Raw genomic sequence first — 49,703 nt, 5'->3', positions numbered from 1 at the left:
AATCGAGTCTTTCAAACCGAATATGAATATTGGACGCGTGAAAGCAAAAGACGCGGACAAGGACGAGAACGGACGAGTTTCCTACAAATTCAAAGATCAACAGCGGTAAGTTAACTTTGCTAACCTTCTAAAAAAACTACTCCTAACTCAAGCTTATCCAACTTTATCTAGTAACCGTTCTAATCCATTTATTTCAGACTCTTCAAAATCGACAAGTCAAGCGGTCTGATTACGGTGAACGGCGAATTCACAACCGAACACTTTGGGGAGCATCAATTTACTATAGTCGCTTCAGATCACGGAAACCCTCCGCTGGAAACGTCGACAAAGCTGGTGATCCGCATCGATGGTAGCTTCTACACTCAGACTCCGACCACAGCCTCAACTCCAAGTGGATCATCATCGTCGGCTGCGTTCTGGCGGCGGCGACCTACTTCCCGATCTTCAAGGCGATCACCACCTACGCCAACCCGGTTCTGGCGCACGCCGAGGCCTCGGCCCCGGTCGTGGTCAACGCCGATCCGGCCACCTGCGCCTTCCAGTTCGACCCGGTCGGCAAGGCCAAGTTCAACACGCCGTGCGACGTGGCCAAGGCCTATCTGGCCAAGGCCGGCGTCACCTACACCTCGCAGGCGGTCCCGGCCGGCGCGCCGACCACCGTCCAGGTCGGCGGCGTCAGCCTCGCGGGCTTCGACGCCAAGGGAGCGACCGGCAAGGCCTTCGCCGCCGCGCGCAAGGCCTGGGAGGCCGAACTCGCCGCCCAGCTGAAGGCGGCCGGCTATCCGGCCAAGGCCGATCCCAAGCTGGTCGACAAGCCCAAGGTCATCGGCCTGCTGGCGATCCTGGTGATCTACGTGACCATGGTCTACGGCCCGATCGCGGCCATGCTGGTCGAGCTGTTCCCGACGCGGATCCGCTACACGGCCATGTCGCTGCCCTATCACCTGGGCAATGGCTGGTTCGGCGGCTTCCTGCCGACCACGGCCTTCGCGATCGTGGCGGCGACGGGCGATATCTATTCGGGTCTATGGTACCCGGTGATCATCGCCACGGTGACCGCGGTTATCGGTGGCCTGTTCCTGAAGGATACGCGCCACAATCCGATCGAGGATTAGGCGCCGGGACAGGCGCAAACCGGCGACGGGGACGTCGCCGGTTGCCATTCCCGCCCCGATCGGCTTGCTTGCCAAGCGAGAGGGGCGTTGATGGCGCAAGACGACGAAGACAGGCGCGCCTGGTTTCGGCGGGAGATCCTGCCGCTGGAGCCGGACCTGCTGGCCTATGCGCGGCGGTTCTGCCGCGACGGGCAGGCCGATCCGGAGGACCTGGTCCACGAGACCTTCGCGCGGGCGATCGCCTGCAAGACCTGGCGCGAGATCAGCAATCCCGCCGCCTTCGCCACGCGGGTGCTACGCAACTGCGCGCTCGACGCCCTGCGCCGTCGCAAGGTGCTGACCATAACCGCCGTCGCCGATTTCGAGCGTATCGAGCTGATCGACGAGACGCCCAGCGCGCAATCCGTCATCGAATCACGCGACGAGCTGCGTGCGCTCGCCGAGGCGATCGCCGAACTTCCGACGCAATGCCGACGCGTCTTCACGTTGCGAAAAGTCTATAGCCTCTCGCCTGACGAGATAGCGGACCGGCTGGGCTTGTCCGTCTCTACTGTTGAGAAGCATTTGGTGAAGGGACTGCGCTACTGTTCCGAGAAGCTGGGACGGCGTAACCAACGTAAGAGCAGGGTCGACGAAGGGCGCTCATGGAGCGGGATACGGGATCACGACGCGAAGCGGTGAGGCAGGCGGCCGCCCTCTGGGTGGTCCGGCTTGACGACGCTTCGTGCTCTGAGGCCGACCGCGCGGCGTTCGAGGCCTGGCGTGGCGAGAGCTTCGAGCATGAGGCCGCCTACGAGCGCGAAGCGGCCGTCTGGGCGCGGCTGGACCGCGTTCGCGCCCTGCGGCCGGGACAGCAACGGCCGGACGCCGATCTCCTGGCGGCCGCGGAGCCGCGCCGGCCTCCCGCGACGCGTTCGCACTGGGCGCGCGGCCTGGCCGTCTCGGCGGCCATCGCGCTGATCGTGGCCGGCAGCGTCTCGTTCGGGACCTCGACCGCCTACGCCACGGCGATCGGTGAGCGCCGGGTCGTGGTGCTGGGCGACAACAGCCGGATCGAGCTGAACACCGACAGCAAGGTCGTCGTCCGCTTCAAGCGCGGCGTTCGCGAGGTGCGGCTGGTCAAGGGTGAAGCCCTGTTCCAGGCCGCGCCGGACGCGCGCCCGTTTCTGGTCAAGGCCGCCGACGCGGTCATCGCGGCCGACGGCGTTACCGAGGTGGCGGTGCGTCTGCGCTCGGACGGCGCGATCGTCACGGTCAAGAAGGGCGCCGTCGACGTCGATCCGGTCCGCGCCGACGCCAGGAAAGACCTTCGCCTGCCGGCGGGCGTGGCGGCGGTCTACGACTCGCATGGCGCCCGGTCGCGCGTGGTGTCCGAGGCCGAAATCGACCGAAGCCTGGCCTGGCGCCAGGGCGCCATCGCCCTGGACGGCCAGTCGCTGGAGCAGGCGGTGGCCGAGTTCAACCGCTACAACCACCAGCAGATCCGCATCGCCGACCCCTCGATCGCCGACCTGCGCCTGGCCGGCTATTTCCAGACGACCGAACCCACCGGCTTCGTCGTCGCGGTGACCAGCGCCTTCCCCGTGCGCGCTTCGGAAGGCACCGACGGGGCGATCCGCCTCTCCCGGCGCAGTTAGCCGCGCAAGGCGCGCCATGAAAAAAGTTCCGCTCGCGACTGGCGGAAACGGCCGCTTATAGCGTCGATGCAGGGAAGACGCTCTCCCGTCGGGGCTGGAGGTGTCGAGAGGGGTTTACAAAAACAATGTCTAACGACACGCGTCGCCGCGCGGTTCGCGGCTTCCTGATGGCGTCCGCCGCGGTCCTGGTACTGGCCGGTCCGGCCCTGGCCCAAGAGGCCCGCCACACCTTCAACATTCCGGCCGGCGACGCGGTGACGTCGCTGCAGGCCTTCGCCAAGCAGTCGGGCAAGCAGGTGCTGTTCCCGTTCGAGGCCGCCAAGGGCAAGATGACCCCGGCCGTCACGGGCGACATCGCCGACGGCGACGCCCTGGCCCGCCTGGCCAAGGCCGCGGGCCTGGTGGTCCAGTCCGACGACGGCAAGACCATCACCCTGCGCCAGGCCCCGGTCGAGGCCCGGGCGTCGTCGCTCCCCCAGTCCTCCGGCGCGGGGGCCGGCGCGTCGACTGACGAGGCCCAGACCGTCGAGGCCGTCGTGGTCGTCGGCTCGCAGATCGAGGGCGCCCGCAAGACCGAAGCCCTGCCGGTGACCGTGGTCGGCGAAAAGGAAATCATCGCCACCGGCGCGGTTTCGGGCGACGAGCTGTTCCGCTCGATCCCGCAGGCTGGCGACGTGCAGTTCCAGGAAGCCCGCACGACCGGCAACCTGAACGACGCGCGCGGCGACGTGGCCTCGCTGAACCTGCGGAACCTCGGCACCGGCAACACCCTGGCGCTGCTGAACGGCCGCCGCGCGGTGCTGGCCCCCGGCAGCCAGACCGAGAACCTGGTGCCCGTGCAGACGGTCAACACCAACTCGTTCCCGGTCGCGGGCGTCAAGCGGATCGAGGTGCTGCGCGACGGCGCCGCGGCCATCTACGGCGCCGACGCCGTGGCCGGCGTCGTCAACACCGTGCTCGACACCAAGTTCCGCGGCCTGAAGCTGGAGGCGCAGTACGGCGGCTCGGAAGGCACCAGCTACCAGGAAGGCTCGTTCAACGTGAAGGCCGGCACGCGGCTGGAGGACGGCACCCGCCTGACCTTCTTCGGCAACTACACCGCCCGCAGCCGCCTGATGGCCACCGAGCGCGACTACGCCGCCAGCGAGGATCACCGCGCCCAGGTCGCCAACACCCCGTGGGTGGACAACACCACCTTCGACAGCCGCTCGACCTCCAGCCCCTGGGGGTCGTTCACGGTGATCCCGTCGACCACGGCCGTGCGCCAGGGAACCGTCGCCCTGACCAGCTCGGGCGTCTTCCACGTCGAGCCGGTCAGCAACACCGCCGCCGGCTGCTCCAGCACCGTGCTGGCGGGCGGTCTCTGCCTGAAGTCCGGCACCATCACCGGGACCGCCGACCGCGTCCTGCGCTACGACGAAAACCCCGACCGCACCCTGAAGGGCGGGGTCGAGCGCACGAACCTGTTCTCGACCGTCGAGCATGATTTCGGCGAGGTCACCGGCTATGGCGAAGCGGGCTACTACCACGCGCTGTTCACCGGCAACCGCGAACAGTCCGCGCCGCTCAGCACCGCGCCGATCACCATCGCCGCCAACGCCTACTGGAACCCCTTCGGCCCGACGACCAGCCCGAACCGGCTGGCGGGCCTGACCGGCGTGCCGACCACCGGCCTGGCGATGAACATCACCACCTACCGCCCGGTGGACGCCGGCGGCCGCACCTACACCGTGACCGACGACAGCTATCGCCTGCTGGGCGGGCTGAAGGGCGCGTGGAACGGCTGGAAGTGGGATTCGGCGCTGCTGTATTCGAAGGCGCGCACCAAGGACATGACGCACAATGCGATCAGCAACACCCTGTTCCAGCAGGCGCTGAACCGCACGGACGCCACGGCCTACAACCCCTTCAACGGCGGCAATCTGGAAAACTACTCGCTGGGCGACACCACGCCCAACAGCCGCGACACGATCAATTCCTTCCTGATCAACGTCTACCGGATCAGCGAGACCTCGCTGGCCCTGGCCGACTTCAAGGTGTCGAAGAAGGACCTCTTCAGACTGCCCGGCGGCGACGTCGGCGTGGCCGCCGGCGTCGAGTGGCGCCGCGAGACCTATGACGACGACCGCGACGATCGCCTGGACGGCAAGATCAAGTACACCAACAGCGTCACCGGCGTGACCTACAACACCGACGTGCTGGGCGCGTCGGGCGCGCCGGACGTCCATGGCAAGCGCTCGGTGACCTCGGCCTTCTTCGAACTGGCCGTGCCGATCATCTCGCCCGAGATGAACATCCCGTTCGTCGAGGAAGTCAGCCTGCAGATCGCCGCCCGCGACGAGGAGTATTCCGACTTCGGCAATGTGCTGAAGCCCAAGGGCGCGATCTACTGGAAGGTGGGCTATGGCCTGGCGTTCCGCGGTTCGGTCTCGCAGAGCTTCCGCGCGCCGAACCTGCCGCAGTTCTACAGCGACGGCGCGACGGTCTCGAACACCCGCACCGACTGGGCCGCCTGCCGGATCAACACGCCGACCGTGACCACCTGCCCCAGCGGCAGCACGATCGAGGTGCGCAGCGGCAACAAGGACCTGAAACCGGAGGAGGCCGACAACGCCACCGTCGGCTTCGTCTACCAGCCGACCTTCATTCCGCGCGAACTCGGCAAGGTGACCCTGACCACCGACTTCTGGTCGATCCGCGAGAAGGGCGTGATCGGCATCCTGGGCGGCGGCAACCAGATCGCCTATGACTGGCTGCTGCGCCAGAGCGGCTCGTCCAACCCGAACGTCGTCCGCGACGCGCCGGTGGGCACGGCCACGGTCGGCAACATCGCCTACGTCTCCGACACCTATCAGAACCTGCAGCCGCGCGTCGTGCAGGGCGTCGATTTCAGCCTCGACTACGACCTGGACGACACGCCGTGGGGTGATTTCGGCCTGACGGTGAACGTCGCCAAGCTGCTGAAGTACGACCAGGCCGCCAGCCCGATCGAAGCCCTGCTGCAGCAGGCCGTCGCCGCCGGCAAGCTGCCCGGCGTGACGGTGGCCTCGGCCGGCGACCAGATCAAGAAGGACGGCTTCCCCGAGTTCCGCGGCTCGGCCAGCTTCAGCTGGCGCAAGGACGGCTGGGGCGCCGGCGCCTTCGTCAGCTATGTCGGCGAGGTGTTCGACACCGGCCCGGCCCAGGTCAACGGCCAGTACTTCCCGGTCAAGGACTGGACCACGGTAAGCCTCTACGGCCAGTACGCGTTCAAGCAGGGCCTGTTCGACGGCTCCACCGTTCGGGTCGGCGTGCGCAACGTCTTCGACAAGGACCCGCCGGTCGCCGCGGCCAACTTCGGCTACCTGGGCGCCCTGCACAACGCCACCGGCCGCTACTGGTACATGAACCTCTCCAAGCGGTTCTAACGCCAAGCCTATGATCTCCCCGGCGCGCGCCGGGGAGATCGGACGATCTCGCGCGTCGATCCCGGGAGGACCCTCGTGAAACCTTTGCGTCTGATCTCGGCGAGCCTGGCCGCCGCGGCCCTGGCCCTGTCGCCGATGGCCTCGGCGCCGGCCCTGGCCCAGAAGAAACAGCTTCTCGAATATCCCAGCATCCATTCGCCCGTCGTCGGCGAGAGGGGGATGGTGGTCAGCCAGAACGCCATCGCCGCCAAGGTGGGCGCCGACATCCTGCGCCAGGGCGGCAACGCCGTGGACGCGGCGGTGGCCACCGCCTTCGCCCTGGCCGTGACCCTGCCGCGCGCCGGCAATATCGGCGGCGACGGCTTCATGATGGTCCACCTGGCCAAGACCAATGAAACGGTCTTCATCGACTATCGCGGCGTCGCCCCCAAGGCCGCCAGGCTCGAGACCTTCGTCGACGCCGGCGGCAAGGAGATCGACGACGTCGCCTCGCGCGGCTACCGCGCCCCGACCGTGCCGGGCACGGTGGCGGGCCTCTTCCTGGCCCACCAGAAGTACGGCCGCCTGCCGTGGAAGACCCTGGTCGAGCCAGCCTATCGCCTGGCCGCCGACGGCGTCGTGCTCTCGCCCGACGAGGCCTTCGTCTTCAGCTGGGGCAAGCAGCGCCTGTCCGAGAGCGAGGCTGGCAAGCAGGCCTTCTACAAGCCCGGCGGCGCCCTCTACCGCGCGGGGGAGACCCTCAAGCAGCCGAACCTGGCCTGGTCCCTGCGCCAGATCGCCGACAAGGGCGCCGACGCCTTCTATCGCGGCGAGATCGCCCAGCGCTTCGCCGCCGACATGAAGGCTCATGGCGGGCTGATCACCGCCGAGGACCTGGCCTCCTACAAGGCCGTGATCCGCCAGCCTTTGACCGGGACCTATCGCGGCCTGACGGTGATGACCTCGCCGCCGGCCAGCGCGGGCGGGGCCACCCTGCTCGAGATGCTGAACATCCTGGAGACCTTCGACCTGAAGGCCTCGGGCCTGGGCTCGGCCAAGACCCTGCACCTGCAAGCCGAGGCCATGAAGATGGCCTATGCCGACCGCTCGCGCTATCTGGGCGACACCGACTTCGTGAAGGTCCCGCTAGGCGGCTTCGCCTCCAAGGCCTACGGCGCCGAGCGCGCCAAGCGGATCAACCCCGACAAGGCCACGCCCGCCAAGGAGCTCGGCGTCGGCGATCCCTGGGCGTTCGAGAGCCACAACACCACCCACTTCTCGGTCGCCGACGCCGAGGGCAACGCGGTGTCGAACACCTTCACCCTGGGCGCCGACTTCGGCTCGGGCGTGATGGTGGCGGGCGCGGGCTTCGTGCTGAACAACCAGATGAACAACTACGCCCACGAGGCGGCCTGGCGCGCCCAGAAGGCCGGCAAGCCGCTGCCGCCCAACGCCCTGGAGCCGGGCAAGCGGGTGCTGTCGACGATGATGCCGACCATGATCTTCAAGGACGGCAAGCCGTGGCTTATCACCGGCACGCCGGGCGGCAGCACGATCATCGACACGGTGCTGCAGGTCATCGTCAATATCGTCGACTTCAAGCTGAACGTCGCCGAGGCCACGCACCAGCCGCGCATTTTCCAGGACGCCAGCGACAACCTGCGCGTCGAGCCGAACTTCAACCCCGACACGGTGGCCCTGCTGAAGGCGATGGGCCACCCCATATCCTCGGACGAGACCATGGGCTCCGCCCAGTCGATCATGATCGACAACGGTCTCTATCTGGGCGGCGCGGATCCGCGTCGACCGGGGGCCGAGGCGGTCGCGCCCTAGGCGTACTTCCCACCTGCATCCTGGGACGCGATCACGGCGCCGGAGCTGCCCCTCCGGCGCCGATTTCTTTTCGGAATTGAGGCGGATCAAGGATGGTCGGGAAGGGCGGGCGCAGGGTGGCTTCAGGCTCTTCTGTTTGCGGTCCAGACGGAGGCCTACCGCCGCTCGACGTCATCGCCAGTCGACGTCGGCCGGCGGCGCTTCGGGGCCGTGCCCCCTACGGGCTCCGAAGCTAAATCGGCGCCGGAATCGCATCCGGCGCCGATCTTGTTTTGGGGGAGCGGCTTCGCGGCGTGGTGTTACGCGCGAGCGCCAAAAGCAGACATGCCGAAGGGCTGATCGGGGTGGAAATCCAACCTCAAGCCCTGCTCTGAGCGAGAGCAGCTTGCAGTTTCGCAATAAGGTCTTCCACCTCGCCTTCGCCAAGGTCGAGGGGGTCACCGTAAGACCCTACCGCAATAATTAAGATCGCCGAGCCATCGTAATGGACGTCCAGACGGTCGCTTTCGAACAACTTCTCGGCCAAGTGCTCCTCCGGCAGTGAAGGCGCACTTTAGAGGACGCTGTGAACTTCGAACATGGGTGGAAAGTGGTCCCCGACCGTGTAGCGTCCCGGCATGATGAGACTGGCCCTTTCGTTGAGCCTTTTGTTGTTCGGGGCTTCCCCCGCCATCGGAGCGGAGACGGAGTTACCTCCGTGCCATGCGGCGTTCGGCCGTCTCCTGTCGAACGAGGTTTTCGCTCGCTATCCCGCACCCGCTCCATCGCGCCCATCGAACCCAGTTTCCCCGAACGTTAGTAGGGGGACGGCCCACCTCTACCGCACGATCATTCGGGAAGGAGCGAAGCAGCCTCCAAACTTCGCCGGTCACTACGTTCTAATCCACATCGGATGCGGAGCCGCCACGGTGTGCCCCGCAATCCTGGACGTTAACAGCGGAGAGGTGTTCTTCCCGCCCCAGCTTAGAAATGCGAGCGCGCTAATCCTCGACGCCGGGAACGCCAACGTGGAGACGCTGAACTATCGGAAGGACAGTCGACTGCTAATCGTGTTCGGCACGCCCAACGAGGACGCGAGGAGGGCCGGCATGAGCTACTACCTGTGGCAGTCGGACAAACTCAGCCTCATCCGTTTCGTGCCGACAGCGAAAGTCTGCGGGACTCACTGACCCTAACGTCCGCTCAAGGTCGAAGAACGACCTAAGCCCCTCCCCCTTGATGGGGGAGGGTAGGGTGGGGGTGCTGCTGCCGTGGACGTGGGGCGCTGACCGACCTCAGCAATCACCCCCATCCCCGGCCCTTCCCCCATCAAGGGGGAAGGGAGGCGTTCGGCGAGGGCGACCAGGGTCCGTCCCGGCGTCCAAAGAACCCGACCTTCCCGGCGAATGCCGGGACCCAGATCGAGCCCACGGACGCTTGTCCCGATCGCGCCACGCGGTGTCGCGTCATCCCAAGACGCTCCGGATGAATCTGGGCCCCGGCATTCGCCGGGGAGGTCGGGGGGGGGATTGGACGCCTCCTACTTCCCGCTCACCGCGGGCCCATACAGAAGCCCATTGAACAGGAACTTGAAGGTTCCGTACGACTGCGCCCGCTGGGTGATCTCGGGGCCGAAGGCGAAGATCTTGCCCTTGCCCAGGTCGATGTCGAGCATCGCCGTCGAGCCCTTCAGCTTCTCCTGGCCGACGGCCCAGCCGCTGCGCAGGGGCTTGTCGCTGTCGAACCAGGCCACGCGCGAGACGCCCTTGACGTCGGGCTTCACCGTGAAGGCGGGGCTGCGGTCGAAGAAGACGTCCACCTCGCCGCCCGCGCCATAGGCCAGGGGCTGCTTGGGATCGACCTTGGCGCGCAGCACCGAGCCGGGGATGTAGAGTTCGCGGGTGGTGTAGGGCTTGGGCTGGCCGTTCTCGACCTTGACGGTGGCCAGCTCGACCGGCGCGCCCAGGGCCGTGGCCAGGCGGGTCGAGCCGCCGATCGCCACCACCGTGCCGCCGCCCTTCACGAAGTCGGCGACCTGGGAAAGCGTCTTGTCGTCGGTGAAGCGGCCCAGCCAGGCGCGATACTCGGCCGGGATGTCCTCGGGCTTGGGTTGGGCGCCGCCGCCCCGCGAGCGTCCGCCCTCGCCGGGCACGACGCCGTCCGGGAAGACCAGGACGTCGAAGTCCTTCTTGAGGTCGCCGGCGTCCAGGCGCTGGGGATAGACGACCTGGAACGGCGCCTCGAACTGCTCGAACATCCAGCGGTTCCAGCCGGACGGCATCGAGCCCCCATAGACGTCGACGAGACCGATGCGGATGGGCTTGAGGGCGATGGTCGCGCCCGACGGCTTGCCGCCGACGGCGTAGGCGTCGATCCCAAGGTCCTTGACGCCCTTGTCGATCACCGCCTTGGCGGCGGGCGAGGCGGAGACGAAGATCGCCCCGGGGCCGAAGGCGGTCTTGCCCGCCTTGGCGCCGTCCTTGAGCCAGTAGACCTTGGCGCCGGCCTTCAGCAGGCGGTTGGTCAGGGTGAAGCTGGCGTTGGTCTCGTGGCTGACCAGCCAGCCCGCGCCGCCAGAGCCCTTCACCGCGCCCGGCGCGACCTTGATCAGGTCGGGCACGCGCGAGGTCGGTGCGTCGAAGGCGTCGAGGATGCGGTCGAACTTGATCCCCATCTGGTAGGCCAGGGTGTAGCCGGTGACGTCGTAGGGCGCCTTGGGCGGACCGCCCGGATATTCCAGGTCGTGCGGGTGGTCCTGCGGCTCGAACATGTCGAGCACGTGCGGGCGATAGGCCTGGGCCGTGCGCACGACATAGGAGCCGGCCGGATAGGTCTTGCCCGCGATCGTGAAGGGCTTGTCGGCCTTGTCGACATCGACGCCGGTCTTGATCAGGGCGTTCAGGAAGGCCACGACCGTCGGCATGTCGGCCTGGTCGGCGGGGATCACATAGGCGCGCGGGTCACGCGCCTCCGGCGTTTGCAGCACGGCCTTGTAGAGGCTGGGGTCGATGGCCGCGCCGAACGGCCCGGGCTTGCCCTTGCCGGCGGCGGCCAGGGTCTCGACGCGGGTCGGGGTGATGGTCCAGCTATCGGTCGAGCCGCGCTTGATGCTGTTGTCGCCCATCTTCCAGATGTTGAAGAGCAGGCGCTCGCGGTTGCGGGCGGCGTAGTCGATGACCGCCAGGTTCATGGTCATCTGGTAGTCCAGCGAGTCCTGCAGGCGCCAGACGCGCGGGGCGATCGGCGCGGGCCGGTCGTTGCCGGGCAACTGCAGCTCTGGCACCAGGTTGACGGTCGTCGGGGTCGGGCCGCCGATGATCTCGGTCAAGAGGCCGATCGAATTGTGGAAGTAGGCGACCGACCGCTCCATGCCGTTGTGCCAGGTGGAGTAGGGAGCGGCGCTACGGGCGCCCGAGCCCGGCTTGTCCTCGGCCACCAGGCGGCTGTGCATGGCCATGCCGACTTCCTGCAGCTCGGTCATGACCAGCGGGTCGTAGTTGAAGTTGAACGGGTCGCGGAACGGCGGAACGAACACCACCATGCCGTTGGGGCCGGTCTGGTGCTGGTTGTAGACGATCTGCGGGTACCACTCGCGGAACAGCTGCTTGTTCACGTTGGTGGTCTCGGCCATGGCCGACATGAAGCTGTCGCGGTTGTTATCGTGGCCGACGTACTTCTGATAGAGGCGCGGCAGGGAGTTGAATTCGCGCTTCTTGGGATCGGCGTTGCGCATGTACCAGTCGCTGACCAGCTCCATGCCGTCCGGGTTGTCGTGGGCGAACAGGATCACGCAGTCGTCCAGCAGGCGCAGGGTCTCGGGATCCTTGGCCGTCAGCATCCGGTAGAGCACCTGGATCTGGCCCTGCGAGGTGATGGTCTCGGTGGCGTGCAGGCCCGCGTCGATCCAGACGATCGCCTTGCCCTCCGCGGCGAGCTTGGCGGCCTCTTCCCTGGAGACGCCCTCGGCCTTGGCCAGCTTGCGCGAGATTTCCTTCAGACGGTCCAGCTTGGCCAGGTTGGCGGGCGAGGAGACCACGGCCATCCACTGGGTGCGGCCTTCCTCGGTCTTGCCGATGTCGACCAGCTTCATGCGGTCGGACTGGCCGGCCAGGGTCTTCAGATAGGCCTCGTAGGCGGTGTAGTCGGCCAGGAAGTAGTCGCTGCCGATCGGCTGGGCGAAAGCCTTGTCGGGCGGGGTGATGTCCGCGGCGACCGCGCCGCCGCCATAAGCCATCTGGCCGAACGCCAGAACCACGCCGAGGGCCGCACCGGCCATCGCTCCGCCACGCGTCATCGCATCACCCCTAACCCGCGCGCTTCGCAGCGAGGCGCGCTCTCCCTTTGAAAGACGAAGCTGGATCGGATTTCCGCACCCGGAGCAACGCCTCGGCCAGCCCATTTTTTCATGGCAAGAAAAAGGGGCCGTCCTTTCGGACGACCCCTCCATCTCATCGGACCGTACTGCTGGTCCGTACGCGAGATAGCTGTTTCGCGTGGCGCGTGGTGGCCGCCGAAACCGGCGACCATCGGCCTCACGCCCTAGTACTTCACGCGCATGCCGACGCGGAAGTAACGGCCCACGATGCCCGACTGCGAGTAGGTCGGGTTCCAGTTCGTCGCGGCGTAGTTGGCCGGGTTGAACATCGGGCCGGTGTCGAACAGGTTCATCACGTCGGCATAGACCGTGGCCTTGTCGGTGACGTCGTAGGCGCCCGTCAGGTCGACGGTCGTGAACGACTTGATGCGGCAATTGAAGGCCGCGTCGCCGTACAGGCAGCCTTCCTGATAGCTGTCGTCACCTTGGCGCATGCCGCTGACATAGCTCATCACGCCCGTGACGCGGAGCGGGCCGCGCTCGAAGGTGTTGGTCCACTGCAGGCGGTTCTTCGGCGTACCGGCGCCCGACGACAGGGCGTAGGGGCCTTCGGTCCCGACGTAGTCGTAGGTCTCGCCGTCCTGGGTGTACTGGTAGTCGAAGATGGTCGTGGCCTCGACGTTGGTCGTCCACTTCACGTCGGCCGGCAGGAAGAACGAGGCCTGGACGTTCAGGTCCAGACCGCTGGTCATCAGCGAGTCGGCGTTGATGTACGGCGAGGCGATCGACAGCACGCGCGGCAGGGCCGTGGGGTGCTCGGGGTCCACCGCGTCCGGCGTCACGACGTAGCCGGCCGGGATGGCCTGGCCCGCGTAGTAGGCGGCCAGGGCCGTGCCCGCGCTGGCCTGGGCGATCACGTCGGTCTTCTTGATGTGATAGTAGTCCAGCGAGACGCTGAAGGTCCGGGTCGGGGCCCACACCGCGCCGAGGGTGTAGCTGGTCGACTTCTCCGGCTTCAGGTCCGGATTGGCCGTGGTGATCGCCGAGAGCGAGTAGGCCTTGGTGTACTCGTTGTTGCCGTGGGCCTCACGGAACGCGGCGTACTGGTCAGCCTTGAACGAGAAGTTCGTGAAGCCCTGGCTGGCCGAGTTGCCCGCTTCGGAGAAGCTCGGCGCCCGGAAGCCCTTGGAGATCGTGCCGCGCAGGGCCAGCGACTTGATGGGCGTGTACTTGACGCCGAGCTTCGGCGAGAAGTTGTCGCCGAAGTCGGAATAGTGGTCGTAGCGGCCCGACAGGTTCACTTCGACCTGGTTCAGCACCGGCAGACCCAGTTCGGCGAAGGCCGAGGCGACCGTGCGGTTGCCCTGGGTGCGGGCGTTGCCGAGGCCTTGGGCGTCGTTGACCGGGTTCAGGGCCGGGTCGTTGGTCGCCTCGTAGCGGAACTCGCCGCCGACGCCCAGCTGGGCGTCGCCGCCCGGCAGGCTGAACAGGCTGCGCGAGGCCTGGACGTTGATCGAGTCGAGGTCCGTGGTCGAGGTCTTGGCCAGGGTCGGCGACAGGGCGTTACGGACGGCCTGGCTGTTCTTCGACGGATCGACGAAGTTGTAGGCGCCCGTATTGATGTCGCTCATCAGCTGCTTGTAGCTGAGGAAGCCGGTCTGGGCGCTTTCCAGGGTGTCGTGGGCGATCACCAGGTTGGCCTGGTAGTTCCACTCGGCCGCCGAGCCCTTCACGCCGCCGACCATGCGGAACATGCGGTTGGTGTAGTTGGCCGTCGCGGGCAGGTCGCTGAAGCGGTACTTGATCAGGGCGTAGTCGCCGGTGGACGCGAACGGGTTGTTCGGGTTCAGGCGGCGGTCGGCGGCCGTGGCGCAGCTGACGCCCGACGAGCAGACATAAACCGGCAGCACCAGGTTCGACAGGTTGTTCGGCGTGCTGGACGAGATGCTGACCGGCGTGCCGTTCACCGAGGTCTTGCTCTGGATGAAGCTGCCCGAGAGATAGGCTTCCAGATTGTCGGTCGGCTTGAAGGTGAAGCGGCCGTAGGTCCCGATGCGCGACTGCTTGGGCTGGATGTCGGCGAGGTTGGCGATGTTCTGGGCGCAGTAGGTCCCCATCAACACGCCGTCTTCATCGTACTGGCTGGTGAGCGGCGCGTTGGCGGCGCAGGTGCGCAGGGGCTGCCAGACGTTGGACGGCGAGTCGATCGCCAGGCCCGAGGCCAGGTTGCCCGGCGTCGTCAGGGTGGCGCGCTTGACGTTGCCGTAGAAGGTGGAGCCGCCCGTCTGCGGGTTGTTGTTCTCGCCGCCGGGGATCGAGGACAGGTCGTTGGTGTTGAACGGGAAGCCGCGCTGGTCGCCGCGGATGCGCTTGTCCAGCTGGTACTCGACGTCGAAATAGACGTTGTACTTGTCGGTATCCAGGTCGCCGTGGCCGATGTCGGCGTTGAAGCGATACTGGTCGCCGCCGCCGTGCTGGCTCTTGCCGTACGAGGCGTCGGCGCTCATGCCCTGGTAGTTGGACTTCATGATGATGTTGACGACGCCGCCGATGGCGTCGGCGCCGTACAGCGACGAGGCGCCGTCCTTCAGGGTCTCGATGCGCTCGACCGCGTTGAACGGGATCGAGTTCAGGTCGACGAACGCCTTCTGGCCGTCGTCCGCCAGCGGGTAGTTGGCGTTCCGCAGGCCGTCGATCATCACCAGGGTCGAGTTCACCGACAGGCCGCGCAGCGACACGCCCGTCGAGCCGGCGGCGAAGCCGCTGCCGAAGGCGGCCGGGATCGAGCCGGAGTTGTCGGCCGACAGGCTGCGGATGGCGTCGGAGACGGTGGTGATGCCTTGGGCCTTGAGCTGCTCGCTCGTCTGGACCGTGACCGGCGAGGGCGTCGCCGTGTCCGACCGGCGCAGCAGCGAGCCGGTGATCACGACCGCGTCGATCTCGTTGTTCTGCTCGGCGGCCGGTTGGGCGGCCGGCGCGGCGGTCTGGGCGTTCGCGGCGAAGCCGGCCAGAGCCGTCACGCCCGCGATCATCGTCGTCGCCAGCAGGCGACCCCGGGTAATCTGATACTTCATCTTCGATCCTTTGGACCGCCCTCGCCGACGCGAACGCCGGCGTCCTCACGGTCCGATGCAAGACATTTCCCGTCGCGATCCGGCGGTTGCAGGCGGCTTAGGAGCGGTGCGGCGAAGTGGTCAATCGCGTGACGCGATTTGCATTATTATTGTCGTGAAACTGTATCTTTCTCGCCACTTACTTCAGCGATTGAGGTCTCATTGAGTTTTAATGGTTTCCGGGGTGAAACATTCTGGACAGAATTGGCCCAAATTTCGGATAACAACTCTACAATTGGCGTTCGGCGAACGGCGAGATACTTTCGAGACGCGTTGCATCGACTTTCAATAAGGCTTCTATACTGAAGTTGATGCTCGGGGGGATTGCTCGGCCGTTTTTGGAAGGCGCGCGCGGGAGCGCGCCCTCGCGCACGGCGAGGGGCGTTGGCGCAGCTTTCTGGCGGTAAAGCTAGATCGCCGAGCGGCGGGCGAGTTCGACGCGGCGGGCGGCCACTTCGCTGCGAGCCCGTTCCAGCGCGTCGATCTCGGTGGCGGTCAGCAGGTTGTCGATGACGCGGCCCAGGTGCTCGCGCATGGCGTTGCGGGCGGCGGCGGGGTCACGCGCCTTCAGGGCCAGCAGGATCTCCTGGTGATCGTCGATGCGCGGGCGCACCCCGACCTGGCGCGCGCGCTCCAGCATGGCGCGGCACAGCGGCGACTTGTAGCGCTGGTCCCACAGGGTCTCGACCACATTGACCAGGGCGCTGTTGCGGCTGGCGCGGGCGATCGTGACGTGGAAGCGGCGATCGGCGCCTTCGCCGCGCACGTCCTTGTCGTTCTCCACGACCATGTCGTCCATGATCGTCGCCAGCTCGACCAGCTCCTCGTCGGTGATCGTCGCCGCGGCCAGCGCCGCGACCTCGCCCTCGATCAGGCGGCGGGCCTCGGTCAGCTCGAAGGCGCCGATGTCCAGTTCGGGCGCGGACCCCTGGGCGCGAGGCGCGTCGGTGACATAGATGCCCGAGCCGTGCCGGGCCTCGACCAGGCCCTGGATTTCCAGCGCGATCATCGCCTCGCGCACGGTCGGGCGACTGACCTTGTAGTCCTCCGCCAGGTCACGCTCGGACGGCAGGCGCTGGCCGGGCTTGTGGGCCCCTTCACGGATCGCCTCGGCGATCGCGCTGGCCACCTGCTGGTAGAGCTTACGGCCTTCTGTGGTCGAAGTGGTCATGTGTGTGTTCAGTCCATTCCCAGACGCGCGGGACGTTGCAGCCTATGGCAAGGGACGTGACAGCGCTACCCGACCTTCGTCGACGGCTCTAGCGTCTCGTCTGATAAGTGGCTAAAACTGGTCAGGCCAATTTCCTCCTCACGCTTAACGACTAGGTCCATGCTGAAGATCATCGACGCCAAGGTCATCGTCACCTGCCCCGGCCGCAACTTCGTCACCCTGAAGATCACCACCGAAGACGGGGTCACGGGGGTCGGCGACGCCACCCTGAACGGCCGCGAACTTTCGGTGGTCAGCTTCCTGCAGGATCACATGATCCCCTCGCTGATCGGCCGCGACGCCCACCAGATCGAGGACATCTGGCAGTTCTTCTATCGCGGCTCGTACTGGCGCGGCGGCCCGGTGGCCATGACCGCGCTGGCCGCCGTCGACATGGCGCTGTGGGACATCAAGGGCAAGGTCGCCGGCCTGCCCGTGTATCAACTCCTGGGCGGCGCCTGCCGCACGGGCGTCACGGTCTATGGCCACGCCAACGGCGAGACCATCGACGAGACGATCGCCGAAGCCGTCAAGTACAAGGCCATGGGCTACAAGGCCATCCGCCTGCAGACCGGCGTTCCGGGCCTGGCCAGCACTTACGGCGTGTCGGGCGACAAGATGTTCTACGAGCCCGCTGACGGCAACCTGCCGACCGAAAACGTCTGGTCGACCGCCGCCTATCTGAAGCACGTGCCGCAGCTGTTCGAAAAGGCGCGTGAAGTCCTGGGCTGGGACGTCCACCTCCTGCATGACGTCCATCACCGCCTGACCCCGATCGAGGCCGCGCGCCTGGGCAAGGACCTGGAGCCCTACCGCCTGTTCTGGATGGAAGATTCGGTCCCGGCCGAGAACCAGGGCGGTTTCCGCCTGATCCGCCAGCACACCACGACGCCGCTGGCCGTCGGCGAGATCTTCGCCCACGTCTGGGACGCCAAGCAGCTGATCGAAGAGCAGCTGATCGACTACCTGCGCGCCACCGTGCTGCACGCCGGCGGCATCACCAACCTGAAGAAGATCGCCGCCTTCGCCGACCTGCACCACGTCAAGACCGGCTGCCACGGCGCCACCGACCTGTCGCCGATCACGATGGCCGCGGCCCTGCACTTCGACATGTCGATCCCGAACTTCGGCCTGCAGGAGTACATGCGCCACACGCCGGAGACCGACGCGGTGTTCCCGCACGCCTACACCTTCAACGACGGCATGCTGCATCCGGGCGACAAGCCGGGCCTGGGTGTCGACATCGACGAAGAGCTGGCGTCCAAGTACGAGTACAAGCGCGCCTACCTGCCTGTGAACCGCCTGCAGGACGGCACGATGTTCAACTGGTAGGCCGCTAGGCCCGCCAAGGAACACGGCCGCCGGAGGAATCCTCTGGCGGCCGTTTTTCGTTTCGGAGCGTCTGTCGCGATCTAGGCCGGGCCCACGCGGAACGCGCACAGCTTGTTGCCGTCCAGGTCGCGGAAATAGGCCGCGTAGAAGGCCCGAGGACCTTCCTCACCGCGCACGCCTGGCTTGCCCTCGCACTGGCCGCCCAGGGCCACGGCCTTGTCGTGCAGGGCGTCGACCTTGGCGCGCTCGTCCACGGTCAGGGCGATCATCGTGCCGTTGCCGAAGGTCGCGGCTTGGCCATCATAGGGCTTGCCGACCCCGAACATCGGCTTGCCCCACTCCGCGCCCCAGGCGCAGCCGCCGGTGGGGAACTCCATCAGGCGCTTGACGCCGACGGTCTCGAAAAGGGCGTCGTAGAAGGCCTTGGCCTTATCGAGGTCGTTGCTGCCGACCAGGGTGTATCCGATCACGAGAGCCTCCCGTCTCATTGGGCTTCCAGGGGCGCGCCCCTGGCTCGCTTTCTAGCGGGAGCGCAGGTTTTCGAGAAGTATCGGGGAAGCGCCGCTATGCTCAAGCTTCTGTGGGTGCTGTATTCCTCCGCGAAATAACGAAGTTCCCTTTCGCCGGATTTTCTTGTTTTACATTGCCTTTTTTAAATATAAAGGGTCGGTGTCGGGTTTCCGACATAGATGCGGCCGGAAATGTATCTTATTTTCTGCCGGTTGCGGCGCAGATGTGCTAGGAATGTTCCTATCACCGGCACGGCTTCTTTCGAGCGTCGGTGGCTGAGAGACAGAGCTTGAGGCTTAATCTCCCGCTCGAATGGCTGGAGCACCCATGCCGACCTACCTCTTTTACCCGCGCCGCGCGAACGGCGTGTCTCTGACCTTTATCGCCGAAACCGCCGAGAACGACCGCGAGGCGATGGAGCTGGCCGTCGAGATCGCGGCGGACCACGACTGCGTCAGCGTCTTCGTGTGGGAACCCGCGGCCAGCACCGAGGGGCGCGACCGTTTCGTCGGCGAGGCCGGAAACCTGGGCGGCGAGGCCCGTGCGGAAGCGTCATTTGACGGCGGAGCCTCCGCCGAGGCTTGAGCGTTACCGGAGGACCGCCAAGGAGGTCCTCCGTGGACAAGCTGTTCGCCAAGTTCGCCAACATCACCGCCCGGATCACCGGCAGCCCCCCGGCCTTCCTGATCTGCGTCGCCCTGGTTCTGGTCTGGGCCCTCAGCGGCCCGCTCTTCGGCTTTTCCGAGACCTGGCAGCTGGTGATCAACACCGGCACCACGATCGTCACCTTCCTGATGGTGTTCCTGATCCAGAACACCCAGAACCGCGACGGCGTGGCCTTGCAAACCAAGCTCGACGAGCTGATCCGCGCCACCACCGACGCGGAAAACGAGTTCATCGGCATCGAAAAGCTGACCGACAAGGAGCTCGAGGTCATGCACGCCCGATGCAAGGCGCGGGCGGATCGCTCGATGCGCGCGCTGCAACGCGCCGCCGCCGAGAAGGACGCGCGCGTCGCCAAGTCGAGCGCGGGCTCTCGGAAGACCTCCGCCAAGCCGCGAGCCTCGAACACGGCCCGCGCGGCCAGCCGCGCCAAGGCGCTGAAAGCGGGCCGCGCCAGCGAGTAGGTCTGGCCTGACTACGACCTCGACAGGCTGGACGCCGCCAACCTTAGACGGTAGCGGTACCAGAGGATGAGCGCGTCGGAATGAACGCGCGCCCGACGAGGAAACGCCGCTTGGCCAAGCTATCCTTTCCGAAACTTCGGGCCCTGCGCTGGTGGATCATCGGCCTGGTCATGCTGGGCGCGATCATCAACTACCTGACGCGCTCGACCATGGGCGTGGCCGCGCCCACGGTGCTGAAGGACCTGGGCATTTCGGTGAAGGAGTATTCCTGGATCACCGGGGCGTTCCAGCTGGGCATCATGCTGCAGCCGGTGTGCGGCTATGTGCTGGACACCCTGGGCCTGCGCACCGGCTTCGCGGTGTTCGCGGCCGCCTGGTCGATGGCGGCCATGGCCCACGGCCTGGCCTCGAACTGGCAAGGCTTCGCCGTCCTGCGTGGCCTGCTGGGCTTTGCCGAGGGCTCGGCCCAGCCGGCGGGCATGAAGACGGTCGCCACCTGGTTCCCGGCCAAGGAGCGCGGCTTCGCGGGCGGGGTGTTCAACATCGGCGCCTCGGTCGGCTCGATGCTGGCGCCGCCGCTGGTGGTGTGGGCCGTGCTGACCTGGAACTGGCGCGCGGCCTTCATCATGACCGGCGCGCTGGGCCTGGTCTGGCTGGCGCTGTGGCTGCTGTTCTACCGCTCGCCCGACCAGCATCCCTCGATGACCGACGACGAGCGCGCACGGATCGCCGCGGGCCAGGAAACGCACCTGGCCGAGGCTGGCGCCAAGCCCTCGATCCTGTCGATCCTCAAGCAGCGCAAGTTCTGGGGCATCGCCCTGCCGCGCTTCCTGGCCGATCCCACCTGGGGGACCCTGTCGTTCTGGGTGCCGCTATACCTGTCCCAGACCCGCGGCTTCGACCTCAAGCAGATCGCCATGTTCGCCTGGCTGCCGTTCGTGGCCGCGGACCTCGGCTGCCTGTTCGGCCCGACCGTCGCCAGCTTCCTGCAGGCCCGCGGCGTCTCGCTGATCAACGCCCGCCGCTGGGCCGTCACCCTGGGCGCGGCGATGATGACCGGCATGATCTTCGTCGGCCGCGTCGAGAGTCCCTACGCCGCCATCGCCCTGCTGTGCCTGGGCGGCTTCGCGCACCAGACCCTGTCGGTGACCGTGATCACCATGGCCTCGGACCTCTTCCGCCGCGACGAGGTCGCGACGGTCGCGGGCCTGGCCGGCATGATGGGCAATCTGGGCGTCTTGCTGTTCTCGCTGCTGATCGGCGGTCTGGTTGCAACAATCGGCTACGACCCGTTCTTCGTCGCCCTGGGCGTGCTCGACATCGTCGGCGCCCTCATCCTATGGACCTTCGTCCGCGACCGCATCGCGCCCAAGGCCGAGCCGGTCAGCCAGAGTCCCAATCCGTGAGCGTGTCCGTGATCCGCAATCCCATCCTGCGCGGCTTCAATCCCGATCCGTCGATCGTGCGGGTGGGGGACGACTACTACATCGCCGTCTCGACCTTCGAGTGGTTCCCGGGCGTGCAGATCCACCACTCGCGCGACCTGAAGAACTGGCGGCTGCTGAGCCGTCCACTCCAGCGCGCCAGCCAAGTGAACATGCTGGGCGACCCGGACGGCTGCGGGGTCTGGGCGCCGTGCCTGTCCTACGCCGACGGCCGCTTCTGGCTGATCTACACCGACGTCAAGCGCTATGGCCGGACGACCGTGGGCGGTGCTTCGGGCGCCTCGCTGCGCGACTTTCACAACTACCTGGTCACCTGCGACACCATCGACGGCGAATGGTCCGACCCCATCCACCTGAACAGCTCGGGCTTCGATCCGTCGCTGTTCCACGATGACGACGGCCGCAAGTGGCTGGTCAACCAGCTGTGGGATCACCGGCCGGGCAAGAACCGCTTCGCCGGCATCGTGATGCAGGAGTTCTCGGCCGCCGAGGGCCGTCTGATCGGCGAGCGCAAGGTGATCTTCCAGGGCACGCCGATCGGCCTGACCGAGGCGCCACACCTCTACAAGCGCGACGGCTGGTACTACCTGATCACCGCCGAGGGCGGCACGGGCTGGGGCCATGCGGTGACCATGGCCCGCTCGCGGACCATCGACGGCCCCTACGAGCCGCACCCCGACACCTACCTGCTGACTTCGCGTGACCGGCCGCACGCTGCCCTGCAGCGCGCCGGCCACGCCGACCTCGTCGAGACCGCCGACGGCGAGACCTACGCGGTCTATCTGGTCGGGCGTCCGATCCCCAACCGCGGGCGCTGCACCCTGGGCCGCGAGACCGCGATCCAGAAGGTCGTGTGGGGCGAAGACGGCTGGCCGCGCACCTTGGACGGCTCCGGCGATCCCACGCTCGAGACGCCCGCGCCGGACCTGCCCGAGCACCCCTGGCCGGCCGCCCCGGTTCGCGAGGACTTCGATGCGGCGAGCCTGCCGATCGACTTCCAGTGGCTGCGGACGCCCTACCCGGACCAGATCTTCAGTCTGGCGGCCCGGCCCGGCTTCCTGCGGCTCTACGGCCGCGAGACGGTCGGCAGCCTGTTCCGCCAGGCCCTGGTCGCCCGCCGCCAGCAGGCGCACTGCTACTCGGCCGCCACGCGGCTGGACTTCGAGCCCGGGCACTTCCAGCAGGCGGCCGGGCTGATCTGCTACTACAACGCCTCGAAGCTGCACTACCTGCACGTCACCCACGACGACGGACTGGGCAAGCATCTGCGGGTGATGACCTTCACGCCCGACAGCCCGCAGACCGACAGCTTCACGGCCCCGATCCCGCTGGCGGCCGGCCCCGTCGAACTGCGCGTCGAGATCGACTTCGAGCGCCTGCGCTTCGCCTTCCGGCAAGAGGGCGGCGGCTGGACCTGGCTGCCCGAGGTGTTCGACGCCTCGATCCTGTCCGACGAGGCCACCGCGCCGGGCGCGCCGGCCTTTACGGGCGCCTTCGTCGGCATGGCGTGCCAGGACATGTCGGGGCAGGGCGCGCCGGCCGACTTCGACTGGTTCGACTACGAGGAACGGGAATACCGCGCGGCGATCTAGGTCGCGCATTTCGCGGCTTACGGCCCTTGGGCCAAGAAAAAAGCCGGCCGACTCGTCCAGAGGGCGAGCCGGCCGGCCGAAACAAAAAGGTGTCGACGCGGTGGGGTGCGCCGAGTTCCAGACCCATTATCGAATCTGGGCGAAATGGCAATGCTCCTTGCCGTTGCACCCCTGCGACAATCCGGCGCAAAAGCCTATTTTGCCTGGGGTTTAGGCAAATCTTGCGGTTGAGCCGAGGGCGATCCCGGCCTCAGCACCCGGAAAGCCACGAAGACGAGTCCACCGGTTACCGTCAGGCACGCGGCGAGGAACAACATCGGGGCCAGATTGCTGCCGGTTGAGTCGCGGATGATCGGCACGACGTTCTGGGCGATGAAGCCGCCGAGGTTGCCGACGGCGTTGATCGCGGCGATGCCGGCGGCGGCGCGCGGGCCGCGCAGGAAGCTGGGCGGCAGGCTCCAGAAGCCGGGCTGGCCGGCGAAGATGGCGGGGGCGGCGACGCAGAGCAGGGCGAACTTGGCCCAGGTCCCCGGAACGACGACGCTCCCCACCAGGGCGACGGCCGCCAGCAGGGGCGGGCCGGCGACGTGCCAGACCGTGAACCCGCGCTTGGCCGCGTGCTGCGGGACCCACCACAGGGCGGCGGCGACCAGGATCCAGGGGATGATGTTGATCAGGCCGTTGACGGTGTTGGAGACCCCGAACGCCTTGACGATGGTCGGCAGCCAGTAGCTGAGGCCATAGGCGCCCAGCGGCATGCCGATATAGAGACCCGCCAGCAGCAGCACGCGCGGGTCCAGCATCGCCTTCCAGGCCCCGGCGTGACCGGTGTCCTGGCCCACGTCCTCTTCGGCCAGGGTCTTGGCCAGCCAGGCCTTCTGCTCCGGCGCCAGCCATGGCGCCTTTTCGGGCCCGTCCGGAAGCTTCCAGAGGACATAGGGCGCCATCAGCACGGCCGGGACCCCTGTGGCCAGGAACACCCACTGCCAGCCCGCCAGGCCCAGCAGGCCATGCAGATCGAGCAGGGCGCCCCCGATCATCGCGCCGACGGCGTTGGCCAGGGCCGAGGCGATCATGAACAGCCCGACCATTCGAGCCCGATGGCCATGAGGGAACCAAAGGGTCAGCACGTACAGCACCCCCGGGAAGAAACCGGCCTCGGTCACGCCCAGCAGGAAGCGCAGGATGTAGAACATCGTGGCGTTCTGGGTGAAGCCCAGCGCCAGGGTGACGAGGCCCCAGGTGAACATGATCCGCGCAAACCAGACCCGCGCGCCGACCTTGGCCAGGATCAGGTTCGACGGCGCCTCGAACAGGAAATAGCCGATGAAGAACAGGCTGGCGCCAAGGCCGTAGGCCGCCTCGCTGAGGCCCAGCGCGTGGACCATCTCCAGCTTGGCGTAGGAGACGTTCTGCCGGTCGATGTACGCGATCAGGTACATGATGCAGAACAGCGGCATCAGCCGCGTGGTGACCCGGCGGATGGTCGAGACGTCCAGGCTCATGCGATGGCCGCCGTCAGCTTCCCGCGCGTCGTCATGCCATCCTCATCGTTGATCGGGCCAATACCGCCTGTCCGGTTAGCGGCGTCGGGACAGCCGCGCCACCCCGACCATGGTCTAAGATCGTCGAGGCCCTTCAGCGCCCCGCCGCCTTCTCGTCGTAGAACGCGCGCAGCACGAAGAAGGCCGGCTTGCGGCGACCGGTCGGCGAGATCAGCCCCTTGCGGTTCCAGCCCTGCTGGTAGACCGGATGCTGTCGGCGCGGGCTGCGGAAGTCCTTCAGGATCCACGGCGACATGCCGCGCAGGGTCGGGATCTTGCGGGCCATGGCCAGGGTCTTCTCATAGTAGCGCGTCTGGAAGTCCTCGGAGAACTTGCGCATCAGAACCGGGTCGCTGAACCCCGCCAGGGCGTCGGCGCCGAACTCGGAGAACACCAGCGGCTTGTCGGTCGCCTTCCAGGCCATGTCGGGCAGGGCGTCCAGCGCGTCGTCGCTGTACCAGCCGTTATAGGTGTTGGCCGACAGCACATCGAGCTTGTCGGCCAACGGATCGTTCAGGCCCATCAGCGGGCGGCCATCCACCGTCTTGCGATCGGTCAGCAGGGCGGCTGTGACCAGGCGGCTGTCGTCCAGCGCCCGGACGTCGTCAACCAGCTGATAGAGAAAGGCGTTGCGGGCCTCGGTGATCGGCGTCTCGTTGGCCACGCTCCACAGGATGATCGAGGCGCGGTTGCGGTCGCGGCGGATGTTGTCGGCCAGCATGCCGCGCGCCAGGCCCTGCGTGCGCGGATTGGCGAAGTCGACCAACCAGTAGACGGGGATCTCGCTCCAGACCAGCAGGCCCATCTCGTCGGCCAGGCGCGTGGTCACCTCGCTGTGGGGATAGTGCGCCAGCCGCACGAAGTTGCCGTGCAGGCCCTCCTTGACCTCGCTGAGCAGCGCCCGCGCCCCGGCCTCGGTGATCGTGCGGGCCGGGTTGTCGCCCAGCTCCTCCTCGTGGATCGAGATTCCGCGCAGGAAGATCGGCTTGCCGTTCAGCAGGATCTCCGAGCCCTTGGTCTCGATCGTGCGGAAGCCAACGCGGTCGGTCAGGCGGTCCTCGCCGGCCTGGACGATGATGTCGTAGAGCTTGGGGCTTTCCGGCGACCAGCGGGCCAGCCGCTTGGGCGCGGCTGCGGAGACGTTCAACACGCCCTTCGCATCCGTCTTGCCGGTCAGATCCAGGCCCAGCTCGGCCACGCGCACATGCACCTCCTGGCCGGCCGCCTGGGCGCCGTCCAGCGTCACGGTGGCGGCGATCCTGCCGTCCTTGCCCAGGCGCACCCAGGCCTCGTCGATGAAGGTGCCGGGCGTGACGACCAGCCGCATCGGCCGGGTGATCCCGCCATAGTTCTCCCAGTCGGTGACCGGCGGCGGCACGCCGTCGTCGCGGGCCGTGGAATCGACGCCGACGGTCAGCTGGTTGTTGCTGGCGCGCAGCAGGTTGGTCACTTCCATCGAGAACGGCGTGAAGCCGCCCTCGTGCTCTCCGACGGGCTTGCCGTTCAGGAAGACCTTGGCCGTGTAGTTGACCGCCTCGAAGCGCAGGAAAGCGCGCTGGCCGGGCTTCAGCGGCGCCGCGTCGAAGCGGCGCTGGTACCACATCAGCCCCTGGTAGTGGCGCAGGGTCGGGTCGTGGCCGATCCAGCCTTGCGGCAAGGTCGCCGTCGGGCCGCGATCCATGTCGTATTCGTAGAGCGCGGTCGGCTTGGCCCGCGTCAGGGCGTCGACGTCGACATCGTCATAACGCCGATGGCCGGCGCCCGGCGCGCCGCGGTGGAAGCCCGCCAGCCCGTCGCGATAGGGATCGACCGAGTAGCGCCAGGTTCCCGACAGGTCCTGGCCCTCGCGCAGATCGGCGCGGGTCAAAGTGGGGGAGGAGGCCAAGGAAGGCCCCGCGATCATCAGGGCGCAGGCCGCGCCGACCAGGGTCTTCAGTCCGATTCCCATCACATCCTCCCGCTGGCCTTTGGCCTTACGGGAGGTTGAAGCATGGTCCGGTGCGCGCGGATAGTGGTCAGGCCACTCCGGGCAGGCGACGCGCAAAAGAAAGGCGGCCTCGAAGCCGAGGCCGCCTCCCTTGGTCGTCGCTGCAGAGGTCCTAGAACGACTTGCGGACCGTCACGCCGTAGGTGCGCGGGGCGTTCGGATAGCCGCTGTAGCTGCCGTCCTGGGCCACCGTCGGGAAGGTCGAGATCAGGTTGTTGTCCTTGGTCAGGTTGCGCGCCCAGACCATGACCTCGATCTGCTTGGCCGTGTTGGTGACGCCGAGGCTGGCGTTGACCTGCTTCTGGCCCCAGGTCGACAGGTCCGGCGGAGTCGTCTCGGTCAGCTGGGTCTTGCTGACATAGTCGTACTCCACGCGGGCGAAGCCCTGGTAGTCGCCGCCCAGGTCGCGATTGACCGTGGCCGAGGTCGAGAACGACCACTTCGGAATGGCGGCCGGGCGGTCGCCGGTCAGGTTGCGGAAGTTCGGACGACGGCCGGTGGCCGGGTCGACCGGGCAGCGGACGGTGTCGTAGTTCACGCAGGCCGCGCCGGTGAAGCTGTCGTACTTCGGATCGAGGTAGGTCACCGCCGCCGCCAGGTTCAGCCAGCCGACCGGACGCCAGGCGCTGTCGACCTCGAAGCCCTTCACCGACTCCTCGCCGGCGTTGACCAGGCTGTAGCCGAGGCCGGTGAAGGCGTTCGACTGGAAGCCCTTGATCGACTGCTTGAACACCGCGACGTTGGCGTAGCCGCCCGGGAAGTTGGCCTTCACGCCCAGTTCGTAGACGTCGACGTTCTCCGGATTGGCCGTGCGGCCCACGCCATTGGCGTTCGGCGGACGGCTGTCGGACGACAGGTTGTACGCGCCGGCCTTCCAGCCCGTGGAGTAGCTGACATAGGCGTTGATGGCGCCGAAGTCGTAGGCCGCGCGCACGGCGTAGGTGACCTTGTCGGCCTTCAGCTCGCCGGACTCGCTGGCGTTCGGGAAGTTGACCGGGCCGTGGTTGGTGGTGTTGCCATAGAAGAACTGCAGGGCGCCCAGGGCGCTGTACAGGTTGCCGGGCAGGCCCAGGGCCGGGAACTGCGGGACCGCGCCCAGGTTCAGCGCCGAGAACGGGTCGTTCATCACGACGTTCGAGCGGGCCTTCTTGTCGTCGTTGAGGTAGGCGAGGCCGCCGGTCAGGGTCAGCTTGTCGGTGACGCGGTAGTCGACCTGGCCGAACAGCGAATACGACGTCTGCTTCATCTTGTAGTAGTCGTCGATGCCCTGGCCGGGCTGGAAGTAGGTCAGGCCGGGGCGCACCAGGGTCGGCGTCGCCAGGCTCTGCAGGAACTCCAGCGCATAGAGGTTCGAGCGGCCGGTCAGGGCCGGACGCAGCGTCGCGGGCAGGGCGCCCAGCAGCGTGGCCGGCACCGCGCCCGACAGGGCGTCGGCGAAGCCGCGGATGTCCGTCCCGTAGGTGATGGTGCGGCCCGTATCGAGCTTCTCGTTCTGATAGAAGGCGCCGGCCAGCCAGCTGATCGGACCATCGCCGCTGGAGGCCAGGCGGACTTCCTGGGTGAAGGTCTTGATCGTGTTGGCGGTGCGGTTGTTGGAGATGTCCGCGCCGGTGAAGTCGATGTCTTGGAACGAGGCGTTCTTCTGGTTCCGATAGGCGGTGATCGCCGTCAGCTTGGCGAAGCCCAGGTCCTGGTCGAGCTGGCCTGAGACGCCCTTGCCCGACAAGTCGTTGCTGGGGTCGGTGTTGAAGATGACGTTCCGGTCGAAGACCTTGGTCGTGTCGCTGATCGGCTTCTTCAGGATCCCGCCGATCGCCAGGGTGGCGGGGCCGTTCAGGATCGAGCTGACCGCGCAGCAGGTTTCCTTGATCTTGTTGTAGTCGGCGATCACCCGGAACGAGGTCTTGTCGGTCGGCTCCCACAGCACGTCGCCGCGGATCGACCAGCGATTGCGGTCGTTGACGTCGCTGCCGGTCGTCAGGTTGGTGAAGAAGCCGTCGCGCTTGTTCAGGCTGCCCGACACGCGCACGGCCAGGGTGTCGCTGAGCGGGCCGGTGAAGGTGCCCTTGATCTGGCGGGTGTTGTAGTTGCCGACCGTGGCTTCCAGCTTGCCGCCGGCGTCGAACTGCGGGCGCTTGGTGACGATGCTGATCGCGCCGGCCGACACGTTCTTGCCGAACAGGGTCGACTGCGGGCCGCGCAGCACTTCGATGCGCTCGACCTCGGGCAGGTCGTCGAGGGCGGCGGCCGAGCGGCTGCGATAGACGCCGTCGATGAACACGCCGACCGAGCTTTCGATGCCGTCGTTGCCGTTGCCGTTGCCGAAGCCGCGGATGACGAAGTTCGTCTGGCCGGTGGCGTTGAATTGCGAGACCTTCAGCGACGGCACGACCGATTGCAGGTCGATCAGGTCGCGGACCTGGGCCCGCTCGATCGTCTGCTGGCCGGTGACGGCGACCGAGATCGGCACGTCCTGGAGGGTTTGCTCCCGCTTGGTGGCGGTGACGACGATCTCGTCGACGGCGGTGGGTTCAGCGGGTTTGACTTGTTGGGCGAAGGCGGGGGCGGCGATGGCGAGCGCCAGGGCCGAAACCCCCAGCATCTGGACGTTTCTCATACTTAACTCCCTGATGTGTTTTGTTTTTATCCGCGTCTCTTCCCGCTTCGGCTCGAGCGTGGCCGAAGTTCCTGGGGGGAAGGGCGGTTTTCTTGACGTTGGGGAAGGGCGGCCTCGGCCGGCCGCCCGGGCCGCGCGCGGCGGTCGGAAAAGCCGGACCTTGGATGCGGACGTTGTCCGTCATTTTTTGCCCCAAGCCTGCACGGTCTTGCATCCCGTGCTGAGCTAGGGAGAAATCTAACATGCTCTCGATATTCTAGCGCAAGTTAGAAATTATCCGATTGATCGCGTTGCCGTTAGGGGAGAGCTTCACAGACCGGTGACTTTTCGACGCAGATCGGATGGCCGGGCGGAGGAGCGACCATTGTCGAGGGTGGGGGAACCCCTGGCGCCGGCGGACGAGGTCCGTCCCTTGGCGCAGACGCAGAAGTCTCTGCGCAAGCGCGAAGCGATTCTGCGCGCCGCGATCGAGATCATCAACGCCAAGGGCTTCGCGGCCGCCACCATGACCGACATCGCCGCCGCGCTCGATCTGCGCGACGCGGCCCTCTACTACTATTTCCCGAACAAGCAGGCCCTGGCCTTCGCCGGCCACCACCAGTCGCTGGACCGGTTCGAGGCCATACTGCTCGCCGTCGACGCCGGCGGCGGCAAGGGGCTGTGCAAGCTGCGGCGACTGTTCCGCGCGGTGCTGGACGACGCGGTCGACAACGGGCCGCAGCTCTATTTCGGCGACAACTCCTATCTCGACGACGGCCAGCGCCAAGCCATCGAGACGCGGACCGCCGATCTCCGCCAGACACTGGAGCGTTTCCTCGAGGAGGGCGTGGCGGACGGCACCATCGCCCCGTGCGAACCGCCGCTGGTGGTGCAGCTGCTGGTCGGCATGCTGATCTGGCTGGTCAAGTGGACGCCGCAGACGCCGGGCCTGACCAACGAGCGCCTGCTGGAAGCCATCGAGGCCATGGCGCTGCGGGGGCTGGCGCGGGTCTAGAGCATTTTCGAGCGAAGTGGTCCCGGTTCGCGTGAAGAAAATGCGCCAAACCAAAAGGCTGGAGCACACGGCCTGACGTCGTCAGGTCGTGAGCTCTAGATGAGGCCCAGTTCGGCCCGGGCCTTGCGCGTCAGCTTGGCGGCGACCAGGCCGTGCGCGGTCTTCACCCAGTCGGCGACCTCGTCGGCGTCCAGCGCGTCGAGGTTGGCGAAATGAACCCAGCGGGCCCGCGCCAGATAGGGGGCCGGCGCCGCGCGACCCGACTCGGTCAGGACCTCGAACGCCACGTCCGAGGCCTTGAACGAGACGCCGCCGCCCAGGGTGACGCCCTGCCCGCGCACGGTGAACATCTTGCCGCCGACCTTGAAGACGTGGTCGTCGCCCCACTGGATCGACAGCGTCGCGCCCGGCAGGGCCAGGCACGCCGCGTCGAAGGCTTCAGGGCTCATCAGGCCTCGACGGCCCCAGGGACGCCCAAGCCGATCGGGCAGACGACGCCGGTGCCACCGATGCCGCAATAGCCGTTCGGGTTCTTGGCCAGGTACTGCTGGTGGTAGTCCTCGGCGAAGTAGAACGGGCCGGCGGCGGCGATCTCGGTGGTGATGTCGCCCAGGCCCCTGGCCGACAGCGCCTGTTGGTAGGCTTCCTTCGACTGAACCGCCGCGGCGGCCTGGGCGTCGTTGGTCGCATAGATGGCCGAGCGGTACTGGGTGCCGATGTCGCCGCCCTGGCGCATGCCCTGGGTCGGGTCGTGGTTCTCCCAGAATGTCTTCAGCAGCGCCTCGTAGGTGACGACCTTGGGATCGAACACCACCAGCACCACCTCGGTGTGGCCGGTGCGGCCGGTGCAGGTCTCTTCATAGGTCGGGTTCGGCGTGATCCCGCCCGCATAGCCGGCGGCGGTCACATAGACGCCCGGGATCTTCCAGAAGATGCGCTCGACGCCCCAGAAGCAGCCCATGGCGAAGATCGCCGTCTCCAGGCCGTCGGGATAAGGGCCCTTGAGGGCGTGGCCGTTGACGAAATGGGTCTGGGCCGTGGGGATCGGCTCCGCACGGCCGGGCAGGGCCGTGTCGGCGGTGGGCATTTCGAGGGTTTTCTTCAGCGACAGCATGGCGGGCCTCTCGAAGGCTAGAACATCTTGGGCCCCGATATAGGCGTTCGCGCGGCCGGTTTCACCCCGTGATGAAGAGGCTCGCTTTGTTGGCTTGCCCTGCGGCGGTCCCTGAGTATATTGCGCGCCTTCCCGCGCCGGGGGTCTCAACCACCCCCGACTCGCATGCGCTGGTGAGGTGGCCGAGTGGTTGAAGGCGCACGCCTGGAACGCGTGTATAGGGGAAACTCTATCGAGGGTTCGAATCCCTCTCTCACCGCCATCACTCCCCCTCTTCACACTCGATAACCCGCCGACGCTCCGCTTCGCCGCGAAGGGCTGCGGCATGATCTCCAGGCGCCGCTGACGCAAAGCCTTGCCCCGTCTCTGAGGGCGCGGGTGAGCCTTGCCGCGCCGATGATCCGTTTGGCGATGTGCTCCGATCGACCCTTAGCGTTCCGGTATTTGAGACAGCTTATAAAAATATCGTGACTCCATAGGCGCGCCTGGAACGGGGCGCGGCATCTCTGCTTTCCGCTTGTCCTTGTTTTTAATGAGCTTTCTTTCTCTCAGCCGTCCAGAAGCGTCGAGCCGCTCAACCCGCTCCGTTCCAAATACCCGGATGAATTGTATGACAAGTCGTTCCGCATGGTGTAGCTCTCGTATCAATGAATGACACAATGTCCCACATATAGGGACCGGGGTGGAAACGGAGAGGGGTACCGAGCATGTCTCAGGGGAAGATGAGCCGCGTCTGTTTCGCGGCGCTGGCGACGGTCAGCGCGATGGCGCTCAACGCCGGGGCGGCCAGGGCTCAGACGCCGGCGCCGGCGCCGGCGCAGGCGGGCGGCGATGCGGTCGAGGAGGTCGTGGTCACCGGCTTCAAGCAGATGTACGCCAACGCCGCGCAGATGAAGCGCGACGCGATCCAGATCAGCGACAGCATCTCGTCGGACGGCCTGGGACGGTTTCCGGACCTGAACGTCGGCGAGGCGATGCAGCGCATTCCCGGCGTGCAGATCAACCGTGAAGCCGACTCGCGCGACGCGACGATCAACCTGCGCGGCCTGCCCGGCACCTTCGCGCGCGTGACCCTGAACGGCGTCACCTTCGCCGATCCGATCCTGGACGGCTCGACGCCGCTGGGCGCCTTCAACTCCGACATCTTCTCGGCCATCACCGTGATCAAGTCGCCGACAGCGGCGGACCAGGCGGGGGGCTTGAGCGGCAATATCGACCTGCGCATCCAGGGCGCGCTGGACCGGCCGGAAGGCGGTGCGGCCAAGGTCGCGGTCGAGTACAACGAACTGGGCAAGAGCTGGGCGCCGCGCGGCACGCTCAGCTACGCCAAGCGGTTCCTGGACGACACCGTCGGCGTGTTCGGCGTGGTGGCCTATTCCAAGGAAAAGTTCCGCCGGGACTCGATCTTCTTCAACCAGTACACGGCGCTCAGCCCGACCACGACGCCCAACTACGCCACGCGCTTCGCCTCGGCCAATCCTAGCGGCGTGCTGTTCCCGTCGGACATCCGCCAGGGCGCGCGCAACAACCAGGGTCACATGCTGACCGCCGCCGGCGGCGTCGCCTACAAGCCCAACGACCACGTGACCTTCGACCTGACCGGCTTCATCACGCGCCGGGACCTGGACGGCAACACGCTGGACATCCTCGACATCGACATGCGCAACAGCCTGACGGTCATCGACCCGACCGGTCCGGTGTTCTCGCTGGATGACGGGCGCGCCTACGTGAACCGCTACAGCTACAGCAACGCCAGCGTCTACGCCTCGATGCGCAAGGAGCCGCTGCTGGAGCAGACCTGGGGCGTCAATCCGCGCCTGGAGTGGAAGAGCGACCAGTGGAAGGCGTCGGCGATCGGGACCTTCTCCAAGGCCAAGAACCACGTCCTGCAGACCCAGTTCGACGTCCGCCGCCTGCCCAAGGCGGGCGGCAACGGCACCTCTGGGACCTTCTTCTCGGGCGCGGGCGACATCGGCGACTACCTGTTCACCCTGGCGCCCAATCCGGCCGTCGTGGTCGGCGCGGGCCCCTACACCTATTCCGGTTCGGGCCCGACCCTGGTCGGCTCGCAAGGCGACCAGCTGATCGTGGCCGGCAGCGAGGGCGAGGCGCTGACCGAGGTCAAGGCGATCCAGGGTGACGCCGAGCGCTTCCTCGACCTGGGCTGGCTGAGCTCGATCAAGTTCGGCGCGCGCTATGAGTCCAACGGCTTTACCTCGAACCAGTACCGCACCTCGGCCGCGGGCGTGCAGCTGCAGAACGTCTCGCCGAACTTCGTGACCCAGAGCGCCTACGCCCAGAACTTCTTCGGCGGTAACGCGGGGAGCTATCTGTCGAACTGGCAGACCGTGAACTTCGAGGCGATGTACAACGCCCTGCGGCCGGTCACGGTCGGGCCGGGCCAGACCCTCACCCGCACCGGCTGGATCAACGACACCACCAACGGCGGCGTCATCCAGCAGAACTTCAGCAACACCGACGACATCGCCTCGGCCTATGCGGTGGCGAACCTGAAGGGCGACGTGGCGGGGCGGACGGTCCGCGCCTCGGCGGGCCTGCGCTACGAGGACACCAAGAACACGATCGAGGCCCTGGAATTCAACAGCGCCAAGCAACGGGTGACCAACGAGTACGTCACCAAGTACCACAAGCTGCTGCCGTCGTTCATTCTTGCCGCGGACCTGTCCGACGACCTGGTGCTGCGGGCGGCGGCCTACAAGACCTATGTGCGGCCCCAGCGCCGCCAGGTGGTGCCCTCGACCAGCATCTCGAACACGACGAACGGCTATAGCGTCAGCTTCGGCAGCCGCGACCTGAAGCCTTACGAGGCGACGTCCTACGACACCTCGCTGGAGTGGTATAACCGTCCGGGCGGCATGATCGCGATCGCGGCGTTCCAGAAGCGGGTGCGCGGGCTGATCGGCCCGGCGACCGACAAGGCGACCCTTTGCCCGGCCGACGCCACCGGGCTGGGCCTCGGCCACCTGACCCTGAACGGCGACACCTGCGTCAGCGACATCCTGGTCAATGGCCAGCCGGCGGTCATCACCGCCTCGATGAGCGTCAACCAGAACAACCCGATCAAGGTCTCCGGCGTCGAGTTCAACATCCAGCAGAACCTCGATTTCCTGCCGGGCTTCTGGAAGAACTTCGGCGGCGCGTTCAACTACTCGTACACGACCGTCAGCGGCACAAACGCCAACGGCACCAAGGCCGTGCTGCCGGGCGTGTCGAAGAACGCGATCAACGTGATCGGCTACTATGAGACCTCGAAGTTCGGCGTGCGGGCCGTGTTCAACTATCGCGACGTCTATGACCTGGCGGCCGGCGGCACCTTCTCGGGCGCGGCGCGGCGGGTGAAGGCGCGCGGCCAGCTGGACCTGTCGGCCTCGTACAACATCAACGACAGGACCACGGTCAGCCTCGACGCCTTCAACCTGACCGACGCCATGCGGACGGAGTTCGAGGGCCAGCAGCTGAAGCCGCGTCGCGTCGACTATGACGGCCGCACGTTCCAACTCGCCATCCGCACCTCGTTCTAGGATCCTCCTGCTGGCCGTCGCCGCAAGGCGGCGGCCTCCTTTTCTCAGTACGAGGCGCCCATGCGTTCCGGTCTTTCCAGGCTCATCGTATCCGCCGCCCTCTCGGCCGCCTGTGTGCTCTGCGCGTCGGCCGCGCGCGCGCAGGCGCCGGAGGCCGATCACCCGGCCAAGGCCTTGCCGGTCACCGCGATCGAGGCCATCGACCAGGTGTGGGCCGGGCACAAGGTGGGCTTCGCCCTCGCGGTCAGCGCCACGCGCCTCTATGTCGGCTACTACGACGCCAACCGTCAGCTGACGATCGCCCAGCGCGACCGCAACGGGACCTACTGGACCTACGCCAAGCTCGACTCCTGGCTGGGCTGGGACAGCCACAACTACATCGCCCTGGCCGTCGATCCGGCGGGCCGCCTGCATGTGATGGCCAACATGCACTCCGAGCCGCTGATCTACTTCCGCTCGGCCGAGAGCGGCGACGCCCGGAGCCTGCGCCGGGAGGCCCAGATGGTTGGGCCCGAGGACGAGGCCCGCGTCACCTATCCGATCTTCCTGCACGACGCCGAGGGGCGGCTGATCGTCAAGTACCGCTCGGGGCGTAGCGGATCAGGCGACGAGATCTACAACGTCCTCGACGCCAAGACCGGCCGCTGGAGCCGCCTCCTGTCCACCCCGCTGGTCAGCGGCGAGGGCAAGCGCAACGCCTATTTCGTCGGGCCGGTCCTGGGGCCGGACAAGAGGTTCCACATCGTCTGGGTCTGGAGGGACTCGCCCGACGCCTCGACCAACCACGATCTCAGCTACGCGCGCAGCAAGGACCTGGTCCACTGGGAGCGTTCCGACGGCCAGCCGCTGTCGCTGCCGATCACCCTGGGCAAGGCCGAGATCGTCGATCCCGTGCCGGTCCGCGGCGGCATGATCAACAACAACACCGTGCTGGGCTTCGACAGCCAGGGACGGCCGACGATCACCTATCACAAGTTCGACGCCGCCGGGGACACCCAGGTCTATCTGGCGCGCCGCGAGGCCTGGGGCTGGCGCACGGCGCCGATCAGCCAGTGGAAGGGCTTCCGCTGGGACTTCGGCGGTCCCGGCAGCCTGGCCGGCCGGCTCTCGGTCGGCGGCGCCAAGGTCGAGGCGCCCGGGCGGATGACGGCGCCCGTGGTTCGCGACGGACGGACCTCGGATCTCGTGTTCGACGAGCAGACCCTGGCGCCGGTCGAGGAGCGCCCGACCCAGGACCTCGTCGCGCGCCTCGGCGACAAGCTGAAGGTTCCGGCCGACATGCGGGCCAATGTGCTGCAGGTCGCCGGCGGGCCGGAAGGCGACTACGCCCTGGTCTGGCCGACGCGCCCGCCGAACCGCGACCGTCCGACCGAGGACATCCCGCCGCCCACGACGCTGCTGTTGCTGCGCCTGGCCAAGACCACGCCGTGATCCGCACGCCCCAGCCCCACACCGTTTCTCCACAAGGGTCGACGTGACCCCTCGCACCGGAGCGCCATAGTGCCCGCCAATCCTCTTTTCGGCGTCCTTCTCCACTGGCTGGGCGGTTTCGCCTCGGCCAGCTTCTACGTGCCCTACAAGGGCGTGCGCCGCTGGTCCTGGGAGATCTACTGGCTGGCGGGGGGGATCTTCTCCTGGCTGCTGGCGCCGTGGTTCTTCGCCGCCCTGGGCACGCAGGACCTGCTGGGCGTCCTGGCCCAGACGCCGCCGAAGGTGCTGGGAACCTGCGTCCTGTTCGGCGCGCTGTGGGGCTTCGGCGGCCTCGGCTATGGCCTGACGATGCGGTATCTGGGCCTGTCCCTGGGCATGGCGGTGGTGCTGGGCCTGTGCACGGCGTTCGGCACCCTGATCCCGCCGCTGGTCTCTGGCGAGTTTCACGAGAAGCTGCTGGCGCACGCGCCGGGCCGTATCGTGCTGGGCGGCATCCTGCTGACGCTGGTGGGTATCGTGGTCGTGGCCTGGGCCGGCTCCCTGAAGGAGCGGGACATGTCGGCCGAGGACGCCAAGGCGGCCATCGCCGAGTTCGACTATCGCAAAGGCCTGATCGTGGCGATCCTGTCGGGGATCATGTCGGCCTGCTTCGCCTACGGCCTGGCGGCGGGCGAGCCGATCAAGGCGCTTTCGGCCGAGGCCGGCACGGGGCCGCTGTGGACCGGCCTGCCGGTGCTGTGCGTCGTGCTGCTGGGCGGTCTCGCCACCAATCTCGTCTGGTGCGGCGTCCTTGTCGTCAGGAACCGCTCGGCGGGACAATGGCTGGGACGCGGCGAAGGCCAGGAAGCCAAGGCGCCGCTGCTCCGCAACTACGCCCTCTGCGCCGTGGCCGGCGTGGCCTGGTACTTCCAGTTCTTCTTCTACACCATGGGCGAGAGCCAGATGGGACGCTATGGCTTCTCTAGCTGGACCCTGCACATGGCCAGCATCATCATCTTCGGGACCCTGTGGGGCTTCGCGCTGGCCGAATGGCGCAAGGCCAGGGCCTCTACCCGCGCGGTGGTGTGGCTGGGCGTCACCTTGCTGGTGCTGGCGACCATCGTGATCGGTTATGGCAACAGCCTCGGCGCCTAGAGTCGGGCAATAGGAAAGGGAAGGGCGATGGACCTTTCACGACAGCTCCCGCGCGGCCGCGCCGCCTTGTTCCGCGCCGCCCTGGCCTCGACCATCCTGGTAGCGCCTTTTGCCGCCACGCCCGCCTCGGCGGCGGCGCCCACGGCGAGCGCGCCGGCGGAGGTCGTTCCCTACCGTCCGGCGGACGTGATGCGGCTCGCCGAGACGGTCGCCGACTACCAGCTGGCGACCATGGCCGCCGGGTACATCCCGCCGAACACCTCGCGCGACACGGCCGACCCCAAGGGCTGGGTGCAGGGGGCCCTGTTCGTGGGGTTGAGGGACCTCGCCGACCGCTCGCCCAACCCCGCCTACCGGCAGGCGATCCTGGCGCGCGGCCTGGCCAACCAGTGGCAGCTGGGCCAGCGGTTCTACCACGCCGACGACCACGTGATCGGCCAGGCCTATCTGTGGGCGGTCCAGAACGGCGCCGGTCCCGAGGCGATCGCGCCCCTGAAGGCCCGCTTCGACGCCATCCTGGCCTATCCGCCCAAGGTCGGGCTGGAGCACGCCGAATACACCGACCCGCGCGGCGTCGACTGCGACAAGCGCTGGTGCTGGAGCGACGCCCTGTTCATGGCGCCGGCCACCTGGTTCGAGCTGAGCAAGGTGACGGGCGACCCGCGCTACGCCGCCTACGCCAAGTCCGAGTTCAACGCGGTCACCGACTTCCTCTACGACCGCGACGAGCACCTCTACTATCGCGACTCCCGCTTCTTCCCGCGGCGAGGCCCGAACGGCGAGAAGATCTTCTGGAGCCGGGGCGACGGCTGGGTGCTGGCGGGTCTTGCGCGGGTGATCCCGCTGCTGCCGGCCGGCGATCCGACCCGCGCGCGGATGGAGACGGTCTTCAAGGACATGGCGGCCAAGCTCGCCAAGATCCAGAAGCCGGACGGCTACTGGTCGCCCTCTCTGCTGTCCGACCCGACCAAGTCACCGCCCGAATCCAGCGGCACGGCCTTCTTCACCTACGGCCTGGCCTGGGGGATCAAGGCCGGGCTGCTGGATCGCCAGACCTTCGAGCCGACCGTACGCAAGGGCTGGACGGCCCTGACCCGCGCGGTCCACCCCGACGGCAAGTTCGGCTATGTGCAGCCGGTGTCCGATCGTCCCGAAAACGTCAGCTACGACGACACCCAGTTCTACGGCGTCGGGGCCTTCCTGCTGGCGGCGACCGCCGTCGCCGACCTCGACCTCAAGCCCGGCAAGGACCTGACGATCCCCGCGCCGCGCACGCCGGTCCAGGCGGTGCTGAACGTCCAGGACGGCGGGGTGCTGAAGGACAAGGTGCTGCAGGGCGGCATCTTCCACCAGCGCAAGAGCTTCACGGTCCCGGCCGACCACTTCATCCACGACGGCCTGCTGGCCTTCGAGGGCGTGGGCTGGGAGTCGGACCTGGTCGCCTATCGGCTGTATCTCGACGAGCGGATGGCGGTCGACATCTTCGGCAAGAAGACGCCCGGCCCCGTGCTCGACAAGATCGGCCAGGGCGTCGACAACTACCACGACATGGCCTCCTGGGGCATGGACATCTTCAAGGTCGGCGACACCGTGGGCGTCGGGGGGATCGGCCGGCTGAAGGATGGCAGGGCTGTCCACCTGGGCGCCTCGACCATCCGCGCCGAGGTCGTCGAGAGCGGCGGGGACGCCGCGACCATCGAGGTGGTCAACACGGGTCTCTTCGGCGGCAAGTCGACGCTTCGCACCCGCTATGCGATCCGGCGCGGCTCGACCCTGACCCGCGTCAGCGCGGTCGGCGACAGCCAGGGCGGGCCGCTGCTGACGGGTCTGATCAAGCACGACGGCGTCGAGGTGATCGCCTCGCCGCCGGGGGCGTCGGGCTGGGCCTATCTGGCGACCTACGGCAAGCAGAGCCTGGCGGCCGACGGCCTGGGCATCGCGGTGTTCTATCGTCGGGCCGAGGTCGCCGGCGGGCCTGGCGACGACGGCGCCTCGGTGTTCGTGACGTTCAAGGATCCGGCGCGGATCGACTACGCCTTCGGCACGGCCTGGACTCAGGACCAGCAGGGCGTGAAGGACATCGCCGGCTTCAAGGCCTGGCTCGGCGCCCGCAAGGCCGAACTCGATGCGGGACGATAGCGCCATGGCGGATTCGAAGGACATGGTGGGCGTGGGCGAGGACGTGACCTCAGCGCGCGCCAGCGCGGCGGCCATGACCCTGTTCAAGGGGCTGGAGGTGCTGAGCCGCGTGGCCAAGGGCGACACGACGCTGGGCCAGATGGCCGCCAGTCTCGGCCTCAACAAGACCACCGTCCATCGCCTGGCCACCACCCTGGTCGACGCGGGCTTCCTGTCGTTCAATCCGCGCGACGGCTACACCCTGGGCACCAAGCTGCTGGAGCTGGGCTACGCCGCCTCGCAGCAGATCACCCTGACCCGGGTCAGCCGCGAGCACCTGCGGCAGCTGTCGATCGACACCGGCGACACGGTCAATCTGGGCGTGCTGGATCGAGACCAGGTCCACTACATCGACAAGATCCCGGGCTCGCGGCGGATCGAGGTCCGTTGCGTGGTCGGCGAGCGCCAGCCGCTGCGCCACACGGGCCTGGGCAAGGCCCTGCTGTTCGACGAGAGCGAGGACGTCTGGCGCGAGGTCTTCCAGCGCGAGGCGGCGCTGTTCCCCCGCTATCGCTACGATCTTCGCCAGTGGCTGGAGATCATGCGCGGCTATCGCGCCCGAGGGGTGGCCTTGGACATGGACGAGAACGAGGATCACATCCGCTGCGTCGCCGCGCCGATCCGCGACATGAGCGGCAAGATCATCGCGGCCGTGTCGGTGTCGTCGGTGGCCCAGTACATGGACGACGCCCGGATCGAGACCGTCGGGGCCTATGTGCGCGAGGCGACGGCCAAGATCAGCGCCGAGTTCGGCTACCGGTAGGTCGAGGGATCATGCTGTCCTTGCTGCTCGCGCTCGCCGCGCCGCCGACCGGTCCGACGCTGGAGGAGTCCATAGGCCTGGCGCGGGCGGCGATCCGCGCCTGCGAGGCGCAGGGCCAGCCGGTCAGCGCCAGCGTCGTCGATGCGGCCGGAATCCCGATCGCCGTGCTGCGGGCGGACGGCGCGCCCAAGCCGCCCGTCGCCGCGCCGCGCAAGGCCGCCACCGCCGTGGCCTTCCAGGCGCCGGGATCCGTTCTCGAGGCCCGCGAGAAGACCGATCCGGCCTTCGCGGCGGTGATCGCGGCCAAGCCGGAGCTCTACAACGCGCATGGCGGCTCCTTGCCGCTCTATCTCCAGGGTTTGCTGGTGGGCGGCCTGGCTGTCGCGGACACCAGCCATGAGACCGCCGACGCCTGCGCTCGCGCCGCGGTCGAGACACAGTCACGCTTTACGGTCGGGCCATGACAGCGACCCGGCCCGACCGCTCCAGCCAGACCCTGCAGCGCGCGCTCGACATCATCGACACCGTCGCCTCCGGCGCCCACGCGATGAGCGACATCCAGGCGCGCCTGGGCCTGACCCGCAGCACGGCCCATCGCCTGGCCCACGCGCTGGAGGGCAGGGGGCTGCTGTCGATCGAGGGACGCCGCTTGAGCCTTGGCCAGCGGTTGCTCTATCTCGGGGCCCGGGCCCGCGAGGCCAACGACCTGATCGCGGTGGCCAGGCCCCGGCTGGACGCCCTGACCGCCGAGACGGGCGAGTCGACGAACCTCGGCGTGCTGATCGGCGAAGAGGTGGTCTATGTCGCCCAGGTGGAGGGGGAGCGGCGCCTGACGGTTCGCCACCGGGTCGGCGACCGCAACCGCGCCGTCGACACCGCGCTGGGCCGGGCGCTCCTGCTGGACGCGCCGCCCGAAGCGTTCGAAGACCTGCTCGGCGGCCATGCGCCCGACGCCCGCGAGACCTTCCTCGCCGAGATGGCTCGCGCGACGACCCGCGGCTACGCGGCGCACATCCAGGAGGACGGCGACCGGATCTGCTGCCTCGCCGCCCCGATCCGCGACGCCAGCGGCGAGATCGTCGCGGCGATCAGCGTCTCCAGCATCCCGCAGTACATGGACGCCGCGCGCATGGCCGTGGTCGCACCTCGTCTGCTGGCCGTCGCCCGTGACGCCAGCCTCGGGCTGGGGCACGCGCCGGCTCGTCATGGACCGCCTTCGGACTAGGCCGTGCGGGGGCCGTGAGCGATCTTCATCCGGCGTAGCGGCGGCGGATCCAGGACATCAGGCGCCGGCGCCAGCGATCCAACCGCGCCAACCTCGGCCGATGCTCGTGACGCCAGACGAACGGCTCCAGGTTCATGCCGTCCGAGGCCCTGGAGCGATAGAAGTTGGGCACGCGCCGAAGATCCTTCATCGACAGATGGAACACCGCGCAGCCAGCGCTGGCCTGGGGTGGCACGATCCAGCTCCAGTCCGCCGAGGTGGGGCGGCGGGCGGTATGCTCCTTCTCCACGAAGGTGACGAACTGCTCGCTGGCGGTGTGATGGTCGATGATAGACACCCCGGCCGCCGTGAACGAATGAAGCACCGCGCGGTTGAGTTCGGTCAGGGCGACGTCCCGCCATAGCGGATCGGCCGGATCAAGATCCAACGCGCGCGCGACCTCGGCCAGGCGATCATAGCGCGCGACGTCGGTCAGGTTTCGTGACGCGATCTCGGTGGCCATGTAGAAGCCGTTGAACGGCGCGCAGGGATAGTCGACGCCGCCGATGCTGAGAATCATGTCGCTGATGATCGGCGTCGCGTACCAGCGCAGGCCCAGCGCGCCGATGGCCTCGACGGTCGGGTGCGTGATGTCGATCATCCGGTAGCTGGAGGGCGGCATCTCGTAGAGCAGACGACGACCGGCCTGGTCTCGAATGATGATCGGCAGCACATCGAAATGACCAGGCGAGGCCGGCGGCCGCCAGCCCAGGCTGATGGCCGTGCGGGTCATCTCCACATTGGCCGGATCGCCGATGACCCCGCCGGCTTCCTGGATATAGCCGGCGAACTGGAGGATCTGCGCGCTTTCGACATAGGCCGGCGCGACCTTGTTCCGGATGGGCGCGAAGATCGAGATGATCGAGGGCGTGCGGGCTTCGCTGTTGGCGCGCGTCACATGCTCCAGGATGCAGGCGGCGATCTCATCGGTCTCGGTCACGTGGCGGCAGTCGACGACCTCCAGCGACTTCCAGAGCAGACGGCCGATGCAGCGGGCGCTGTTGCGCCACGCCAGGCGCGCGCCATAGGCCAGCTCCTCGGGCGTATGGTCGTAGTGGCCGTGCCGGCGAAGCAGGCCGGCGACCTCGCGGCGCCTGCGCAGGCGCTCGGCATCCTGGTCTGGCGCGACCTCCCGGTAGAACTGGTCGATGAAGGCGAGCGCTTCCTCGCGGACCTCCAGCGGCGTCTGGCGTCGGACCCGGCGCTTGAGCGGGTCGGACCGTGTGCCTTGGTCGATGTACATACGCTACATCAGGCCGTCGAACTGCCGGGCCGACGAGCGGACGACCTTGCGATTGATCGCGTAGACGGCCGCTAGGACCCGGCGCTTCTGGCGCCGATACTCGCGGTCTTCCGTGCCCTCGTTGACGTACTGGGTCCTCGCGTCGCGGGCGCTGGTGCGCGTGACCCTGACGCTGGGAAACCGCTCGGGCGTCTCGCGCAGGGCCTTGGCGATCGGGGTCTCGGCCTGGATGGAGAAGGCGTTGCAGCGCACTCGGTCCAGGAACGGCGCGTGCGCCTCCAGGAAGTCGGCGGTCAGTTCGAGGTCGCGCGCCGTCTCCCCAGGATAGCCCATGAACATCGTGCAGCGGACGCTGATGCCGGCGGCCTCGGCGTCGCGGATGAAGCGGGCGTTGCTCTCCACCGTGCTGCCCTTGTCCATCAGGTCCAGCATCCGCTGGCTGCCGCTCTCCAGGCCGAAGCTGACGCGGCGCATGCCGGCGGCGGCCGCGTTGCGCAGATCCGCCCGCGACAGGCCGTTGTCGGCGCGCTGGTCGACATGCACGGTGCCGATCCACTGCGCGCCCCGCACATTGCGCTGCACGTTCTCGATCAGGCCGCGGAACAGAGTGGGGTTCGAGTTGAGCTTCATGTCCAGGAACAGGAAGTTCGAGGTCTGGTGCCGGCGGCTCTGCTCGCGCATCTCCTGCAAGACGCTTTCGAGGCTGCGCGTGCGGAAGGCGCGTCCGTTGGCCGAGATGACGTCGCTACAGAAGTTGCAGCGGTTCCACTGACAGCCGCGGCCGGTCATCATCGGGATGATACGGACGCGATAGCGGTCCCACGGAAAGTCCGTGAAATCGGGCACGGGCGCCGCATCCAGCGGCCGCAGCGGCGGCGCCACGCCCGAGAACCGGCCATCCGGCAGCACCACGCCGGGAAACTGCAACAGGTCCTCGCCCTCGCAGACCGCCTGCACGATCTGCGGAAGGCTGACATCCACCTCGGCCCCCACCACGGCGGTCAGGCCAGGAACGGTGCGCCAGAAGTCGGCGGTCTCCCGGACATTGAACATCGGGCCGCCGATCAGCATCGGGATCCCGGCGGCCTTGGCCAGCTTCCCCAGCTCGACGACCGTCGGATAGTGCTGCAGATAGGCCGACAGCAGGAGCACGTCCGGGCGCTCGGCGAGGGCCTGGGCGGTGGCGGCCAGCACTCTCGGATGCGGCCGGCTGATCGCGGCGCCCCGCGTCGCGCGCCCGATGTCGCGCAGTAGGCGCAGCGGCGGCGACGTCGCGTGATGCAACTGGCGCACGAGGTGGTCGGCGTAGGTGTCCGGTCGCTCCCGCTCCGCGGCGGGCACGTCGTGGGCCAGCGGCGAGAGCAGCCGCGCGTCGAAGCCAGCGTTTCTAAGTGAAGCCAGGAGTAATCCGACCGCCAGCGTCGGGAAAGTCGCCATGTTGTTAAGGTCAACAATCAAGACCTTTGAGCGCGTGCTGTTCAGCGGTCGCAGAATGCTTGCGGGATCTATCTGCCGGGCGGCTTTCATTGCATGCGCCTCACCCAATTCCTGCAAAAAAGATATTGTAGGTCGTGTTGGGCTCCACTATCACCTAAAAGATGTACGGGGCGCAAGGGATCGCGCGCCCATTGGGAGTTTTGCTCCGTGAGCCATGGTCAGGTCGCCGTCGACGACATCGCCCGCGATGGGCGGGCGGCGTCGTCCGCGCGGCCCAGGCTGCTCTTTTTCCTTCCAGGCCTGGCGATGGGCGGCGCCGAGCGGCAGACTCTCGAGCTGATGTTCGGCCTGCGAGAGCGCGGCTTTCCGACCAAATTGCTGGTCTTCGGGCCTATGACCTCGGCGCTTGCGGACAACGTGCTGGCCGAGGAGCGCTACGCCCAGCTGGACGCCAAGGGGATGCTGCGGCCCTTGGGCTGGTGGCGCGCGTGGCGGGCGCTCCGGCGCGAGCGGACCGACATCGTCGTCGCGGTCAACCAGACGCCCGCCGTCCTGGCGGTCGCGATCGGCCGCGCGCTCCGGGCGACCTGGGCGACGGTCGTGATCTTTCACACCACCCTGCTGATGCCCCGCGAACGCGCGCGCCACGGCCTGTTCGAATGGGCGACGCGGGCGGCGAGGGCGCTGGTGTTCGTCAGCCAGAACCAGGCGGCCTATTGGAAGGGTAAGGGCTTGCGGTCCCCGGCCGTCCACACGATCCGCAATGGCGTCGACCTAGCCCGCTTCCAGCCCGACGTGGTGTTGCGGCGACGGATGCGGGAGCGCCTGGGGTTCGCCGACCAGACGGTGGTGTTCGGCTTGCTGGCCACCTTCAGGCCGGAGAAGGCGCATCTTGATGCGATCGACGCCTTCAGCCGGGTGGTCCAGAGCGGCGCCGACGCGCGTCTCATTCTGGTCGGAGATGGCCCGACGCGGCCGATGGCTGAGCGCCGCGCCGCCGCGCGCGGGGTGGCCGACCGCGTGATCTTCGCCGGCGAGCAGGAGGATGTAAGGCCGTGGCTGGCGGCGCTCGACGTCGGCCTGCTATGCAGCACGGCGGTCGAGACCTTCTCCCTGGCGGCGCTCGAGATCCTGGCGACGGGCGCGCCCATGGTGATGTCGGATATCGGCGGCGCGTCAGAGATCGTCACCGACGGCCACAACGGCCTCCTCTATCCCGCGGGCGACAAGGCCGCCCTCACGAAGGCGCTGGCCGCGCTGCTGGAGCCCGACCTTCGCCGGACGCTTGGCGCCAACGCCAGGCCCTCCGTCCTGCGGTTCAGCCGCGAGCGGATGCTCGACGATTATCAGGCGCTTTTCGAGGGGATGCAGACCCCTTGACCCCCGTCAGCGCGCGCGCCAAGCCCCTGAACGTCCTGGTGGTGACCCCGCTGGGGCCGCGCGGCCGTGGCGGCATCGACCGGTTAATGGACGCGGTCGCCGCGGAACTGGCGGCGTCGCCCGAGCCTGGCCTGACTTGCCGCTTTGTCACCAGCCGGGGCGATGGGGCGCTGATCGAGTCGCTGCCGCGGATGCTGGGCTGCATGGCGGCGATGGTCTGGCTGAAGGCGACCGGCCGCCTTGACATGCTGCATGTCAACATGGCGTCGCATGGCAGCACCTGGCGAAAGATGACGCTGATCCGCCTGAGCCGTTGGCTGGGCGTTCCTTATGTCATTCACCTGCACGGCCCGGAGTTCCACGACTACTGGCGCAGTCGCTCCGCCGGGGCGCGACGTCGTATCGCCGACGCCTTCGAGCGCGCCGCGCGGACGATCGTGTTGGGACGCTTCTGGCGCGCGCTGGTCGAGAGCGAAGCCCCGGCAGCCGGCCCGCGCATCGTCGTCCTGCCCAATGGCGTGCGGGCGCCGGCCGACCCGACCGTCCCGGATCCGGACGCGCCGACCATCCTGATGCTTGGCCAATTGGGCGTTCGCAAGGGGCTGCCGGTGCTGGTCGAGGCCCTGGGCCGGCTGGCCGCTCGGCCGGGCTGGCGCGCCGTGCTGGCCGGCGATGGTCCCGCCGACGCCCTGCGCCGGGAGCTGGAGGCGGCGGGCCTAGCGAGCCGGGTCTCGGTTCCGGGCTGGGTCGCCGCGCCGGAAGTCGACCGCCTGCTGTCGACCAGCGACATCCTGGTTCTGCCGTCCTTGCACGAGGGCCTGCCGCTGTCGGTGATCGAGGGCATGGCGCATGGCCTGGCCGTGGTCTCCACGCCGGTCGGCGCCACGGCGGAGATCGTCGAGGACGGGGTCACGGGCCTGCTCGTGCCGCCGGGCGACGCCGCGGCCCTGGCGGGCGCGCTCTCGCGCCTGCTCGATGATGTGGACCTCCGACGACGGCTCGGCGCCGCCGCCCGCGCCTATCACGCGCGCGAACTGGATCTGGAGCCCTATGTCCGCCGGCTCGCGCAGGTCTGGCGCGCCGCCGCCACGCCGAGGAGCTAGCGGCTTGCGCGGGTCGTCGGTGCTCATCGTCATCCAGAACATGAGCTTCACGTTCGACACCCGCATGCAGAACGTCGTCCGCACGCTCGTGGCTCACGGCCATCGGGTGCGCGTGATCTGCCCCCGCTATCGTGGCGACCCGCTGCGCGCCGAGCGCTTCGGGGCGGAGGTCCATTACTACCCGGTGCGCTTCGCCTCCGGCGGCGTGCGCGCGCAGCTGTGGGAATATGCCACCGCCCTGGCGTCCATCGCCGCGTTGATGGCCAGGCTCCAGGCCCAGGAGCGGATCGCGGTGATCCACCTGTGCAACCCGCCGGACATCCTGTTCCCGATCGCCCTGCCGTTTAAGGCGCTGGGCGCCCGGGTCATCTTCGACATGCACGACCTGTGTCCGGAGCTGGGGGCGGCGCGTTTCGGGGGCCGGTCCTGGCTTCGCGCGGTGCTGCACGCCTGCGAGTGGGCGTCCATCCGGGTCGCGGACCACGTGCTGGCGGCCAGTCCGAGCGGCGTCGCCCGAGCCTTGGCGCGGGGGCGGAAGCCTGACGAGGTCACCCTGGTCCGCAATGGCCTGGCCGCGCCCCTGGCGCCTGGCGCGGCGGCGCCGCCGCCCCGAGGGCGCCGGACCCGCATCGGCTATGTCGGCAACATCAATCCGCAGGACGGCGTCGCGATGCTGGTCGAGGCCGCGGCGCACATGGTCCACGTTCTTGGGCGAGACGACGTGGAAGTTCTCTGCGTCGGCGACGGCTCGGCGCTCTCGGCGGTGCGGCGGCTGGCCAGCGACCGGCGGCTGGGGGACAGCTTCGTGTTCACCGGTCGTCTCCCGCACGACAAGGCCATGGCCCTGCTGGCCGATTGCGACGTCTGCGCCCTGCCCGACGGGAAGAACCCCTTCACCGACACCTGCGTGATGGTGAAGGCCCTGGAATATGCCGCCCTGGGCAAGGCGTTCGCCTGCTTCGATCTGCGCGAGACACGAGCCGTGTGCGCGGGCGCCGCGCTGGTCGCCGACGGCGAAAGCCCCGCGGCCCTGGCCAGGGCCCTGCTGGCGCTCGTCGATGATCCGGAACTGCGGCGCGAGCGCGAGCAGGCGGCCCGCGCCCTTGCGCCGAGCCTGCTGTGGGCGGCGTCCGAGCCGGCCTTGCTGGCGGCCTACGCGCGACTGGCGCCCTAGGTCGTCGGCCAACGGGCGCCGACCCCAAGCGACGCGGAGTGGCGGCGCGTTTCCCCTTAAAGGAGCGTGTCCGAGGCCGGCGTCAGGACGTCAGGCGGCGAGGGCGGACGGGCGAGGAACGAGCGCGCTGACCACCAGCCGGCTCAGCATGCGGCCTTCCAGCGGGATGATGGCGTCGATGAAGGCCTCGCCGGCCAGGTCCATCTGCGGCGGCGCTTGCAGGATCTCGGCGTCGACCATGAACGTCTCCTGCACCGCATCGACCAGCAGGCCGACCAGCTGGCCGTCCGACTGCACGACGACGATCACGTTGCGCGAGGAGGGCTCGGTGCGGCCCAGCGCCAGGCGGCTGCGCAGGTCGAAGACGGGCATGACCGCCCCGCGCAGATTGATCACGCCCAGAATGTAGCTCGGCGTGTTCGGCATCGGCGTCGCGGGCGTCCAGCCGCGGATTTCCCGCACCACCGAGATGTCGATGCAGAACTCCTGGCCGTTGATCTCGAAGGAGATCAGCTCCAGCTTTCCTTGCGTCTGAAGCTCCTGCATCAGAACTCCTCCCAGCTTTCGGTCTTGAGGGCGGTGTTGCCGATGGCGGTCGGCCGGCTCGCGGCGCGCGTCTCGGTCCTTGGCGGCGCCGCGGCGGCTGGCGGCGGGGTCCGCGTCGCGGCGGGGCGGCGAGCCTCGCTCGTCGCCGCGCCGAGCTGGAACTCGCCGATCAGGTTGGCCAGCACCACCGTTTCCTCCCGCAGGGAGTGGGCGGCGGCGGTCGCCTCCTCCACCATGGCGGCGTTCTGCTGGGTGACCTGGTCCATCTGGTTGACGGCGGCGTTGACCTCGTTGAGGCCGACGGCCTGCTCCTGGGACGAGGTGGCGATCTCGGAGATCAGGGCGTCGATCTGCGTCACCTTCTCGACGATCTGCGAGAGGGCCTGTCCGGTGTCGCCGACCAGTTTCACGCCCCGGCCGACCTGCGCCGTGCTGCTGGCGATCAGGGTCTTGATCTCCTTGGCCGCGTCGGCCGAGCGCTGGGCCAGGGCCCGGACTTCCTGCGCGACCACGGCGAAGCCGCGTCCCGCTTCGCCCGCCCGGGCGGCTTCCACGCCCGCGTTCAAGGCCAGGAGGTTGGTCTGGAAGGCGATCTCGTCGATCACGCCGATGATTTGGGTGATCTGACCCGAGCTGTGCTCGATCTCGCCCATGGCCTGGACGGCTTCGCGCATCACCCCGCCGGATCGTTCGACGTCGCCCCGGGCGCTTGAAGCGGCCGACGAGGCCTGCTTGGCGTTCTCGGCGGCGCGCTTGACCGTGGCGGTGATTTCGTCCAGCGCGGCCGCCGTTTCCTCGAGGCTGGCGGCCTGCTGCTCGGTTCGCTTGGACATGTCGTCGGAGGAGCTGCGGATTTCCTCCGTGCCGGCCTTGATGGTCTCGGCCGTTCGGCCGACCTGCTGCATCGTGCCCCGCAGAGTCTCGATCGCGCGGTTCAGGTCCAGCCGAAGCTGGTCGAGCTCGGGAATGAACGCCTTGTCGATCCGTTGGTCCAGATCGCCTTTGGCCAGGGCGGTCAGGGCCTGGGCGATCTCGCCCACCGCCTCGACGCGCTTGGTCACGTCCGTGGCGAACTTGACGACCTTAACGACCTTGCCCTTGTCGTCGATGATCGGGTTGTAGGAGCCCTGGATGGTGACGCTGGTCCCGCCCTTGCCGATCCGCTTGAACTCAGCGGCCTGATACTCGCCCCGCTTGAGGCGGTCCCAGAAGTCGGCGTAGTCCTGGCTGTCGCGGTAGGCCGGCTCGACGAACATGCTGTGCTTGCGGCCGATGACCTCGTGGGCCGCATAGCCCATGGTCTTCAGGAAGTTCTCGTTCGCATCGATGATGGTCCCGTCCAGCTCGAACGCGATCACGGCCTGCGAGCGGCTGATCGCGGCGATCTGGGCCGCGTAGTCGACGTTCAGCAGCCGCTCCTTGGCGTCGGCCCACTCGACGACGAAGCCCGTCGTCTTGCCGCCGGTTCGGAGTGGCGTGACCAGAAGATCAAAGGCCAGCTTGCCGACCCGGATCGTCGCGGCGTGGGGCGTCGTCAGCTTTGCCAGCATGTTGCGCTGGTGGGACGGGTTCTTGTGAAAGATATCGATGTTGCTGCCGATCAGCTTGGCCACGCTGAATTTCGGCAGCTCCTTGCGAATGTCAGCCTCGTGCTCGGT

At 67.7% G+C, this 49,703-nt stretch carries 33 protein-coding genes, 1 tRNA gene and 3 pseudogenes; 23 read left to right on the top strand and 14 right to left on the bottom strand.

Going from position 1 to position 49,703, the window contains the following annotated elements; genetic code table 11:
- Positions 1-186: 186 nt before the first annotated feature.
- The 6 genes and pseudogenes from DI526_RS23400 to ggt form a co-directional block, all read left to right on the top strand.
- Positions 187-333: pseudogene (locus DI526_RS23400) on the top strand (cadherin repeat domain-containing protein); the annotation flags it as partial.
- A 62-nt stretch (positions 334-395) separates the two neighbouring features.
- A pseudogene (locus tag DI526_RS11010) lies at positions 396-1,115 on the top strand (MFS transporter); the annotation flags it as partial.
- 87 nt (positions 1,116-1,202) lie between these two features.
- A complete protein-coding gene (locus DI526_RS11005; protein ID WP_304277548.1) occupies positions 1,203-1,796 on the top strand; it encodes an RNA polymerase sigma factor in 594 nt (197 codons plus the stop codon).
- Positions 1,793-2,752, top strand: a complete 960-nt coding sequence (locus DI526_RS11000; protein WP_304277546.1) for a FecR family protein — start codon at positions 1,793-1,795, stop codon at positions 2,750-2,752. The genes DI526_RS11005 and DI526_RS11000 overlap by 4 nt, the downstream gene beginning before the upstream one ends.
- Before the next feature lie 125 nt (positions 2,753-2,877).
- Positions 2,878-6,159 carry a TonB-dependent receptor gene (locus DI526_RS10995; RefSeq protein WP_304277544.1) on the top strand — a complete coding sequence of 1,094 codons (3,282 nt, stop codon included), beginning with the start codon at positions 2,878-2,880 and terminating at the stop codon, positions 6,157-6,159.
- 75 nt (positions 6,160-6,234) lie between these two features.
- Positions 6,235-7,971, top strand: coding sequence for a gamma-glutamyltransferase (gene ggt / locus DI526_RS10990; RefSeq protein WP_304277542.1), 1,737 nt, complete (start codon positions 6,235-6,237; stop codon positions 7,969-7,971).
- A gap of 358 nt (positions 7,972-8,329) precedes the next feature.
- Here ggt and DI526_RS10985 read toward each other — a convergent pair whose 3' ends face one another.
- The 4 genes and pseudogenes from DI526_RS10985 to DI526_RS10970 form a co-directional block, all read right to left on the bottom strand.
- Positions 8,330-8,497 (bottom strand): hypothetical protein, encoded by a 168-nt coding sequence (locus tag DI526_RS10985; protein WP_304277540.1) that lies wholly within the window; start codon positions 8,495-8,497, stop codon positions 8,330-8,332.
- Positions 8,498-9,490: 993 nt separating this feature from the next.
- A pseudogene (locus DI526_RS10980) lies at positions 9,491-12,332 on the bottom strand (M14 family metallopeptidase).
- Positions 12,333-12,489: 157 nt separating this feature from the next.
- Positions 12,490-15,339, bottom strand: a complete 2,850-nt coding sequence (locus DI526_RS10975; RefSeq protein ID WP_304277538.1) for a TonB-dependent receptor — start codon at positions 15,337-15,339, stop codon at positions 12,490-12,492.
- A 448-nt stretch (positions 15,340-15,787) separates the two neighbouring features.
- A complete protein-coding gene (locus tag DI526_RS10970; protein WP_304277536.1) occupies positions 15,788-16,549 on the bottom strand; it encodes a FadR/GntR family transcriptional regulator in 762 nt (253 codons plus the stop codon).
- 159 nt (positions 16,550-16,708) lie between these two features.
- Here DI526_RS10970 and manD point away from each other — a divergent pair, with 159 nt between their 5' ends.
- Entirely contained in the window at positions 16,709-17,920 is a 1,212-nt protein-coding gene (manD, locus tag DI526_RS10965; RefSeq protein ID WP_304277534.1) for a D-mannonate dehydratase ManD, read from the top strand.
- Positions 17,921-18,000: 80 nt separating this feature from the next.
- Here the strand turns inward: manD and DI526_RS10960 are convergent, their stop codons facing one another.
- Positions 18,001-18,390, bottom strand: a complete 390-nt coding sequence (locus tag DI526_RS10960) for a VOC family protein (protein WP_304277532.1) — start codon at positions 18,388-18,390, stop codon at positions 18,001-18,003.
- Between the two features lie 367 nt (positions 18,391-18,757).
- Between DI526_RS10960 and DI526_RS10955 the strand changes: the two genes are divergently transcribed.
- From DI526_RS10955 to DI526_RS10940, 4 genes are all read left to right on the top strand, one after another.
- Complete coding sequence (locus DI526_RS10955) at positions 18,758-19,015, top strand: hypothetical protein (protein ID WP_304277529.1); 258 nt, start codon at positions 18,758-18,760, stop codon at positions 19,013-19,015.
- A 32-nt stretch (positions 19,016-19,047) separates the two neighbouring features.
- Positions 19,048-19,557: a low affinity iron permease family protein gene (locus DI526_RS10950; RefSeq protein WP_304277527.1), complete on the top strand. Its 510-nt coding sequence runs from the start codon at positions 19,048-19,050 to the stop codon at positions 19,555-19,557.
- A 170-nt stretch (positions 19,558-19,727) separates the two neighbouring features.
- A complete protein-coding gene (locus DI526_RS10945) occupies positions 19,728-20,963 on the top strand; it encodes an MFS transporter (RefSeq protein ID WP_304277551.1) in 1,236 nt (411 codons plus the stop codon).
- Entirely contained in the window at positions 20,960-22,594 is a 1,635-nt protein-coding gene (locus tag DI526_RS10940; protein WP_304277525.1) for a glycoside hydrolase family 43 protein, read from the top strand. The genes DI526_RS10945 and DI526_RS10940 overlap by 4 nt, the downstream gene beginning before the upstream one ends.
- 194 nt (positions 22,595-22,788) lie before the next feature.
- Here DI526_RS10940 and DI526_RS10935 read toward each other — a convergent pair whose 3' ends face one another.
- The 3 genes from DI526_RS10935 to DI526_RS10925 all read right to left on the bottom strand — a co-directional run bounded on the left by DI526_RS10935 (position 22,789) and on the right by DI526_RS10925 (position 28,742).
- Positions 22,789-24,099, bottom strand: a complete 1,311-nt coding sequence (locus DI526_RS10935; RefSeq protein ID WP_304277524.1) for an MFS transporter — start codon at positions 24,097-24,099, stop codon at positions 22,789-22,791.
- Positions 24,100-24,232: 133 nt separating this feature from the next.
- Entirely contained in the window at positions 24,233-26,086 is a 1,854-nt protein-coding gene (locus DI526_RS10930; protein WP_304277522.1) for a glycoside hydrolase family 2 protein, read from the bottom strand.
- A gap of 151 nt (positions 26,087-26,237) precedes the next feature.
- On the bottom strand, positions 26,238-28,742 hold the full coding sequence (locus tag DI526_RS10925) for a TonB-dependent receptor (protein WP_304277520.1): 2,505 nt from the start codon (positions 28,740-28,742) through the stop codon (positions 26,238-26,240).
- 364 nt (positions 28,743-29,106) lie between these two features.
- On the opposite strand from DI526_RS10925, the gene DI526_RS10920 reads away from it, so the two are divergent.
- Positions 29,107-29,736 carry a TetR/AcrR family transcriptional regulator gene (locus tag DI526_RS10920; RefSeq protein ID WP_304277518.1) on the top strand — a complete coding sequence of 210 codons (630 nt, stop codon included), beginning with the start codon at positions 29,107-29,109 and terminating at the stop codon, positions 29,734-29,736.
- Positions 29,737-29,831: 95 nt separating this feature from the next.
- On the opposite strand, the gene DI526_RS10915 is transcribed toward DI526_RS10920, so the two are convergent.
- Together DI526_RS10915 and msrA are read right to left on the bottom strand one after the other, a co-directional pair.
- A complete protein-coding gene (locus DI526_RS10915) occupies positions 29,832-30,185 on the bottom strand; it encodes an MmcQ/YjbR family DNA-binding protein (RefSeq protein ID WP_304277516.1) in 354 nt (117 codons plus the stop codon).
- A complete protein-coding gene (gene msrA, locus DI526_RS10910; RefSeq protein WP_304277514.1) occupies positions 30,185-30,850 on the bottom strand; it encodes a peptide-methionine (S)-S-oxide reductase MsrA in 666 nt (221 codons plus the stop codon). The genes DI526_RS10915 and msrA overlap by 1 nt, the downstream gene beginning before the upstream one ends.
- Before the next feature lie 172 nt (positions 30,851-31,022).
- Between msrA and DI526_RS10905 the strand changes: the two genes are divergently transcribed.
- From DI526_RS10905 to DI526_RS10870, 8 genes are all read left to right on the top strand, one after another.
- Positions 31,023-31,112 (top strand) — tRNA-Ser (locus DI526_RS10905).
- 460 nt (positions 31,113-31,572) lie between these two features.
- Positions 31,573-34,392: a TonB-dependent receptor gene (locus tag DI526_RS10900; RefSeq protein ID WP_304277512.1), complete on the top strand. Its 2,820-nt coding sequence runs from the start codon at positions 31,573-31,575 to the stop codon at positions 34,390-34,392.
- A gap of 60 nt (positions 34,393-34,452) precedes the next feature.
- On the top strand, positions 34,453-35,823 hold the full coding sequence (locus DI526_RS10895) for a BNR repeat-containing protein (protein ID WP_304277510.1): 1,371 nt from the start codon (positions 34,453-34,455) through the stop codon (positions 35,821-35,823).
- Positions 35,824-35,892: 69 nt separating this feature from the next.
- A complete protein-coding gene (rhaT, locus tag DI526_RS10890) occupies positions 35,893-36,957 on the top strand; it encodes an L-rhamnose/proton symporter RhaT (protein ID WP_304277508.1) in 1,065 nt (354 codons plus the stop codon).
- Positions 36,958-36,984: 27 nt separating this feature from the next.
- Positions 36,985-39,096, top strand: coding sequence for a glycoside hydrolase family 88 protein (locus DI526_RS10885; RefSeq protein ID WP_304277506.1), 2,112 nt, complete (start codon positions 36,985-36,987; stop codon positions 39,094-39,096).
- 4 nt (positions 39,097-39,100) lie between these two features.
- Positions 39,101-39,898, top strand: a complete 798-nt coding sequence (locus tag DI526_RS10880; RefSeq protein WP_304277504.1) for an IclR family transcriptional regulator — start codon at positions 39,101-39,103, stop codon at positions 39,896-39,898.
- 11 nt (positions 39,899-39,909) lie between these two features.
- Positions 39,910-40,362, top strand: coding sequence for a heme-binding protein (locus DI526_RS10875; protein ID WP_304277501.1), 453 nt, complete (start codon positions 39,910-39,912; stop codon positions 40,360-40,362).
- Entirely contained in the window at positions 40,359-41,123 is a 765-nt protein-coding gene (locus DI526_RS10870; RefSeq protein ID WP_304277499.1) for an IclR family transcriptional regulator, read from the top strand. The genes DI526_RS10875 and DI526_RS10870 overlap by 4 nt, the downstream gene beginning before the upstream one ends.
- A gap of 25 nt (positions 41,124-41,148) precedes the next feature.
- Here the strand turns inward: DI526_RS10870 and DI526_RS10865 are convergent, their stop codons facing one another.
- Positions 41,149-42,405, bottom strand: coding sequence for a nitric oxide synthase oxygenase (locus DI526_RS10865; protein WP_304277497.1), 1,257 nt, complete (start codon positions 42,403-42,405; stop codon positions 41,149-41,151).
- Between the two features lie 3 nt (positions 42,406-42,408).
- A complete protein-coding gene (locus DI526_RS10860) occupies positions 42,409-43,842 on the bottom strand; it encodes a radical SAM protein (protein ID WP_304277495.1) in 1,434 nt (477 codons plus the stop codon).
- A 207-nt stretch (positions 43,843-44,049) separates the two neighbouring features.
- Here DI526_RS10860 and DI526_RS10855 point away from each other — a divergent pair, with 207 nt between their 5' ends.
- The 3 genes from DI526_RS10855 to DI526_RS10845 are packed head-to-tail and all read left to right on the top strand — an operon-like array spanning position 44,050 to position 47,499.
- Positions 44,050-45,222 (top strand): glycosyltransferase, encoded by a 1,173-nt coding sequence (locus tag DI526_RS10855; protein WP_304277493.1) that lies wholly within the window; start codon positions 44,050-44,052, stop codon positions 45,220-45,222.
- Positions 45,219-46,325 (top strand): glycosyltransferase family 4 protein, encoded by a 1,107-nt coding sequence (locus tag DI526_RS10850; protein ID WP_304277491.1) that lies wholly within the window; start codon positions 45,219-45,221, stop codon positions 46,323-46,325. The genes DI526_RS10855 and DI526_RS10850 overlap by 4 nt, the downstream gene beginning before the upstream one ends.
- Positions 46,326-46,329: 4 nt before the next feature.
- Positions 46,330-47,499 carry a glycosyltransferase family 4 protein gene (locus DI526_RS10845; protein WP_304277489.1) on the top strand — a complete coding sequence of 390 codons (1,170 nt, stop codon included), beginning with the start codon at positions 46,330-46,332 and terminating at the stop codon, positions 47,497-47,499.
- A 90-nt stretch (positions 47,500-47,589) separates the two neighbouring features.
- Here the strand turns inward: DI526_RS10845 and DI526_RS10840 are convergent, their stop codons facing one another.
- Together DI526_RS10840 and DI526_RS10835 are read right to left on the bottom strand one after the other, a co-directional pair.
- Positions 47,590-48,045, bottom strand: coding sequence for a chemotaxis protein CheW (locus tag DI526_RS10840; protein ID WP_304277488.1), 456 nt, complete (start codon positions 48,043-48,045; stop codon positions 47,590-47,592).
- Positions 48,045-49,595 carry a methyl-accepting chemotaxis protein gene (locus DI526_RS10835; RefSeq protein WP_304277549.1) on the bottom strand — a complete coding sequence of 517 codons (1,551 nt, stop codon included), beginning with the start codon at positions 49,593-49,595 and terminating at the stop codon, positions 48,045-48,047. Before DI526_RS10835 ends, DI526_RS10840 begins: the two co-directional genes overlap by 1 nt.
- Positions 49,596-49,703: the final 108 nt, after the last annotated feature.

The sequence above is a fragment of the Caulobacter segnis genome (assembly GCF_003243465.1).
Taxonomy (GTDB): Bacteria; Pseudomonadota; Alphaproteobacteria; order Caulobacterales; family Caulobacteraceae; genus Caulobacter; species Caulobacter segnis_A.
This window is presented reverse-complemented; position numbering and strand designations above follow the sequence as displayed.

Coding starts and splice junctions, on each gene's coding strand:
- DI526_RS10995 (WP_304277544.1), top strand. CDS start 2,878: ATGTCTAACGACACGCGTCGCCGCGCGGTTCGCGGCTTCCTGATGGCG.
- DI526_RS10975 (WP_304277538.1), bottom strand. CDS start 15,339: ATGAAGTATCAGATTACCCGGGGTCGCCTGCTGGCGACGACGATGATC.
- DI526_RS10970 (WP_304277536.1), bottom strand. CDS start 16,549: ATGACCACTTCGACCACAGAAGGCCGTAAGCTCTACCAGCAGGTGGCC.
- manD (WP_304277534.1), top strand. CDS start 16,709: ATGCTGAAGATCATCGACGCCAAGGTCATCGTCACCTGCCCCGGCCGC.
- DI526_RS10955 (WP_304277529.1), top strand. CDS start 18,758: ATGCCGACCTACCTCTTTTACCCGCGCCGCGCGAACGGCGTGTCTCTG.
- DI526_RS10945 (WP_304277551.1), top strand. CDS start 19,728: ATGCTGGGCGCGATCATCAACTACCTGACGCGCTCGACCATGGGCGTG.
- DI526_RS10935 (WP_304277524.1), bottom strand. CDS start 24,099: ATGAGCCTGGACGTCTCGACCATCCGCCGGGTCACCACGCGGCTGATG.
- DI526_RS10930 (WP_304277522.1), bottom strand. CDS start 26,086: ATGGGAATCGGACTGAAGACCCTGGTCGGCGCGGCCTGCGCCCTGATG.
- DI526_RS10925 (WP_304277520.1), bottom strand. CDS start 28,742: ATGAGAAACGTCCAGATGCTGGGGGTTTCGGCCCTGGCGCTCGCCATC.
- DI526_RS10915 (WP_304277516.1), bottom strand. CDS start 30,185: ATGAGCCCTGAAGCCTTCGACGCGGCGTGCCTGGCCCTGCCGGGCGCG.
- msrA (WP_304277514.1), bottom strand. CDS start 30,850: ATGCTGTCGCTGAAGAAAACCCTCGAAATGCCCACCGCCGACACGGCC.
- DI526_RS10900 (WP_304277512.1), top strand. CDS start 31,573: ATGAGCCGCGTCTGTTTCGCGGCGCTGGCGACGGTCAGCGCGATGGCG.
- DI526_RS10895 (WP_304277510.1), top strand. CDS start 34,453: ATGCGTTCCGGTCTTTCCAGGCTCATCGTATCCGCCGCCCTCTCGGCC.
- DI526_RS10885 (WP_304277506.1), top strand. CDS start 36,985: ATGGACCTTTCACGACAGCTCCCGCGCGGCCGCGCCGCCTTGTTCCGC.
- DI526_RS10880 (WP_304277504.1), top strand. CDS start 39,101: ATGGCGGATTCGAAGGACATGGTGGGCGTGGGCGAGGACGTGACCTCA.
- DI526_RS10875 (WP_304277501.1), top strand. CDS start 39,910: ATGCTGTCCTTGCTGCTCGCGCTCGCCGCGCCGCCGACCGGTCCGACG.
- DI526_RS10870 (WP_304277499.1), top strand. CDS start 40,359: ATGACAGCGACCCGGCCCGACCGCTCCAGCCAGACCCTGCAGCGCGCG.
- DI526_RS10865 (WP_304277497.1), bottom strand. CDS start 42,405: ATGTACATCGACCAAGGCACACGGTCCGACCCGCTCAAGCGCCGGGTC.
- DI526_RS10860 (WP_304277495.1), bottom strand. CDS start 43,842: ATGGCGACTTTCCCGACGCTGGCGGTCGGATTACTCCTGGCTTCACTT.
- DI526_RS10840 (WP_304277488.1), bottom strand. CDS start 48,045: ATGCAGGAGCTTCAGACGCAAGGAAAGCTGGAGCTGATCTCCTTCGAG.
- DI526_RS10835 (WP_304277549.1), bottom strand. CDS start 49,595: ATGCTGGCAAAGCTGACGACGCCCCACGCCGCGACGATCCGGGTCGGC.